The sequence below is a fragment of the Streptomyces sp. NPDC047081 genome (assembly GCF_040643775.1).
In the GTDB taxonomy this organism is placed as follows: Bacteria; Actinomycetota; Actinomycetes; order Streptomycetales; family Streptomycetaceae; genus Streptomyces.
In genome coordinates, this window is sequence record NZ_JBEYUY010000007.1 from 1 (window position 1) to 56,081 (window position 56,081).

The following is a 56,081-nucleotide window of genomic DNA, read 5'->3' on the forward strand; positions in this document are numbered from 1 at the left end:
CGCCGTCTTGCCGATGCCGCCCATGCCGGTGACGGCGAAGATGAGCAGCGGGAGTGCGGCCGTGTCGTTCTCGCTCGGTGCGAGGTGGGGTCGGCGTCCACACCTCCCCGCGGTACCCCGCCCCGACCGCCCGCGCCGCCAACTCCGCCTCGGCGTACAGGAATCGGGGCCGTGCCTCCCGCAGGGCGTGCTCCAACGACCCTCCGCGCAAGGCGGTGTTGAGCGGTACGACGACCGCGCCGAGCCAGGCGCACCCGAGGACCAGGTCCACCAGCTCGACCCGGTTTCCCAGCAGCGCCGCCACCCGGTCGCCCGGCCGGCAGCCCCGCGCCGCGAGCGCCCCGGCCATTCCGGCGGCGGCCGCCCGCGTCTCGGCGTACGTCCGTGTCGTACGGCCGATCCGCAGGAAGGGGCGGTCGCCGAACCGCCCGGCGGCGGCCTCGACGAGCTCCGGCACGGTACGGGGGTTCACCGCAGGGCCCCCGTGTCGTACAGGTGGGCGAGCCGCTCGGGGGAGTACCCCGCCACCTCGCGCAGCACCTCCTCGGTGTCGGCGCCGAGCAGGGGCGCGGGGGTGCGGATCGAACCGGGGGTGCGGGTGAGCCGGATGGGCAGGCCCTCGTGGAGGAAGGCGCCCGCGGCGGGGTGCTCCGCGCGCACGTAGAAGCCGCGGGCCCGCAACTGCGGGTCGTGCTCGACCAGTTGACGCCCGTCCCGCACGGCCCCGGCCGGCACGCCCCGCTCCTGCAGCAACTCCGCGGCCAGGTCGGCGGGAAGGGTGCGGGTCCAGGCGCCGATCGCCTCGTCGACCAGGCCGCTGTGCCGCTTCCGGTCGGCCGTCGCCGCCAGGTCCGGACGTCCGATCACCCCGCACAGGGCCGCCCACTCGTCGTCCGAACGGACGCTGAGGGCAAGCCAGTTGTCCGCGCCCAGGCACCGGTACACCCCCTGCGGGCTCCAGACCGGATGCGCGTTGCCGATCGGGGACCGTGCCCCGGTGAGCAGGCTGGTGCCCATGTGGGCCGCGATCGCCTCCAGTTGGGAGAGGTCGACGTGCTGTCCGTGGCCGGTCCGCTCCCGGTGTTCCAGCGCGGCGACGGTGGCCAGCGCCGCCTGGAGCCCGGCCACGATGTCGCCGTGGCCGTAGATCACCCCGACCACGTCCCCCGGCCCCCAGCCGGTCAGTCCGGTCAGCCCCGAACTCGCCGAGACGGTGTCGGCGTACGACACCCAGCCGGCCCGCGGTCCGGTGTGGCCCATGCCGGACATGCTCACGTAGACGAGCCGCGGGTTGATCTCGCGGAGGGTGTCGTAGCCGAGGCCGAGCCGGGTCATGACCGAGGCGCTGAAGTTCTCGACGAGGACGTCCGCGGACGCGATGAGGTCGCGCAGGACGGCGACACCGTCGTCGGTGCGGGTGTCGAGGGCGATACCGCGCTTGTTGCGGTTGACCTCGTTGAAGTAGCCGTTGGTGTTCGGGTCCGTGTGGGGGCCGCGGGAGAGGTGCATGAAGGGCGCGAACCGGGTGGGGTCCGGCCGCCCCGCCGACTCGACCTTGATGACGTCGGCGCCGTGGTCGGCCAGCACCTTCGTGCAGTACGGCCCCGCGAGCACCCAGGTCAGGTCGAGCACGCGGACGCCGTCGAGGGCGGGGCCGCCGAAGTCGCCCTCCCCGACGGGGACTTGGCGCTCCTCGGCGAGCAGGGCCTGGTCCTGGCCGGGGGCGGGGGTGCCGAGCGACCTGATCCGGTGGCCTTCGGGGAACGCGAACGGGAATCCCAGGTCGGTCCGGCCGTCGACCTCGGTGAAGAAGCCCCGCGCGACGAGCTGGGGGTTGTCGGGCAGCTCGGCCGGCACGTCCACGGCGGCCCACGGCAGTTTCCGGTCCTGGGCGCGCTCCGCGAACTCGGCCTTCGGCCAGGTGCTCACGAAGTCCTGGACGACCTTGAAGACGTGCTCCTGGTGTTTCTTGCGCTCGACCGGGTCCTGCCAGCGCGGCTCGGTCAGGTCCGCCTGCGCCCCCTGCTCGCACAGCCAGTCGAGCAGCGCGTCCCACATCCGGGGGCTGCCGCCGAGCCCGCCGCCCAGATGGCCGTCGGCCGCCCGGAACAGCCCGTGCGGGACCAGCGGGTGCACACGTCCGGGGCGGGGCGGCACCCGGTCCTCGTGCAGATAGGCGAGGGTGCCGGCCTCCAGGGCGGCGGCGACGCACGCCTGCGCGGAGACGTCGACGAGCTGTCCTGGGCCGCGCCGGCGCGCCCGAAGGCCCAGCAGGGCGGCGATCGCCGCGTTGACGCCCGCGAGGTGCTCCGCCTGGTTCTCCGGCAGATGCAGGGGCGGGCCGTCGGGGTCGCCGACCTGCGCGAGCATCCCGCCGAGGGCGGCGACGACGAGGTCGGTGCCCTGCCAGTCGCTGCGCGGGCCGACCAGGCCGAAGGGGGTGACGCGGACGTGGACGAGGTGGTCGAGGCCGGTGGTGTCGACGCCGCCGGAGGTGCCGTCGGAGGTGTCGTCGGAGGTGCCGCCGGTCGTGCCGTCGGTCGTGCCGTCGGTCGTCCCGTCGAGGAGGATGTCCGCGCCCGCGAGCAGGCGGCGCACCTCCTCCGGTCCCGAGACGGTCACCGAGCGCTTCCCGGCGTGCCAGTGGGCGAAGCCGACCGGGTCCTCGCCGCGGCCGGGGTCGCCCCCGGGCGGTTCGGCCAGGACGACCTCGTAACCGATGCCGACCAGCAGCCGGCCGGCGAACCGGGTGAAGGGACTGGTCAGTTCGACGACCCGGGGGGTCGCTGCTGTGCTCACCTGTGCTCCTGTCCTCGGGTCAGCCGTGCCGCTGGTTCAGGAAACCGTCGACCACCCGGTGGAAGTCGTACGGCCGCTCCTCCTGGAGGTGGTGGGAGGCCTCGTGCATCACATGCAGGTTCCCCTTGGGGATCATGCGGGCGAGCATCAGCGGGTAGTCGGGGGTGAGGAAGGCGTCCTGCATGCCCCACAGGAACAGCACGGGCGCCCGGATCGCGCCGAGTTCGGCGGTCAGGTCCTGCCAGTCGCCGCGCGGGTTGTCCGAGGCGCCGGCGAGCGCGGTCTCCTCGGGGTCGAGGCTCTGCTCGTAGCGCAGCCGTGCCGTGCCCTCGGGGACGGCCTCGGGGTCGTACCACTCCAGACGGGCCATCAGCGCGCGCATCTTGGTGAGGGACGGGCCGTCGCCGCCGTAGTAGACGTCCCGGGCGTTGCGGCCGCGGCGGCCGCCCTCCGGGAGCGGGGCGAGCGGGCCGTAGAAGACCGGCATGCTGCCGGTGACGACCAACGACCGTACGCGCTCGGGGTACTTGGCGGCCAGGTTCAGCGCGATGGTGCCGCCCCAGGAGTTGCAGACGAAGTCGGCCCGGTCGATCCCCAGGGTGTCCATCAGGGCCACGGTCTTCGCCGCGTGGTAGTCCCACATGGGGCCCTCGATGACGGGTTTCGCCGACTTCCCGTACTGGAGGATGTCGACCAGGAGGCAGCGGCGGTCCGCGGCGAACAGCGGGGCGACCTGCCCGAAGTCGGACCAGCCGGTGCAGCCGGGGCCGCCGCCGTGCAGGAAGATCGTGGGACTGCCCGAACCCAGCTCGATGTAGTGGTACTTGACGCCGTCCGCCTCCGCGTATGCGCCCGGCGGGGGAGCCTTGATGTCCATCAGATCCATGGGCGGATCGTGCCGGGCGGGGCGGGCGGGACCAAGCGGGACGGTCCGCTGAGCGGTCCGGGTCCGTGGCTCCGCGGGCGGCGCCCGGCCTAGCGTCGGGGCATGTCGGATCTTGTGGAGGAACGGACCGTACTGGATCTCGCGCAGACCCGGGCGCGGGCGCTGCTGGGCCGTTGGGAGACGCGCTCGATGGGCGTCGTACGGGCCGAGGCGGCGGCCGAGTTCGCGCGGGCCGCCGGGGACACGGCGCCAGTTCTGGTCGATCCCGCGGACCCCGCGTTCTTCGTCCACCCCATGTACGTCGTCAGCCTGCTGCGGCCCGAACCCGGCGCGGACGCGGGCGAGTTGAGACCGGACGGCATGTACCGCGACGAGGTGCCGGGCACCGACGGGCTCGACGTGCGGCTCATGGCGGGCGGGCAGGCGGTGCGGTGGATCGGGGAGGTCCGGGTCGGCGACCGTGTCGAAGTACGCCGTGCGGTCACGGCGGTCGAGCGGAAGCGGCCCGATCTCCTGCTGATCACCGTCGAGAAGGTCTACGGCACCGAGCGCGGGCCCCTGATCGAGGTCACGGAGAGGTTCATCGTCCGATGACGGAACTCGTGCCCGACGAAGTCATGCTGCTGCGCTTCGGCGCGGTCACCCGCAACACGCACCGCATCCACTTCGACACCGACTTCGCCCGCTCCGAGGGCCTGGCCGGGCCGGTCGTCATGGCCCAGCTGCACGGCTGTCTGCTGTACCGGGCGGCCGCGGCCCACGCCGGGCCGGCGGGACGGGTGCGGGAGATCTCCTGGCAGAACCGGGCGCCCGCGCACCCCGGCGACCGGCTCACGGTGACGAGCACGGTACGGGACGTGGACCCCGGCAGCGGGGAGATCACCCTGGATCTCGTCGAGCACCGCACGGACGGTGTCGTGTGCTGCCGGGGGCACGCCGTGGTCGTACCGGACCGTGCCCGGGACTGAACCCCGTCAGGAGAGGTCCAGCACCACCAGACCCACCGCCGCCCCCGTACGCAACCGCCGTGCCGCGTCCGCGAGTTGCTCGGGCCGGTGCCGTTCGACCGCCAACTCCAGCTCCCCGGCCGTCAGTTCCGCCAGCATCCGCTCGACGTCGGCGGCGACCTCGCGGCCCCGCGTCATCAGGTTCACCGGCAGCAGCGAGACGTCGGCGAGCAGGAAGTCGGCGAGGTCGACGGTGAGTTCACGTCCCGCGGTGTAGCCGACCAGGGCGACCCGGCCGCGCGGACGGACCAGGCCGAGCGCGGACTTCAGGACGGGCCCGCCCACGGTGTCGACGACCACGTCGACCGGTCCGCCGATCGCCTCGGCCGTCAACTCGCCCGCCAGGACCGCCTTCGCGGCGGCCGGGACCCGGTCGAGCTTCGCGGGCCGTCCGACCACGCCGATCACCTCGGCCCCGGCGTGCGCCGCGACCTGCACGGCCAGCGAACCGACCGCCCCCGCCGCGCCGGTGACCAGGACCCGTTCGCGGGGCCGCACGGCCGCCACCGAGTGCACCGCCGCCCAGGCGGTACCGGCCGGGGTGGCGAAACCGCAGGCGAGCGCGGGATCCATGCCCTCGGGCACCGGGACCGCGGTGGCGTCCGGCACCAGGGCGTGGCTCCGCCAGCAGCCGTCCCGGCGCAGTCCGAGCCCCTTGCCGCTGATCCTGACCAGGCTCCCCACCGGGTGGGTGTCGGAGGCGAGGACGCGACCGGCCCCGTTGGTGCCGGGCACGGCGGGCAGGTCGGGGAGGATCCCGAACCTGCCGTCCACGATGTTCAGATCGAGGTGGCCGACCTGCGCGGCCAGCATCCGCACCAGGGTGTGGCCCGGGCGCGCGTCCGGCACGGGCCGCTCCAGGAGCCGGGGCAGTTCCCCGAACCGTTCGAGGACCAGGGCGTTCGACTCACTGCTCACAGTTTCACTCCGTATCCACGCGGGCTCGGAAGACCGCGCTCACGCGGGGCTCGGGGAGCCGGGTGGGGGGCTCCGGAGGCCGCGATCCGCGGCACGCGCGTGTCCCGCGCACCGTAGATCGCCCCCGGAAGGCCCCGCACGACCCGCGGTCCGCTGAGCGGGACGCCCGCCGAGGGCGGCGCCGGTCTGCTCAGCGGAACGGTTTCGTGGGCGCCCGCCGCCCGTGACCGGAAGCTCGGGGACACGCACCGACGGCAGCAGGAGGTCACGCACGATGACGACGGGTGAAGGCCCGAAGACCAGAGCCCGGTCCGCGCCCGGACGGCAGGACTGGTCCTCATGGCCCCATTACGACGGCGCCGCCGAAGGCTTCCGCGGCTACTGGTACCCGGTCACCTGGTCCAGCCACCTGACCGGCAGGCCGAAGCCCTTCACGGTCTGCGGCGAGAAGATCACGCTCATCCGGGACGGCGGCACGGCGTACGCCCTGCACAACCGCTGCCCCCACCGGGGGGTGCCGCTCTCCGAGGGCGACCAGCAGTTCCCCGGCACGGTCAGCTGCCCCTACCACGGCTGGACCTTCGACCTGCCCACCGGCAAGCTCTCCGCGGTCATCACCGACGGCCCCGGCTGCCGGCTGACCGGCAAGGTGAGCGTCCGGACGTACGCGGTCGAGGAGCGCCTCGGCATGGTGTGGGTGTACATCCCCGTCGCCGACGAGGAGCCCCACCCCATCGACTCCCAGCTCCCCGAGGAACTGGTCGACAACCCCTTCGTGATGGGCGGCCGGATCGAACCGCGCGGCGGCAACTGGCGGTTCGCCTGCGAGAACGGCTTCGACGAGGGCCACGCCAAGTACCTGCACCGCACGGCCCTGTGGCGGCTCTTCAAGCCCATGCCGACCTGGAACATCACCCGGATCGTGCCCAAGGGCCGCTGGATCTTCCGGGTGCAGGACGAGGTGCACTGGGAGGCCGACTTCCCCGGCGTGGGCCACTGGTCCAACAAGCGATGGTGGAAGAAGCGGCCGCCCAAGGAGACCTTCAACATCGGCAACACCGGTAAGGCCGACTCGGTCGACCCGACGATCGAGGCCCAGGACTTCCCCGGCTTCGCCTCCCTGTCCATGCCGGGCGTGCTGCGGATCGTCTACCCCAACTTCATCCACTACGAGTTCTACGTCCCCGTCGACGCCGACCACCACAACTACGTCGGCGTGATGGTCAACTTCACCGAGGGCTGGTCGACCCTGCGCTTCTACGCCAAGTACCTGGGCGCGATCCGCTGGCTGTTCCACGGCCAGTTCTCGGGCCAGGACGCCTGGATGGTCGACGTCACCGACGCGCCTCCGGAGAAGCTCTACCGCCCCGACGTCTCGCTGACCTCCTGGCGGAACCTCAGCGAGGAGGAGTACGGCAAGAAGCTCGCCGCGACGGGTGCTTCGGGCGTTTCGGGCGGCAACTCCCCTGCACAGAAGGAGGCGTGAGCATGCGCCGTACCCTGTTCACCCTGCTGGCCGGAGCCGCTCTGGCGATCGGGCTGCCGCTGGCCAAGCGGCATTTCGAGCGCACCACCATGACGCAGGTCCACAGGATCAACCAGTGAACGCCCTGGCCGGCCTGGACGAACGACGCGCCGCCTGGGTCACGGAGGCCTGGCGGCACGTCACCCCCGACCGGCTGACCGAACTGATCACCGGCCTCGTCGACATCCCGAGCCCGACGGGCGACGAGGGCCCGCTGGCCCGGCACATCGCCGCCACGCTCGCAACGACCGTGCCCCGTACGGCGGTTCAGCCCCTCGACGACCGCCAGGCCAACGCCTGGGCCCGCCTCGACGGCGACGGCACCGGCCCCGACCTCATGCTCTACGCCCCCATCGACACGCTGACCGTGGGCGAGGAGAGCGAGGATCTCCCGTGGATCGGCCCGGAGTTGCGGGACGACATGCGGCCGCGGGCCACCGTCCACGACGACCTGGTCGTCGGCCTCGGCGCCTCCAACCCCAAGGGCCACGCGGCCTGCGTGATGATGGCCGCCGAGGCGATCGCCCGCGCCGGTGTCCCGCTCACCGGCGACCTGGTCGCGGCGTTCGGCGCGGGCGGCATGCCCACCAACGCCCGCCCGGGCGCCACGAGGTTCAACACTGGTCAGGGCGTGGGCTGTTCGTTCCTCCTGGAACAGGGCGTGTGGACGGACTACGCGGTCATCGCCAAGCCCGGCTGGACGGTCTCCTGGGACGAGGTCGGCCTGCTCTGGTTCGAGGTCACCGTCCACGGCACCCACACCTACGTCGGCTCCCGCCACCGGCTGCCGTACGACAACGCCGTCGCCCGCGCCGGGGAGGCCGCCCGGTACCTGGAGGAGTGGTTCGCCGGGTACGCCGAGCGGCACACCGGCGGCACGGTCGCCCCGCAGGGCGTCGTCGCCTCCGTGCGCGGCGGCTGGCCCCGGACGGCCGCGATCACCCCGGCCTCCTGCACCCTGACGGTGGATCTGCGGATCGCCCCCGGCACCTCGCCGATGCGCGTGAAGAGGGAGTTCCTCGCGGCCCTGGAGAAGCTCCCCGGCCGGGTCACCGCCGAAATGGTCCTCGCGATCCCCGGCACCCGCACCGACCCGGACAGCTGGATCGGCCGGGCCGCGACCGCCGCCTGGGAGGCCTTCGAGGGCCGGGAGCACGAGGTGATCCGCGGCAACAGCGGGGCCACCGACGCCAACATCCTGCGCGGCCGCGGCATCCCCACGGTCCGCGTCGGCATGCCGAAGGTCCCGCAGGCAGAGGCCCCCTTCGAGATCGACTTCGCGCGCGGGATGAACACCGTCTCCGTGCGGGCCATGGAGAAGCTGACCCGCCACCTGATCCGTACGGCCGTCGACACCGTCACCCGTACCCGCACAGAGACCACCGGAGAACCGGCATGACCGAGATCGTCCTGGGTGTCGGCGCGTCGCACAGCACGCTGATGAACACCCACTGGGACCAGACCCTCCACCAGGACCGCGCCGAACGCTTCCGCGACGCCCTGACCGAGGCCCGCGACCGGCTCGCCGCCGCCCGACCCGACACGGTGGTCCTGGTCGGCTCCAACCACTTCCGCGGCTTCTGGCTGGACCTCATCCCGAGCTTCACCATCGGCGTCGGCGAGTGCGTGGCCAGCGGCGAGTCCGGCACCCCGAAGGGCCCGCAGCCGGTCGACGTGCCGCTCGCCCGGCACCTCGCCGAATCCCTCGTCGAGCACCACGACTTCGACATCGCCTTCTCCGCCCGGCTCCAGATCGACCACGGCCAGTCGCACGCCATCCAGTACCTGCTGGACGGCCTCGACGTGGAGATCGTCCCGCTGGTCGTCAATGTCTTCGCCCACCCGCTGCCCACCCTGGAGCGCTGTGAGCGGCTCGGCCGGGCGATCCGGGAGACGCTGCTCGCCCTCCCCGAGGACCGGCGGGTCGCCGTGATCGGCTCCGGGGGCCTCTCGCACCGGCTGCCCTGGCCGGACTGGCGCGACCCGCGCGGCGACGACGAGGAGTTCATGGTCGGCGCCTGGCTGAACGGCCGGGAGAACTGGCAGGACTACGACGCCCGCCGGCGCGAGATCATCCGGGCCGCCGAGGCCGCGATCACCCCGGAGTTCGACGAGGAGTTCCTCACCCTCCTGGAACGCGGCGAGACCCACCGCCTCACCGGCCTCACCACCGAGGAACTGGAGAAGCGGGCCGGCAACGGCGCCCAGGAGATCCGCACCTGGCTGCTGACGGCGGCCGCCCTCGGCCACGCCCCCGGACACCGGCTGGCCTACGAGGAGATGCCCGAGTGGCTCACCGGCATGGCCGTCGCAGTCCTCGACCCCGCAGACCCCGCAGGCCCTGCGTCCCCCGCGTCCCCCGAAAGGCAGTCATGAGCATCTGGACCGAGCTGTCCGGCACCGACCACCGCCACGCCTACGTCGACGCCGGCGGCGTCCGCACCCGGGCCCTCCAGGCCGGTCCCGAGGACGGCGAGCACGTGGTGTTCCTGCACGGCACCACCGGCCACCTGGAGGCCTTCGTCAAGAACGTCCCGGCGCACGCGGCCGCCGGGTACCGCGTCCACGCCATCGACATGCTCGGCCACGGCTACACCGACAAGCCCGACCGCCCCGGCGAGATCCCCGCCTACGTCGAGCACCTGCTCGCCTACCTGGACGCCGTCGGCGCCGAGCGGGCCCACCTGGTCGGCGAGTCGCTCGGCGGCTGGGTGGCGTCCTGGGCGGCGAGCGAGCACCCGGACCGCGTCGCCTCCCTGCAACTCCTCTGCATGGGCGGCACGAAGATCAACCCGCAGGTGATGGAGCGGCTGAAGACCTCGACCAGGGCCGCCGCCCTGGAGGACGACATCTCCCTCACCCGCGAGCGGCTGCGGCTGCTGTGGGCGGAGTGGGACGAGGACCTCGGCGAGGAGCTGACCCGGGTCCGTTACGAGATCTACCACCAGCCGGAGTTCCAGCGGAACCTGCACAACCTGCTGGCCCTCCAGGAGGTCGACCGGCGCGAGCGCAACCTGCTGCGGCCCGACCGCATGGCCCGGATCAAGGCGCCCACGCTGGTGGTGTGGGCCAACAAGAACCCGTTCGGGGACGTTCCGGAGGGCGAGGCCATCGCCGCCGCGATCCCCGGCGCCCGGCTGGAGGTCTTCAGCGGGTGCGGGCACTGGCCGCAGCACGAGAAGGCCGAGGTGTACAACCCGCTGAGCCTGGAGTTTCTCGGCGCGGCCGGCTGACGGAGAGGCGTTTCTCACCCGCGTCCACCGGACCGATTCGCCCCAGCCTCTGGCCCGATCGCGGGGCACGTGATTCCGTTTTCCGCATGACCACGGACTGACCGGGAGGTTCCGCCCATGACCACCACCACGGTCGGCCGCGCCGACACCACTCCGGACGAATCCGCGCCGGCCCTCGCCCGGGGTTCCCTCATCCCGCGGGCCGAGACCTCCGGTCCCGACCCCATGAACTCGGTCCTCGGCAAGGTCAGGCCGATCCTGGAGGCGTTCACCGTCGAGGACGACGCCCTGTCCCTGGCGGAGCTGGTGCGCCGGACCGGGGTGGCCAAGGCGACCGTGCACCGGCTCGCGCAGGAACTGGTCGTCTGGGGACTGCTGGAACGGTCGGGCTGCGACTACCGGCTGGGCCTGAGACTCTTCGAGATCGGCCAGCGGGTGCACCGGCAGCGGATCCTGCGCGAGGTCGTCCAGCCGTACATGGAGGACCTCCTGCTGGCCACGCAGGAGACCATCCACTTCGCCATCCACGACAGCCTCGACGTGGTGTACCTGGAGAAGATCCTTCCGCACCGGGGCCTGAACGAGGAGTCCCGGGTCGCCGGCCGGCTGCCGCTGTACTGCACCGCCACCGGCAAGGCGATCCTGGCCCACTCGCCGGGCTCGCTCTTCGCCGAGGTGGTCAGGAACGGGATGAAACCGCTCACCCGGCACACGGTCACCTCGCCGGGCCGGCTGCGGGCCCAGCTGGAGCGGATCCGTGCCGAGGGCGTGGCGACCGAGGCGGAGGAGATCCGCCTCGGCTACACGAGCATGGCCGTGCCCGTCTTCAGCCGGCAGTCCACGCTGGTGGGCGCGCTGTCCATCACCGCGCCCACCTACCGGATGGACGTCTCCGGCCACGCCGTGGCCCTGCGGGCCGCCACCCTCGGCATCACCAGGTCCCTGCGGTGAGCGACGTGCTCGACGAGGTCCTCGCCCGGGCCGGCGCGCTGGTCGGCGCCTGGGAGAGGGAGGACTGCGGAGTGCTCGCCGTGAAGGACTTCTGCCGGTACGCGGCCGCCCTCAACGACCTCGACTACGTCCGGCGGGCCCGGGCGCGGGAGGCCGCGGGGGAGGAGGTCGTAGCGCCCGCGCTCTTCCTCGCCGGGACGATGAGCTGGCAGGACGGCCCCGCCGAGGACGACCTGCGCCCGGACGGCCTGGCCGCCCGGGAGTCCCCCTGCACCCGGGGCCTGCCCGTGCGCCAGGTGCACGGCGGCCAGTCCGTGCGGCTCGCGCGCGCCCCGGTCGCCGGCACCCGGGTGACCGCCTCACGGGCCCTGATGTCGGCCGACCGGCGCCGAGGGCGCGGCGGCGACTTCGTCCTGCTGGGCGTCACCACCCGCTTCACCGCGCCGGACGGCGCCGAACTGATGGCGATGGACGAGACGATCGTCGTACTGGAGGCCCCGTGACCGCCGCCCCCTCGGCGGGGCAGGTCTGCCCGCCGCGCTCGTACCTGCACACCCCCGTGCAGCTGTTCCGGTTCAGCGCCGTGTCCTGGAACGCCCATCGCATCCACTACGACGCCGGGTTCGCCGCCTCCGAGGGGTTCCCCGGTGTCGTAGTGCAGTCCACCCTGCACGGCGAGACGCTCACCCGGCACGCGCTCGACTGGGCCGGTCCCGGGGCCGTCCTGGAGTCCGTGAGCTGGCGCAACCGCGCCACCGCGGTGGCCGGCGAGCCGCTCACCTGGACCGCCACGGTCGCCTCCGCGGAGCCCGGCGACACGGGCACCCGGGTGACGCTCGACGTCCGCGTCCTCAAGGAGGACGGCGTCCCCTGCGTCACCGGGGAGGTCGTCCTGTTCACCGGAACGATTCCGTAGGGCCGGACGCCGGCCCGCTCCTACGCTCCGGGCCATGAGCGTTCTCCCCGACGTGCCGACGAGCACGGACGAGTCCGGCACGATCGAGACGGACATCCTGATCATCGGTGCCGGCCCCGCAGGTCTGTACGGCGCCTACTACGCGGGCTTCCGCGGACTGAGCGTCACCGTCATGGACGTGCTGCCCCAGGCGGGCGGCCAGATCAGCGCCATGTACCCCGAGAAGCCGATCTTCGACATCGCCGGGTTCCCGGCGGTCCGCGGCCGCGACCTGGTGGCGAACCTGGTCGCGCAGGCGGAGCCGTACGGCCCGCGCCACCTCCTCGGCCACCGCGCCGCCGAACTCACGTACGACTCCGATCGCCGCCCGGTCGTGCGCAGCGACCAGGGAGCCCTGGTCCGCGCCGGGGCGGTGGTCGTCACCGGCGGGGTCGGCACCTTCACCCCCCGGCCGCTCCCGGCCGGCGAGGAGTTCCTGGGGCGCGGCCAGGTCTACTTCGTCCCCGACCCCGCCGAGCACACCGGCCACGACGTGGTGGTCGTCGGCGGCGGCGACAGCGCCTTCGACTGGGCCGCGGTCCTCGCCCCCCTCGCCCGGTCCGTCCGGCTCGTGCACCGCACCGCGCGCTTCCGCGCCCACCGCGCGAGCGTGGAGAAGGTCCGCGGGCTCGGCGTCGAAGTCATCACCGACACCGAGGTCAGCGCCCTGCACGGCACCACCCACGTCGAGCGGGTCGAAGTGCGCCACCGCACCACCGGGGCCACCCGCGAACTCCCCGCCCGGACCGTGGTCGCGGCCCTCGGCTTCGTCGCCGACCTCGGCCCCCTCCAGCACTGGGGGCTCGAACTCACCGCCCGCCGCATCACCGTCGACACCCGCATGGCCACCAACCTGCCCCGGGTCTTCGCCGCCGGTGACATCACCGACTACCCCGGCAAGGTGCGCCTGATCGCCGTCGGCTTCGGCGAGGTCGCCACCGCCGTGAACAACGCGGCCACCGTCATCGACCCCGAGGCCGCGCTGTTCCCCGGGCACTCGACCGAGAAGGAGAACTGACATGGCCTACGTCATCGGAGCGGGCTGCGTCGACATCATGGACCGCTCCTGCGTCGAGGAGTGCCCCGTCGACTGCATCTACGAGGGCGAGCGCAAGCTCTACATCAACCCCGCCGAGTGCATCGACTGCGGCGCCTGCGAGACGGCCTGCCCCGAGCAGGCGATCACCGTCGACCGGCTCGCCGCCCCCGAGTTCCGGGCCGACGGCAAGCGCTTCTTCGAGGAGCCCCTGCCCGGCCGTACGGAACCCCTGGGCGCACCCGGAGGAGCGGCCGGCCTCGGTCCGGTGGGCGTCGACACCCCGCTGGTGAGCGCCCGATGAGCACTCCCGAGGTGATCAAGGCAGCCGAAGTGCTGCACGAGGCCGCACGGACCAACTCCCCGTGCCCGCCCGTGCGTTCCCTTCTCGCCACAGGCGACATCCGCTCGGCGTACGAGGTGCAGCGGACGAACATCGAGCGCGGCGTGGCCGCCGGGCGGCGGATCGTCGGCCGCAAGACCGGCCTGACCTCGCCCGCCGTTCAGGCCCAACTCGGCGTCGACCAGCCGGACTTCGGCACCCTGTTCGCGGACATGACCATCCCTGACGGGGGCCGGGTGCAGGCCGGGCGGCTGCTGCAGCCCAAGGTGGAGGCCGAGGTCGCCCTCGTCCTCGGTGCCGGACTCCCGCACCGCGACTGCACCGTGGTGGACGTGCTGCGCGCGACCGACTTCGCGTTGCCCGCACTGGAGATCGTGGACAGCCGTATCGCCGACTGGGACATCACCATCGTCGACACCGTCGCCGACAACGCCTCCAGCGGCCTGTTCGTCCTCGGCACCGCCCCCGTACCGCTGTCGGGCCTGGACCTGCGCGGCGTACGGATGACCATGACTCGGGGCGGTGATCCGGTCTCCGAGGGAACCGGCGCCGACTGCCTCGGCGGTCCGCTCAACGCCGCCACCTGGCTCGCGTCGACGCTCGCCGCGATGGGCGATCCGCTGCGCGCCGGAGACGTCGTGCTGACCGGCGCGCTGGGACCGATGGCGGCGGCCGCCCCCGGCGACAGGTTCGAGGCGCGCATCAGCCGACTCGGCGGCGTCTCGGTGGAGTTCGCGAGCGAGACCGAGGACGAGTGCGCGAAGGCGACGGAAGGAGACAGGCCGTGAAGGACACGCCCCGCACCAAGGTCGCCGTCATCGGCTCGGGCAACATCGGCACCGATCTCATGATCAAGGTGCTGCGGCTGTCGCCGACCCTGGAGATGGCCGCGATGGCCGGGATCGATCCGGACTCCGACGGACTGGCCCGCGCCCGTCGCCTGAAGGTCGCCACCACCCACGAGGGCGTGGACGGGCTGGTCGCCCTCGACGAGTTCGCCGACGTGGACGTCGTCTTCGACGCCACGTCGGCGGGCGCCCACCGCCGCCACGACGAGGTGCTGCGCGCGCTGGGCCGCACCGTGGTCGACCTCACCCCGGCGGCCATCGGCCCCTACGTCGTCCCACCGGTCAACCTGACCGCCCATCTCGACGCCCCGAACCTGAACATGGTGACCTGTGGCGGCCAGGCCACCATCCCGGTCGTCGCCGCCGTATCGGCCGTGACCCCCGTGCACTACGCGGAGATCGTCGCGTCCATCGCCTCCCGCTCGGCCGGCCCCGGCACCCGGGCCAACATCGACGAGTTCACCGAGACCACCGCGTCGGCGATCCAGCAGGTCGGCGGTGCCCGGCAGGGCAAGGCGATCATCGTCCTGAACCCCGCGGAACCGCCGCTGATCATGCGGGACACCGTGCACTGCCTGGTCTCGGAGTGCGACGAGGACGCCGTCACCGCGTCCATCGAGGCCATGGTGGGCCGCGTCCAGGCGTATGTGCCCGGCTACCGCCTCAAGCAGCGGGTGCAGTTCGACCGGATCGCCCCCGACGACCCCGTGCGGACCCTGGCACCCGTCGGCTCCGCACCCGTGAAGGTGTCCGCCTTCCTCGAAGTGGAGGGCGCCGCCCACTATCTGCCCGCCTACGCCGGCAACCTCGACATCATGACCTCGGCCGCGCTGCGCACCGCGGAACGCATAGCCTCGAAGGTGGCAGCCCGATGACCGGCCCGAAGTCCCGCCTGTACGTCCAGGACGTCACCCTGCGGGACGGCATGCACGCCGTCCGGCACCGCTACACCCGCGAGCAGGCCCGCACCATCGCCGCCGCACTGGACGCGGCCGGTGTGCGCGCGATCGAGATCGCGCACGGCGACGGCCTGTCCGGCTCCAGCATCACCTACGGCGTCGGCGCCCACACCGACTGGGAGTGGATCGAGGCGGTCTGCGACGCCGTACACCAGGCCATCCCCACCACCCTGCTGCTGCCCGGCATCGGCACGCTGCACGACCTCAAGCAGGCCCACGCCCTGGGCATCCGCTCCGTACGCGTCGCCACCCACTGCACCGAGGCCGACATCTCCGCCCAGCACATCGCCGCCGCACGGGAGTTGGGCATGGACGTGGCGGGCTTCCTGATGATGTCCCACCTGGCGGAACCGGCCGAACTCGCCCGCCAGGCCGCCCTGATGGAGTCCTACGGCGCGCACTGTGTCTACGTCACCGACTCCGGCGGCCGCCTGACCATGGACGGCGTCCGCGACCGCGTCCGCGCCTACCGCGACACCCTCGACCCGGCCACCGAACTCGGCATCCACGCCCACCACAACCTCGGGCTCGGCATCGCCAACAGCGTGGTCGCCGTCGAGAACGGCGTCACCCGCGTCGACGCCTCGCTGGCCGGGCAGGGTGCGGGGGCGGGCAACTGCCCCCTCGAAGGGTTCGTCGCCGTCGCCGACCTGATGGGCTGGAAGCACGGCTGCGACCTGTTCCCTCTCATGGACGCCGCCGACGACCTGGTCCGGCCGCTCCAGGACCGGCCGGTGCGGGTCGACCGCGAGACCCTGACGCTCGGCTACGCGGGCGTCTACTCCAGCTTCCTGCGCCACGCCGAGACCGCCGCCGCCCGCTACGGCCTGGACACCCGCACCATCCTCGTCGAGGTCGGCCGACGCGGCATGGTCGGCGGCCAGGAGGACATGATCACGGACATCGCTCTGGACCTGGCGGGGGAGCGACGGGGGTGAGCACGCGACGGAGTTCCGAAGGCAGGCCGCCGATGACGGCCCCGCTGCGCAAAGGCTATGTACCCAGCTCCTTCGGCCAGTTGCACTACGTCGAATGCGGCACGGGTGAGCCGGTGCTGATGCTCCACCAGACGCCCCGCTCCTGGACCGAGTACCTCGACGTACTGCCCCTGGTCGGTGCGGAACACCGGGCGATCGCCATGGACACCCTGGGTTTCGGCGCCTCGGCGAAACCCGAGGAGCCGCACACCATCGAGCGATTCGCCGACGCCGCACAGGAGTTGGCCGACGCGCTCGGCCTGGACCGCTTCCACCTCGTGGGCCACCACACCGGCGGGGTGATCGCGGTCGAACTCGCCGCCCGAATGCCGGACCGGGTCGCGAGCCTCCTGCTGTCCGCCACCTCCTTCGTCGACGACGAGAAACGGCGAACGGCCGCGCGGCGCAAGCCCGTCGACCAGGTGGACCCCCGGCCCGACGGCTCCCACCTCGTCGACCTGTGGAACAGGCGACGCGCTTTCTACGAGGAGGGCCAGGAGGCCGCGCTGACCCGGTACGTGATCGACGCGCTGACCGTCCTGAACCGCGCGGAGGAGGGCCACCGGGCCGTCCGGGCCTACGAGATGCTCCGAAGGCTGCCGCACATCACCACGCGCACCCTCGCCGTCTGCGCCCCCGGCGACCACTACTCCCTGCCGTCCCTGGAGAAGTTCGCCGCGGCGCTGGGCTGTGAGACCCGGGTGCTGCCGGGCGGGCACGTGCCCGCCCCGGAGCAGCTTCCCGGGGAGTTCGCGAGGGTGGTTCTGGAATGGGTGGCGGGAGGGTGAGCCGGTCCCGGAACACCTTCACGGACACCACGCGCGCCCTCGGGTGCGGCTACGGCTTCCTGCGGCGGTCCGTTCTCCGGAACCCGCGCCTTGGCCTGCGCACTTGCCGGGCGCAGGCTCGCGCTGTGGACATGACGACGGAGGTGCATGGTGAGGAATGGGCTGCGCGCGGTGGTGGTCGGCACCGGCATGATCGGGGCCGTACACGCCACGGCGATCCGCGCCGCCGGAGGTGAACTCGCCGGCATGGTCGCGTCGACGGCCCGGCGCAGCGCGCAGGCCGCCGAGGAGTGGGGAGTGCCGGGCAGGCATCCCGACTTCGCCGCGGTGCTGGCCGACGAGAGCGTCCAGGTGGTGCACGTGTGCACGCCGAACGCGCTCCACGTCCCGCAGACGGAGGCCGCGCTGCGGGCGGGCAAGCACGTGATCTGCGAGAAGCCGCTGGCGACCTCGGCCGCGGACGCCGAACGGCTGACCGCGCTGGCCGAACGGGCCGGTCTGCTCCTGGCCGTGCCCTTCGTCTACCGCTACCACCCGCTCGTACGGGAGATCCGGGACCGTCGGCTGCGCGGTGACTTCGGCGCCTGGCAGTTGCTCCACGGCAGCTATCTGCAGGACTGGATGCTGTCGCAGGACGTCTCCTCGTGGCGGGTGGATCCGGACGAGGGCGGGCCCTCGCGGGCGTTCGCGGACATCGGCTCGCACTGGTGCGACCTGGTCGAGTGGGTGGCCGGCGTCCGGTTCGCGGAGGTGTCGGCACGCCTGGGCACCACCGTTGCCTCCCGGCCGGCCGGGACCGGCAGCAGCTTCTCGACCGCCGTCCACGGCCCGCGCGTCCCGGTGCGCACCGAGGACGTCGCCACGACCCTCTTGCGCACGACCGACGGCGTACTGGGAACGCTGACGGTGTCCCAGGTCTCGGCGGGACGCAAGAACCGCCTGTGGTTCGAACTGGACGGCGCGCGGGCCAGCGCCGTCTTCGACCAGGAACAGCCGGAGACGGCATGGCTCGGCGGGCAGGACGGCGCGCGGATCGTCGTACGCGACCCGCAGCGGGGCTCAGCCGAGCAGCGCCGCCTGTCGCGGCTGCCCGCAGGCCATGCGCAGGGCTACGCCGACTGCTTCACGTCGTTCGTCGCCGACGCCTACACGACGATACGGAGCGGACACGCGCCCGAGGGCCTGCCGACCGGCGCGGACGGACTCCGCTCGGCGCGCATCGTCGAGGCGGTGCTGCGCTCGGCCGACTCGCTGGCATGGACCGACGTAACCGACACCCCGCGCGACCAGGAGGTCACCCCGTGAAACTCGGCATGCTCACCGCTTGTCTGCCCCGGCTGTCCCTCGCCGAGATCGCGCGATGGGCCTCCCAGGCCGGCTACGAAGCGCTGGAAGTCGCGGCCTGGCCGGTCGTCGGCGGCCGTGACTTCGAGGCGTCGCACCTGCCGGTGGCCGCCTTCGACGCGCGCGCCGCCGACGAGACGCGGGCGCTGCTGGAGCGCCACCGCCTGGAGATCTCCGCCCTCGCCTACTACGAGAACAACCTGCACCCCGACCCCGAGCGTCGGGCCGGCATCCACGCCCACCTCAGGGCGGTCGTCGACGCCGCGGCCGCGCTCGCGGTGCCGTACGTCGGCACGTTCGTGGGCCGGGACTGGACCCGGCCGGTCGCCGCGAACCTGGAGGAGGCCGACAAGGTCTTCCCCGAGCTGGTCGACTACGCGGGCGAACGCGGCGTGAAGATCATCATCGAGAACTGCGTGATGGAGGGCTGGCACCCCGACGGCTACCCCGGCAACCTCGCCTACTCGCCGGAGCTGTGGGAATGGATGTCCGACCTGGGCCTGTACCTCAACTGGGACCCCTCGCACCTGACCTGGATCGGCGTCGACCCGGTGGCGACCATCGCCCCGTACGCCCACCGCATCGTGCACGCCCAGGCCAAGGACATCGAGATCCTGCCCGGCCGGGTCGACCGCTACGGCTTCTTCGGCAAGGCGGTACGGCGCGAGGACCCGTGGGACACCGGCTGGTGGCGCTACCGGGTCCCTGGGCGCGGCCAGGTCGACTGGAACGCGGTGGTGGACGCGCTGTACGAGCACGGCTTCACCGGCACACTCTCCGTCGAGCACGAGGACCCTCTGTGGGGCGGGACCGAGGAGAAGGTGAAAACGGGGCTGGAGATCGCCCACCGGACACTGCGGCCACTGATCGTGACCTGACGCACCACGAAGCTCCGCGGTCCCGAGGAAGCACGCCCCGGCGTTCCGACGGACGGCGCGGAAGCGGGACATCGGGACATCCGGGGTCGTGAGTCCGTCAGTACGACGAAGGAAGGAGCGGCCAAGGGTCAGGGCAAGGTCTCCGCGCCGGACGTGAGCAGTGCGCGGGCGGGGTGGTTGTCTGGGCCCTTCCCCGGCTGACTGCTCACTCCCTGCGGCCCCAACCCACACCCGCACCCGAACGGCTCCTCGATCTCAGGACCGGTGTCGATCAGGGCGAACAGGTGCCGTTCCGCCGGCACCGCCACCTCGAAAGAGTCAGCCCGGCCCACTCCACGCTTCCCACACGCTGTGTGTTCAAGCAGTAGGACAACCACTGGGGCAGTTCTTACGAGTTCCGGAACCGTGAGCTCCAGGTGGCGAATTCGCAGACGTCGGGCGGCGGTTACTTGAGGTCGAGGGTGTCGCCGGTCGACACCTTCAGCGAGGTGGTCGTGGTGCCGGGGAAGTACCAGCGCCATCTGCCTGCCGAGGTGACGGTCACCTTGGTGGTCAGTTTTCCGGCGTCGCCCGTCGTCACGGTCTTGACCGTGCTGTAGTGAGCGGCGCCTTTCTTCTTGAACTGGAGTTTGACCTGCTGCCCGGTGAACCCGTGGTACTTCCGGTCTTCCCAGTTGGCCCGCGACAGCTTGCCGCTGACGGTGACCTGGGCGCCCTTGACGGCCTTCTCCGGTGCGATCACCGTGGTGAGTTGCGCGGCTCGCTTGACCTTGTACTCGGCGATGTGGTCGGAGATCCAGTAGTCGCCGTCGTTCGCCTTGACTGTGGCGTTGACCTGCCAGATGCCGGCGACCTTGTTGGTATCGATGTCGTCGCTGTCGGCGATCCAGGTGGGGTCGATGGTCATCATGGCTCGGCACACCGATGTGGTGGCGCTCTTCTTCGTGCAGGTCGAGTCGCCGTCCCAGGTGGCGAAGGTGTAGGCGTTCGTCTTGTTGAAGGTGCTGAGGTCGGTGAGCCCCTTCACCCCCGAGTCGTCCTTGATGGTGATGTCGATGGGGTAGCGGATCGTCTTCGCCGTGCCCACGATGACGTTGCCGCCGCCGTTGACGACGGTCTTCACCACCCGGATGTCGCCCCGCCCCTCCGCGTGAGCCGCGGTCGCCAGCGTGAGCACCAGGGCGGTCGCCCCACCTGCCGTGGCCCAGGCCGTTCTGCCCCTCATGATCCTCCCCTTGTCGTGTGCGTGCCAGGAGAGGCTACGTGGTCAGGATCCTTTACGCGGTGTGCACTGGCGGTTCCCTCCAGGACGGCCACCTGAAGGTCTTCGCAAGCGCAGGTCAGAAAACCGTCCCTCAGAGCGGGGCGCCCTCGCCCCGCTTGCCGTGGTCGCACTCAGATTCGTGACGGCGGCCACAGGGAGACAAGGGGCCTGCCGTCAGGCGGAAGGGCTTCGGAGGGTTGATTCCGGTCAGGCGTGCGCGTATAAATAAGCAACTTTCTTTCTTACAAGCGCCTGTCGAGAAGCTGCCGACTGCCGACGCCGAGGTGAGGCCACCGTGACCCGCCGTTATCCAGCAGGCCCCCAGGGGTTGCTGCGTTCGCTCAACGGGCGGGCCGTGCTGGAGGCGATCGACGAGGCGGGGCCCGTCACGACCACCGACCTGGCCGGGCGGATCCCGCTGTCGAGGCCCACCGTGGCCGCCGCCGTCGGGCTGTTGCTGGAGCGCGGGGTGATCACCGAGGTGGGCCCGGCGACCGGCCGCAAGGGCCCGGCGCCGGCCCAGTACCGGGTCAACGCCGACTGCGCCTTCGCGATCGGCGTGGACGTCGGTCACCGCAGGATCCGTGCCGCGGTCGCCGACGTCACCGGCCGGGTCCGGGCGCGGGTCGAGTCGGAGCAGCACGGGGAACAGGGGGCCGCGGCCTTCGTCGGGCAGATCCTCGACATGTGCGTCGGGCTGGCCGGGCGGGTCGGGCGGCCGCTGGAGGAGATCACCCAGGTCGTCGCCGGGCTGCCGGCCGCCGTCGGCCCGGACGGGCGTCAACTGTCGTACACCACGGGCCTTCCCGACGCGGGGGAGGGGCTCGGCGAGGCGCTCGGCCGGGCGATCCCCGTGCCGCTGGTCCTGGAGAACGACGTCAATCTCGCCGCCCTCGCCGAGCGCACCCACGGCCGCGGCGCCGAGACCGACGACTTCGTGCTGGTCAGCCTCGGTGTCGGGCTCGGTCTCGGGCTCGTGGTGGACGGGCGGGTCCGCCGGGGCGCCACGGGCGTCGCCGGTGAGGCCGGCTACCTCCCCAGCGACCGGATGATCGCGCCGGCCGGACAGCGCCGGGACCCCGTGCAGGAACACCTCGGCGCCCGCTACATCAGCGCTGAGGCGGCGCGGCTCGGACTGCCCGGCGACGGCAGCCCGCGTGCCGTCTTCGACCTCGCCCGCGCCGGCGACCCCGGCGCGCTGGCGATCGTGGACGACACCGCGCGCAGCGTCGCCTACGTGGTGGCCTGCGTCGTACCCCTCATCGACCCGGCGCTCATCGTGCTGGGCGGCGCCATCGGCGCCAACGGCGATCTGCTGCTTGAACCGGTCGCCCGCCATCTGGCCGATTTCAGTACGTTCCGGCCGCCGATCGTCGCCTCCGGGCTCGGCAAGGACGCCGTGCTCACCGGGGCGACCACCATGTCGGCGGAGCTGGCCCGCGAGGCCGCCTTCGCCGCCGCCACCACTCCCGTGTCACAGGCGGAGCCGTCCGCTCTGTCCTGAGAAACACCGCGGCGACGCCGTCTTGCCGGACAGCGCCGCCGCTCCTGGTCGCCGCGCATTGCCGTGCCCGTCGACCGACGACCGATCCGTCACCCAGGGAATCCCGTCTCCGAGGAAGGACGATCAGTGTTCAAACCTATCACCGGGGCCGTCTCCGCCACGGCCGCCGGAGTGCTGCTGCTGGCCGGCTGTACATCCACCGGGCCCTCGTCGTCAGAACCCGACACCGCCATATCCGCGGGCGCCTCGCACGCGCCCACCACGGTCACCGTCTGGACGTTCAACCACCTGCCGAACGAGGTGGCCGCGTTCAAGGCCACCCTGAACCGGCTGCACACCAAGTACCCCTGGCTGACCGTGAAGTTCGTCCCCAACAAGGACGACGCCGCCTACGCCAAGGCGGTCGCCGCGGGCGATCCCCCCGACGTCTTCATCAGCTCGGCACCCGACAACGTGGCGAAGTTCTGCTACAACGGCACGGTCGCCGACGTCGGCCCGTACCTGAAGTCGGCCAAGATCGACACGGCGAAGACCTTCCCGGCCGCGACCCTCGCCTACACCCGCTACCAGGGCAAGCAGTGCGCGCTGCCGCTGCTCACCGACGCCTTCGCGCTCTACTACAACAAGCAGATGTTCAAGGCGGCCGGCATCACCAAGGCGCCCACCACCCTCGCCGAACTGACCGCCGACGCGAAGAAGTTGACCGTCAAGAACGCCGACGGCTCGATCAAGACGTACGGCTTCGTGCCCCGCTCCGACTACGACGTCAACCGGTACCTGTTCACCGGCGCGCACAGCGGCACCGAGTTCTACGGCAAGGACGGCAAGACCACCTTCGCCTCCGACGCCAAGTGGCAGCAGCTGCTGAAGTGGGACCAGGAACTGATCGACTACTACGGCGAGGCCAACGTCCAGAAGTTCGTGGGGCGTTACCAGCCGCACGCCGACGACGCCGGCAACCCGCTGCTGACCGGCGCCGCGGCCATGGAGTACGACGGCGAGTGGCACGTCGGTGAAATCGCCTCGGAGAAGAAGGACTTCGACTACGGCGTCGTTCCGATGCCCGTCCTCGACGGGTCCTCGGGCACCTACGGCGCGGGCAGCACCCTCGGCACGGTCGCCTATCTGTCGGCGGGCTCGCAGCACAAGCAGGAGGCGTTCTTCGCGCTCCAGCAGCTCACCACCGACACCACCTTCCTCAACACCCTCGCGGACACGGTCTACAACATCCCGACCACGTTCGCCGCGCTCAAGGCCTGGGACAAGCGGAGCGACCCGCACTGGAAGCCGTTCGTCGACGTCTTCGAGAACAAGGACTCCACCTACAAGACGCTCACCCCGGCGGGCATCGAGGACATGGACACCTGGCGGGCGTTCCTCCTCGACTTCGAGCAGGGCAAGGTGAAGAGCGCCGCGAGCGGGCTGGCAGGCGTCGGGAAGAAGATCGACGACCTCAACTCCCAGAGCGGGCAGTAGAGATGACGACCGTACTCGCCCCCGTCGGCGAGGCCCCGGGCACGGCGCGCACGCGGCCGGCCCGGGGCGGGCGACGCCGCCCGAGCAAGGCCCGCTGGTGGGTCGTCCTCGCCTTCCTGTCCCCGTTCGTCATCGGGTTCTGCGTCTTCGTGCTCTACCCGGTGATCGCCACGCTCTACTACTCCCTCACCGACTTCCAGGCCGGCTCCTACCGCCCGACGCAGTTCGTCGGACTGCGCAACTACCGCGCCCTGTTCACCCAGTCCGACACCTTCTGGGTCGCCGTGCGCAACACCCTGTGGATGGTCGTCGTCATGGTGCCGCTGCGCACCGCCTGGGCCATGTTCACCGCCTGGGTGATCATCCGCGTCAAGCGCGGCCGGGCCGTCTACCGCACGTTGTTCTTCCTGCCGTCGATGGTGCCGGTGGTGGCCGCGGCCCTGTCGTTCATCGTGCTGCTCAACCCGGTCGGCCCGCTCAACCGGATGCTGGGCTGGGTGGGGATCAACGGCCCCGGCTGGTTCTCCGACCCCGCCTGGTCCAAGCCCAGCCTCGTCCTGATGGCCCTGTGGGCGAGCGGCAACGTCATGGTCATCTTCTCCGCCGCCATGCTCGACGTACCGCGTGAGCTGTACGAGGCCGCCGAACTCGACGGCGCGGGCACCTGGCAGAAGTTCCGCAGCGTCACCCTCCCGGCGATCTCCCCGGTGATCTTCTTCGCCCTGCTCACCGGCATGATCTACACGTTCCAGTACTTCACCGAGGCGTTCGTCGCCTCCAGTTCGGCGAGCGCCACATCCTCCAGCAACGACCTGGTCGGCTACCCCGCGGGCTCGCTGCTGTTCTACTCCACCGAGCTGTACCGGCAGGGCTTCGCGTACTTCAAGACCGGTTACGCCTCGGCCATGGCCTGGTTGCTGTTCCTGGTCATCTTCGCGGCGACCGTGGTCTTCATCCGCGCCTCGCGCCGCTTCGTGCACTACTCGGGCGGTGGCCGATGAGCACCCTCCAGCTGACGAAGCCGCGTGCCGGTCGCCGCGTGCTGTACGTGGTCGCCGAGCACGCGCCCGCCATCGCCGTCGCGCTCTGCTTCCTGCTCCCGCTGACGATCGGCGTACTCACGGCGTTCATGACCCAACACCAGGCCGGCACCGGCTCGTTGTGGCCCTCGCCCTGGGAGTTCGGCAACTTCGGCGAGGTCTTCAAGGCCATGCCCTTCGGCCGCGACCTGCTCAACACCATGCTGTACGCCGGACTTTCCACCGTCGGTGTCGTCGTCTCCTCGGTGCCGGTGGCCTACGCGCTGGCCCGGCTGAAGTGGCGCGGCCGGGAGGCGGTCTTCCTGGTCGTGCTCGCCGCGATGATGATCCCCGCCCAGGTCACCAGCCTGCCGCTGTACGTCATGTACGCGCACGCCGGCTGGGTGGGCACCCTCAAGCCGCTCATCGTGCCGTCCTTCTTCGGCGACGCGTTCAGCATCTTCCTGCTGCGCCAGTTCTTCCTCACCATCCCGGACGAGTTCACCGAGGCGGCCCGGGTGGACGGCGCGGGCGAACTGCGCATCCTTTGGCGGGTGTTGATCCCGATGGCCCGCCCGGCGATCGCCGCCGTCGGCCTGTTCGCCTTCCTCTACGCCTGGAACGACTTCTACAACCCGCTGCTCTACACGGGCAACAGCGACACCGGCCAGACCCTCGCGGTGGCCCTCAGCCAGCTCGCCAAGAACGGGCACCAGAACGCCTACCAGCTCCAGATGGCCGCCTCGCTGATGTTCCTGCTGCCGGTCCTGGTGCTGTTCTTCCTGGCGCAGAAGGTCTTCGTCGAGGGCATCGCGCTGACCGGCGTCAAGGGCTGACCCCCACACACTTCATGGGAGCACGAGTGAAGATCACCGTTGTCGGCGGTGGCAGTACCTACACGCCCGAACTGATCGAGGGCTTCGCCCGGCGCGCCGATGTGCTGCCGGTCGACGAACTCGTCCTGCACGACATCGACGCCGAACGCCTCACCGTCATCGGCGGCCTGGCCCGCCGTATCCTCGCCCGCCAGGGCTTCCCCGGCCGCCTGACCACGACGACCGACCTCGGCGAGGCGGTCGACGGAGCCGCCGCGGTCCTCGTCCAGCTGCGGGTGGGCGGCCAGGCGGCCCGGCTGGTCGACGAGACCCTGCCGAACCGCTTCGGCCTGCTCGGCCAGGAGACCACCGGCCCCGGCGGCTTCGCCAAGGCCCTGCGCACGGTGCCGGTGGTGCTCGACATAGCGGAAGAGGTACGGCGACGGGCCCGACCGGGCGCCTGGATCGTCGACTTCACCAACCCGGTCGGCATCGTCACCCGAGCCCTCCTGGACGCCGGACACCGCGCGGTCGGCCTCTGCAACGTGGCGATCAAGTTCCAGCGGCAGTTGGCCGCCCGCCTCGGCACCGACCCCGAGCGGGTACGGCTCGGCCACGCCGGCCTCAACCACCTGACCTGGATCCGATCGGTCACCGTCGACGGCACGGACCGCCTGCCGGAACTGCTGAGCGGCGACTCGCTCGACGCGATGGCCGCCCAAGTCCGCGTCCCCGCCGGGGCGTTGCGCGACCTCGGGGCGATCCCCTCGTACTACCTCCACTACTTCTACTGCACCGACGAGGAGATCAGGACCCAGCAGGCGGGCGGCAGCCACCGGGCCGAGCAAGTCCTCGCCATCGAGCGGGAGTTGCTCACGCTCTACGCCGACCCCGCCCTGGACCGCAAACCCGGCCTGCTGGAGCAGCGGGGCGGGGCCCACTACAGCGAGGCCGCGGCGGCCCTCGTCACGAGCCTGCTCACCGGCGACGGCGCCCACCACTACGTCAACGTCCGCAACGACGGAGTGCTGCCCGGGCTGCCGGACGAGGCCGTGGTCGAAGTCGGGGCCGACGTCGACACCGCGGGCCCCCACCCGACTCCCGTCCCGCCCCTGCCGCCCGAGATGCTCGGCCTGGTCCAGGCGGTCACGGCGTACGAGACCCTCGCCGTCGAGGCGGCCCTGACCGGGGACCGGACGGTGGCCAGACGCGCCCTCGTGGCCAACCCGCTGGTGCGCGAGTGGGAGCTGGCGGACACCCTGCTCGACGCCCTGCTGGAGGCCAACCGCCGCCATCTGCCCCGGTTCTTCGCGAGCGAGGCAGCCGATGCCTGACCTCGTCGTGGGCGTCGACGGCGGGAACTCCAAGACCGACCTGATCCTCGCGGACACCGACGGACGGCTGCTGTCCTGGGTGCGCGGCGCGGGCACGCGCCCGCACACCGAGGGCATGGAGGCCACCACCGAACGCCTCGCCCGCCTCGCCCGGCATGCACTGGCGGAGGCCGGCCTGCCCGGCACGACCCGGGTCCCGGTCGGCGCGTACTTCCTCGCCAACGTCGACCGCAGAGCCCAAGAGCGGCTGGCGCTACGGCAGTTGACCCAGCTCGGCGTGACCGGGCGGACCGTCGTGCGCAACGACACCTTCGCCGTGCTGCGGGCCGGCGCACCGGACGGCTGGGGTGTGGCGGTGGTGTCCGGGGCCGGCATCAACGCGGCGGCCGTCCACCCCGGCGGGCGCTCGGCCCGGTTCCTCTCCCTGGGCGACATCACCGGCGACTGGGGCGGCGGGCTCGCCGTGGCCCGGGCGGGGCTCGGCGCCGCGGTCCGGGCCGGCGACGGCAGGGGACCGGCGACCAGGCTGCGGCACGAACTGCCGGCCCACTTCGGCCTGGACAGCGTGGAGTCGGTCGCGCTGGCCGTCAGCGGCGGCGACATCCCGGTCACCGCGCTGCACGGTCTGGCCCCGCTGGTGTTCGCGAGCGCCGCGGACGGCGACGCCGTGGCAAGGGGCATCGTCGAGCGCCTGGGTGACGAGATCGTCGCCATGGTGACAGCCCTGCTGCGCCGGCTCCGACTCCTGCGCACGCCTACGCCGGTGGTCCTGGGCGGCGGCACACTCCAGAACGACCACGTCCTCCTCCCCGACCACATCCGCACCCGCCTCTCCACCGAGGCCCCGCTGGCCCGCCCCCGGGTCCTCGACGTCCCCCCGGTCGCGGGCGCCCTCACCGAGGCCCTGGAGACGGCGGGCGCCCCGGCCACGGCACGCCGACGTCTGCGCGAGACGGTGGCGGGCCGCAAGCCACCGGAACCTCTGACGGACGACGCCTGAGCCGGCCCCGGCCCTTTTCAGGCTGCTCGGCCCCGCCCAGTGCGCCCAATCCGCCCCGCCCGTCGCCGAGTTGCCGACGCCGACCCCTCGACTATCCCCGACCGGCACGTCACACCCACCGCACCGCACCCCACGTACCTGCGACTTTCACACGGACGCCACCCGACCCTTCCCTGACGTTTGCTGCTCTTGGAACACTCGCACCGCGCACATTCCGTCACGTTCCGGCCATCCGCACCTCAGGATGAGAGGCAGCAACCCATGCCCGAAGTCAACCGGCGCAGATTCCTCCAACTCGCGGGCGCGACCACCGCCTTCACCGCGCTGAGCAACAGCATCCAGCGCGCCGCCGCGCTCCCGGCGAACCACCGCACGGGTTCCATCGAGGACGTCGAGCACATCGTCGTCCTGATGCAGGAGAACCGATCCTTCGACCACTACTTCGGCACGCTCCGGGGTGTTCGCGGCTTCGGCGACCCGCGCCCCGTGGTGACCCGGCAGGACGGAAAGCCGGTCTGGTACCAGTCGGACGGCACCAAGGACATCCTCCCCTTCCACCCCGACGCGGACGACCTGGGCATGGCCTTCATCCAGGACCTCCCGCACGGCTGGAACGACGGACACGCCGCCTTCGACAACGGCAAGTACGACAAGTGGGTCCCCAACAAGGGCTCCACGACGATGGCCTACCTGACCCGCGAGGACATCCCGTTCCACTACGCGCTCGCCGACTCCTTCACCATCTGCGACGCGTACCACTGCTCGTTCATCGGCTCCACCGACCCGAACCGCTACTACATGTGGACCGGTTACACGGGCAATGACGGCCAGGGCGGCGGGCCCGTACTCGGCAACGACGAGGTCGGCTACGGCTGGACGACGTACCCCGAGCGCCTGGAGAAGGCCGGCGTCTCCTGGAAGATCTACCAGGACGTCGGCGACGGCCTGGACGCCGCCGGCAGCTGGGGCTGGATCAACGACGCCTACCGCGGCAACTACGGCGACAACTCGCTGCTCTACTTCACGCAGTACCAGAACGCCAAGCCCGGCGACCCGCTCTACGACAAGGCCCGCACCGGCACCGACGCCCGCAAGGGCGAGGGCTTCTTCGACCAGCTCAAGGCCGACGTCAAGGGCGGCAAGCTGCCGCAGATCTCCTGGGTCGTCGCCCCCGAGGCCTTCACCGAGCACCCCAACTGGCCCGCCAACTACGGTGCTTGGTACGTCGCCCAGGTCCTGGACGCGCTCACCTCGGACCCGGAGGTGTGGGCGAAGACGGCCCTGTTCATCACGTACGACGAGAACGACGGCTTCTTCGACCACCTTCTGCCGCCGTTCCCGGCCGGCTCCGCCGCGCAGGGCAAGTCGACCGTCGACCCGAGCCTCGACCTGTTCAAGGGCGACAGCAGCCACCCGGCCGGCCCCTACGGCCTCGGCCAGCGCGTGCCGATGCTCGTCGTCTCGCCCTGGAGCAAGGGCGGTTACGTCTGCTCCGAGACGCTCGACCACACCTCGATCATCCGGTTCATGGAGGCCCGCTTCGGCGTCCACGAGCCCAACATCTCGCCCTGGCGGCGCACCGTCTGCGGTGACCTGACCGCGGCCTTCGACTTCTCCCGCAAGGACACCCGGCCGGTCGCCCTGCCCGACACCGACGGCTACCAGCCGCCGGACAAGGACCGCCACCCCGACTACAAGCCGACCCCGCCCGCCAACCCGGTGCTGCCCAGGCAGGAGCGCGGCCTGCGCCCGGCCCGCCCGCTCAAGTACGCCCCGTACGTGGACGGTTCGGTCGACGCGGCGGCCGGGAAGTTCACGCTCACCTTCGCCTCGGGGGCGAAGGCGGGCGCCGCCTTCCTGGTGACCTCGGCCAACCGCACGGACGGGCCGTGGAGTTACACCACCGAGGCCGGCAAGTCCGTCGCGGACACCTGGAACTCGGCGTACTCGAACGGCTCGTACGACCTGAGCGTGCACGGCCCCAACGGCTTCCTGCGCGTCTTCAAGGGCCCGAACAGGACCGCCGGACCCGAGGTCACCGCCCGCCACCACGGCGACGACGTCGAGCTCACCTTCACCAACAAGGGCTCCGGCACGGTCCGGCTGAAGCTGAAGGGCGGCTACGGCTGCAAGCCGCAGACCATCACGGTGCGGGCCGGCGCGACGGTCAAGCACACGGTCGACCTCGCGGCGAGCAAGCGCTGGTACGACCTGACGGTCACGTCCGAGGCCGACGCCTCGTTCCTGCGGCGATTCGCCGGACATGTCGAGAACGGCCGTCCGGGCGTCAGCGACCCGGCGATCATCGCAGGGTAAAGGCTGATGAATACGGTGTTGCCGGGACTGGTGGGGACAGTGGGGAAGCGGGGTAGTGTGCCCCGGTGACCACGCAATCGAACACTCCTGCAGGTTGGTACCCCGATCCGCACGGAGCGCCGCAGACCCTTCGCTACTGGGACGGCGCCCAGTGGACCGAGCACACCAACGCGCAGCAGCAGGCCGGCGTCCAGCAGCAGGTGCCGCAGCAGCCCGCCGGGCCCGATCCCCGGGTGCAGCGTCAGGTGCAGCAGCAGGCCGGAGTCGCGCCCAGCGGCTCCGGCGGCGGCAGCCTGTTCACCGAGCCGGTCCTGGTGGTCAACCAGAAGGCCAAGCTGATCGAGCTGACCAACGAGTACAAGGTCATGGATCAGAACGGCAACCAGATCGGCTCGGTCACCGAGGTCGGGCAGAGCGCGCTGAAGAAGGTGCTGCGCTTCGTCTCCAGCCTCGACCAGTTCATGACCCACCGGCTGGAGATCCGGGACGCCTACGGGCAGCCGCAGTTGCTGCTGACCCGGCCCGCGAAGTTCCTCAAGTCCCGGGTGGTCGTGTCGCGTCCGGACGGGTCGCCGGTCGGTGAGATCGTCCAGCAGAACATGATCGGGAAGATCAACTTCGCGATGAACGTCAACGGCCAGCAGGTCGGGGCGATCAAGGCGGAGAACTGGCGGGCGTGGAACTTCGCGATCGTCGACCACGCGGAGAACGAGGTCGCGCGGATCACGAAGACGTGGGAGGGCCTCGCCAAGACGATGTTCACCACCGCGGACAACTACGTCCTCCAGATCCACTACCAGCTGCCCGAGCCGCTGCTGAGCCTCGTCGTCGCCACGGCGCTCACCGTGGACACGGCACTGAAGCAGGACTCTCGCGGCCTGGGGTAATACCAGGGTCGGATCGCGGCCGGTCACGCTTGTGCGTGGCCGGCCGTTCGCGTTTCCGTACGACCGGGTCCTAGCGGTGCGCGAGGCCGTCGATCATCAGGCCGAGGGTGAAGTCGAAGCGGTCGTGGCCCTCGCCCGCCGTGATCTCGGCCGCGTGGCGGGTGGTGTGGGGGAAGGTCCCGGCGGGCAGCGCCGCGAACCGGCGCAGCAACTCGTCGCGGTCGACGACCCAGACGGCGTCGTCCTGCGCCGAGCGCCTGCGGGCGATGGACGTCTCCAGGCAGTAGGCCGCGACGTACAGCAGGAGGGCGTCGATGGCCCATGCCGCCGCCTGTGGCGCGACGCCGCCCGCGAGCAGGATGGCCAGCATTCCCTCGGTGACGCGCACCGTCTCCAGATCGGTCGGCGCCATGGCGAGCGCGGCCTGTGAGATCCCGGGGTACTTCAGGTACTGGTCCCGGATCTGGGCGCACACCCCACGGATCTGCTCCCGCCAGGCCGCGGGGTCGGGCTCGGGCAGGTCGAGCTCGGAGCACAGCCGCCCGATGAGCAGCTCGTCGAGGTCGGCCTTGTTCACCACGTGCGCGTAGAGCGAGGCGGGCCCCGTGTCGAGCGCGCCCGCCAGTCGCCGCATGGTCAGCGCCTCGTAGCCCTCCGTGGCGACGACGTCCAGGGCGGTGTCGACGACCTGCTCCACGGTGATCGGTGCCGTACGCCGCCGCGGTCTGGGGGCGGCGCCGGCCTCGGGGTTCGGCGGCAGGTGACGCGCCGCACGTCGCTCTCTCGGGTTCACCGGGTCATCATAACTTGACACGAACGCCGTTCGTTCATAGAACAGTGTTCGTGAAGACGAATGTGAAGACGAATGCGAATCAGTACACGGACGTGACCGTCGTCGGAGCCGGACCGGTGGGCCTCGTGCTCGCCGCGGAGCTGGCGCTGGCCGGAGCGTCGGTGCAGGTGCTCGAACGACTGGCGGAGCCGGACCGGTCGATGAAGGCCGGGTCGATCAACGTGCCGACCGCCGAAGCCCTCGACCGGCGCGGTCTGCTGCCGGCCGCCGAACAGGTGCAGCGGGAGATCCTCGAAAAGGTGGGGTCGTTCGGCGGCGGGAAGGCCGCACGGTTCACGGGGCACTTCGCGGGGATGGTCCTCGAACCCGACCTGGTGGACTGGTCCGACGCCGACCTCGCCGCGCACACCGCCGCCGACGGGGCACGCATGGTGCCGCAGCGCGAGCTGGAGGCGCTGCTGGCCGGCCATCTCGCGCGGCTCGGCGTGCCGGTGCGACGGGGTGTGGAGGTGACCGGGCTGGAGGACACCGGCGAGGGCGTCCTCGTGGGCACCAACGCCGGTACCGTGCGCACCGGTTGGCTGGTCGGGTGCGACGGCGGACGCAGCACCGTGCGCCGCCTCGCGGGCATCGGCTTCCCGGGCACCGACCCGGAACTGACCGGACATCTGGCGGTCGCCGACATCGCCGACCCGGAGAAGCTCGCCGACGGCTGGACCTGGTCGAGCCGGGGGGCGTACCGCTACGGGCCGCAGCCCGGGCGCGTGGTCACCGTGGAGTTCGACGTGCCTCCCGCCGACCGGACCGCGCCGGTGACGATCGAGGAGGTGCAGAGCAGCCTGCGCCGGGTCTCGGGCACCGACGTCACGCTCACCGCGCTGCGCGCCCCCGCGACCCGCTGGTCCGACAACGCCCGCCAGGCCGCGACCTACCGGTCGGGCCGCGTCCTGCTGGCCGGCGACTCCGCGCACGTGCACTCGCCGTTCGGCGGCCAGGGGCTCAACCTCGGCTTCGGCGACGCGATGAACCTCGGCTGGAAGCTCGGCGCCGTCATCGCCGGCTGGGCGTCCGAGGAACTCCTCGACACCTACGACGCCGAACGCCGGCCCCTCGGCGTCTGGGTGCTGGACTGGACGCGGGCCCAGATCGGGGTGCTGCGCGGGGACGCCAAGTCGGCCGCGCTGCGTGAGATCGTCGCCGACCTGCTGAGCACCCGGGAGGGCGCCACGTACGCCGTCAAGAAGATCTCCGGCGTCACCCAGCGCATCGACCTGCCCGGCGACCACCCGCTGATCGGGCGGTACGTCCCCGACCTGCCCCTGAACGACGGCTCCCGGCTGGCCGACCACGGCCACCACGGTGGGTTCCTGCTGCTGGACCGCACGGCCGATGGCGTCTTCGCCGACCTCGCCGCGTCCTGGAGCGACCGGGTGACCACGGTGACCGACGAACACGCGACCCCGGCCGGCGTGCTGGTCCGCCCCGACGGAGTCGTCGCCTGGGCCTCCGACACCACCGACGCCACCGGCCTCGAAGCGGCCCTGCACCGCTGGGCCGGCACGCCGTCGCCTGCGGTCGAGGTCACGCCCTGATCAGAGCGGTGTCAGATGCCCCGGGTCGGAAGGCTGCCGGGGCACCAACGCCGGTTCGGGCGTCGCCGTTTCCGGCTTGAGGGCCAGCACCGCCGCAACCGGGTGCTCCTCATCGACCTCGACCACGGACACGGGCGTCACCCGCGTCAGCAGTACGACACCCCACGACGCGACCGTCCCGCCCGCGAGGGCCAGCAGCACTCCCGCCGCACCCCCGCGCAGGCCCTGACCGAGCAGGGTCAGTCCGATCGCCGCGGCGGCGATCGGGTTGGACAAGGTCACCACCGCGAGCGGAGCGCCGAGGCCACCCTTGTACGCGGTCTGCGACAGCAGCAGCCCGCCGACCGCGAAGGCGGCCACCAGCACCGCGACCAGGACGACCTGGAGGCTGAGCGCCGGGCCCGAGCGGTCGGTCGCGGCCACCGTCACCGTCTGGGTGAGCGCCGAGGCCACACCCGACGCGAAGCCGGAGGCGGTCGCGTGGCGCAGGCCCGGCTTGGTTCCCGGGCGGGACAGCAGGCCGATCAGCGCGGCGGTCGTACCCGCCACCACGAGGGCCTCGGTCAGGCTCAGCACCTGGTCCGGCGCCGATCCGGACGCGGTGACCAGCAGCGCGGCCAGACCGGCCAGCGTGAGCGCGGTGCCGCGCCATTCGGCCGCGGTGACCTTCCGGCCCGCCACCCGCGCTCCCATCGGCACCGCGGCGACGAGCGTGAGAGCGCCAAGAGGTTGTACGACGGTCAGCGTGCCGTACTTGAGGGCCACGACGTGCAGCAGGGCCGCGCCGGCGTTGAGCCCGACCGACGCCCACCAGGCGCCCGCGCCCAGCAGCCGCAGCATGCCGGTGTCGGCGCTGCGGGCGGCGAGCCGCTCCTGGGCCACAGCGGCGGCCGCGTAGGCGACGGCGGAGACCAGCGACAGGGCGATGGCGATCAGGGTGGCGGTCATCGGCCCGCTCCCACCAGGACGTTGGTGTCCTCGGCGACCGGCGCGAGCTGTTCCCCGGCGCGCCCTGCCGTGCTGACCGTGCGGTGCGGACGGTGGATGAGGGCGAGCGCGGCGCCCAGCATGGCGGTGGCCACGATCGCGTCCAGCCAGTAGTGGTTCGCCGTACCGACGATCACCAGCAGGGTGACCAGCGGGTGCAGCAGCCACAGCCAGCGCCACCGGGAGCGCGTGGCCGCGATCAGGCCGATCGCCACCATCAGGGCCCAGCCGAAGTGCAGCGAGGGCATCGCCGCGAACTGGTTCGAGAGGTGGTCCGAGGAGGGCGGGCCGTACACCGAGGGCCCGTACACGTGCGCGGTGTCGACGAGTCCCGTGGCGGCCAGCATCCGCGGCGGCGCGAGCGGGAACACGAAGGGCAGCACCAGGGCCGCCGAGGTGACAACCGCCAGGACCCGGCGGGCCCAGACGTAGTGCGCGGGGCGCCGCAGGTACAGCCAGACCAGGAAGGCCAGGGTGGCGGGGAAGTGGACGGTCGCGTAGTAGGTGTTCGCGATGTGCACCAGGGTGTCGCTGTGCAGCAGGGCCGACTGCACCGCGCCCTCGCCGGGCAGATGGAGCGTCCGTTCCAGGTCCCACACGCGATGCGCGTTGTGCAGGGCCTCGCCGGTGTGGCCGGTCGCCAGCTGGCGGCCGAACTTGTAGACGAGGAAGAGCCCTGCGACGAGCAGGAGCTCACGGACGACCGGAGGCCGGGCTATCGCGCCGGTCTCTCCTTCTGCAGGCTCGGTGCGGGCATTCATCCCCCGGCCCCTTCGCTGACGTGGTGCTGGTTGGTACGTGGTGAGACTCGGGCCGGAGCCCGAACTCATCGGTACGCCTCCGTCCCGAAACGAATGCGTTCCGATACGAGAGTGTACCGATACGCAGGCGTTCCGGTACACTGGCGTATCGGTTGAGGTACGACACACCGGCTTCGGGGAATAAAGCCGGGATAAGGCCGACACTCGCAGCGAAGGAGCAGAGCACATGACGTCGCAGGCCGCGGACGGACCGGAGACGGTCGCCGCCTCGCGCCGCTCCAAGATCACGCCGGAGCGTGAGCAGGAGTTCTTCGACGCCGTGCTGGAACAGATCCGCGAGTGCGGATACGAGTCCGTGACGATGGAGGGGGTCGCCGCCAGCACACGGTGCAGCAAGTCGACCCTCTACCGGCAGTGGAAGACGAAGCCGCAGTTCGTGGCGGCGGCGCTGCGCTCCGCGCGCCAGGTCCGCTTCGGCGGCATCGACACCGGCTCACTGGCCGAGGATCTGCGCCAGGCGGCGCGGATCGCCGCGCAGTGGGGGAGGAAGGACACCGCCCTCCACCAGGCCCTCGGCCACGCGATCATGCAGGACCCGGAGCTCCAGAAGGCCCTGCGCGAGGCGCTGATCGACCCCGAGATCTGCGCCCTGCAGGACATCCTGCGGCGCGGAGTGGAGCGCGGCGAGATCGCCGCCGACCACCCGGCGCTGCCGTACGTCCCCGCGCAGATGTTCGGCGTGATGCGCGCCCGGCCCGTCCTGGAGGGCGAGTACGCCGACCCCGACTACCTGGTCCGCTTCGTGGAGGCCGCGGTGCTGCCCGCACTCGGACTCACCTGAGAACCAGGCCGCCGTCCACGGGATGACTGGACGGTGACCTGCCGCGCCGCACCGTGGGGACGGGGGCGGCGCGCACCCCCCGGCCGGGTGGGGCTCCCCTTGAGCGGAGGGGCGCTCCACCCGGCCGACCGTTTCGGGGGACCGCTGGCGCGGGGTCAGACCTTCTGGCCGTTGCCGCTGCCCGTCGAGACCTTGATGCCCTTGGTGATGTCGTCGATCACCGACTCCTTCTGGCCGACGTCGACGCCGAAGCGGACCACGACGATCTCCGAGGAGTTCGCGGGCGACGGGAAGGCGAGCGACTCGACATAGCCGTCGGCGCCCTTGCTGGTGACCGCCTTCCAGCGGACCAGATAGCCCTTCTGCCCGGCCACGGTGACCGCCTTGGAGGCGAGCACCTGGTGCGAGGTGATCGAGCCGTAGGTCTTGCCGCCGTAGGACTCCTCGGCGTTCGCCTCGATGTCGGCCTTGGCGACCGCCTCGGCCGTGCTGCCCGCGGTCTGGAGGACCGAGGCCGGCGCCGAGTACGCGCCGCCCTTCGTGCAGGTCTGCGAGGTCTCGCCGGGGCACTTGTAGGAGTCGTTCGAGGTGACCTGCGCGCCCACCGTGATCTGCTGGCCGTACCAGTCCTCCGGGATGGGCAGGCTGATCCCGCTGATCGGGTCGGTCACCGAACCGCTCTCGATCTTCGGCGCCTCGGACTGGCCGGGCGCGGGCGACTCGGTGCCGCCGGAACCCCCGGAGCCGCCCTGGCCGCCGGGCGCGCCCGAGGGCCCGCCGTTGCCGCCGAACGGGCCGCCCTGGCCGCCGTTCTGCCCGCCGGCCCCGCCCTGACCGCCCGGCCCCTGCTGGGAGTTGGCGGTGCCACCGGAACCGCCGTCGCCGGTCAGCGCCCACACGCCCACGCCGATGCTGGCCAGCACCGCCACGGCCGCGGCCACGGCTATGCCCGTGCGCAGCCCGCGCCGCGGGGCGGCCGGCGGCTCCGAGGGGAACGCCGGATAGGTGGGATACGCCGCGAGCGCAGGATCCGCGCCCTCCGTCGGCGCCTGCGCCGGGGGACCCCATACGGCGGCCGAGCCCGCGGGGCGGGTCCGGTCCGTCCATGCCTTGCCGTCCCACCAGCGCTCGGTGGCGGGACCCTCACTTGTCTGCCCCGGGTCGGGATACCACCCGGGAGGAGTCACCTGCGTCATGCCACCACCGTATGAGGCGTCGGTGAAAGCGGGATGAGAGGATCCGGCTTTCAGGCCATGACCAGCCGGGCCGGCGGCCGCGAGCCCGGCGCCGGCAGCCGCAGTCCGCCCCGCCCGGGAGCGATCGAACCGAGCACGCTCGCCCGCCGGGCGCCCGTGCTCGCGTGCTCGGCGCTAGCCGGCCCGTGCCAGGTCAGGAACCCCAGTACGGCGAAGGCGTACGCCTCCTTCGCGTCCGTGGCCAGGCCCGGCTGCTGCCGGGGATCGCGGTGCGCGCGTCGGACGAGCAAGCGCCTGAGCACCGGACTCCGGATCCCGCCGCCGGACGCGATCACCTCCGTGGCCCCCGGCGCGAGCACCGCGTCCGCGACCGTCCGGGCCGTGAGCACGGTGAGGGCGGCGACGACGTCCTCGGCCCCCAGCGTCCCGAACCCGGCCAGCGCGTCCTGGAGATACCCGAGATGGAACACTTCCTTGCCGGTCGTCTTGGGCGCGGGCGGCGCGTAGTACGGCTCCGCCGGCAGCCGCTCCAGCAGCGGCTCGTGGACGCCGCCCCGACCGGCCGGCGCCCCGTCGACGTCGTACGCGAGCCGCCCGCCGCTGAACCCCCTCGCGGCCGAGTCGATCAGCGCGCAGGCCGGCCCCGTGCCGAACGCGGTGCCGTCCGGCGCGGTCAGGTTGGCGATGCCGCCGAGGTCCAGGGCGACGGGCGTGCCGGGGCGGCCGCGCAGCCACAGCAGGTCGACCGGGCTGACCAGGGGCGCGCCCTGCCCCCCGCGGCGATGTCGCGTGGCCGGAAGTCGGCGACCACGGGCAGTCCGGTCGCCTCGGCGATCCACGCGGGCTGCCCCAGCTGGAGCGTGCCGTGCAACTTCCCGCCCCTCCGCCCAGTGGAAGACGGTCTGCCCGTGCGAGGCCACCAACTCGGCCTCCCCGCCGCACAGTTCACGGTTCGCCCGGACGGCCGCCGCCGCGAAGGCCTGCCCGATCCGCGTGTCGAGCCGGCACACCTCCCCGAGGGAGGTGGCCGCGGGCGGCAGCGCCTCCCGCAGCCCCTCGTCGTACCCCTCGCCCACCATCCCCAGCGGCTCCAGTACGAGACTGTCGCCGACCAGGCGCAAGTCGGCCGCCGCCGCGTCGATCGCGTCGTACGACGTGCCCGAGAACACGGCATTCGACAGGGCGTAGGCGAGTCCGAGGCCCGTGTGGCGGACGTTCGTCGGGAAGAGTTCCGCGAGCATCGCCGGTCCCGGCCCCGCCATCAGCCCCACCACCGCACCCGCGCCGAACACCGCCACACCCTTCACGGTGCCCGAAGTGCCGTCGTCCTGAAGGAGATTGAGCAGCGGCACCGCGAGCAGCGTCACGAGACGGCGGCAGGACGACCAGGACGGTGTACCCGGCCGCCGCCCAGCCCATGATCCGCGCGGCACCCAGCGCGATCGCACCCGCGACCTCGCGCGCGGGCGGCCGTACGACCTCCGAATCACCGAACTCCCCGCCCGGCGACAGCCCCTGAAGCACCCTCAGAAACGTCAGCAGCCAAGGAGTCAGGGCCCGCGGCCGTCGCGTACGTCGGCAGCGCGCCGATCAGCACCGGCCGCCGCCCGAACCGGTCACCCAGCCGCCCCGAACTCGTACCACTCGACGAGATTGCCCACCGAACCCGCGGCCAGCGCCCCTAGCGCAGACGGCTGCCGCGTGTCCCGCCGTTGTCCGAAAAACAGCGTCATTTCAGCGCCTTTTGACTGTCCGTCGGGTCCGCACAGGCAGGTCACAGACGGTACGCGTCGCCTGCGTGAATCCGCTGTCACCCATCACGGCAACAGCTGCCCCGACCCGCCTCCACTTCGGCAATCGGACGGCTACGCTCAAGGTCTGTACGTCGTTCGGGCGACTTGGGGAGGTAACGGGATGACGGAGGTACGGCCCGCGGAGGCCGCCTCGGCCTCCCTGTGGGAGCGCGACGAGGAAGTCGCCGCCGTCGAGCGGGCCATCGACACCCTGCGCGCCGACCACTCGTCCTCGGGCAGCCTGCTGCTGATCCAGGGCGAGGCGGGACTGGGCAAGACGGCTCTGCTGAACGAGACCCGCCGCCTGGCCGAGGCGCGCGGCTGCCAGGTCTGGTCGGCCCGCGGCGGCGAGACCCTCAGGTCCGTCCCCTTCAACGTGGTGCGGCAGCTGCTGCAGCCCGCGCTGATCAGGCTGATGCCGGAGGAGGCCCGCGAGTACCTCGGCGACTGGTACGACGTCGCCGGCCCCGCCCTCGGTATCACCGAGCCGGGCGGGCCCCAGGCCGACCCGCAGGGTGTGTGCGACGGCCTGGTCGCCGCCGTAACCAGGCTGGCCCGGCGCGACTGGCCGCTGGTGCTGCTGATCGACGACGCGCACTGGGCCGACCAGGAGACCCTGCGCTGGCTCGCCGCCTTCGCCGAGCGGCTCGACGACCTCTCCGTCCTGGTCGTCGTGGCCCGCCGCCCCGGCGAGGTCAGCGGCGAGAGCGCCCGCCACCTCGACGCGATCGCCGCCGCCTCGGGCCGCCCCGACGCCACCCTGAGCGCCCTCACCCCGGAAGCCACCGCCGGCCTCACCCGCGCCACCCTGGGCGCCCACGCCGACGGACCGTTCTGCCGCGAGGTCTGGGCCGTCACCGGCGGCAACCCGTACGAGACCGTCGAACTCCTCGCCAAGGTCGGCGACAGCGAGCTGGAGCCGACCGAGGGCGCGGCGGCCGAGCTGCGCGCCCTCAACCGCTCGGCCCGCGGCGGCGGACTCGTCGCCCGCCTGGAGGAACTGGGCGTCGACGCCACCCGGTTCGCCTGGGCCGCCGCCATCCTCGGCAGCGACATCTCCGTCGACCTGGTCGCCCGCCTGGCCACCATGGGCCACGAGGACGCCGCCCGCTGCGCCATCCTGCTCCAGGGCGCCCGCATCCTCACCGAGCCCGACCCGGTCGGCGGCCAACCGGGCACGGGCGAGATGGAGTTCGTCCACCCGCTGATCCAGTCCGCCGTCTACAACTCCATCCCGGACGCCCTGTGCACCGCCATGCACGGCATCGCCGCCCAGGTCATCACCGACTCCGGGCGCGGTGCCGCCATGGCCTCCCGGCACCTGCTCCGGGTCCATCCGGACGACGACGAGGAACTCGTCGAGCAGCTGCGCGAGGCCGCCCGCGAACACCTCGCCGTCGGCGCCCCCGACGCGGCCCGCCGCTGCCTGGAGCGCGCCCTGCTGGAACCGCCCCGCCCCGAGACCCACGCGCGCGTGCTCTACGAACTGGGCTGCGCCACCCTGCTCACCGCGCCCGCCACCACCATCGACCACCTGCAGTCCGCACTCGGCATGCCCGGCCTCGACGGCGACACGCGCGTGGACGCGGTCTTCCGCCTCTCCCAGGCACTCCTCCACAACGACCAGCTGCAGGAGGCCGTCCGCACGGTCGAGGCGGAGGCGGCGCGGCTCGAGGACGGTCCGGCGAAACTGCGGCTCCAGGCCGTCCAGTTCATGTGGGAGGGCATCTTCTCCGGCGAGGCCGTCTCGCCGGACCGCTCCGAACGGCTGGCCGCACTCGCCAGTACCTGCACCGGCCGCGACAACTCCGAGCGGGCCCTGCTCATCCTGCGCGGCTTCGACGCCCTGATCCACGGCGAGAACGCCGAGGAGGTCGTCGAGTACTGCGACCGCGCCCTCGTCAACGGCCGTCTCGCTCCGGGCCTCGGCTGGACCGACACCGAGTGGGGCGTCGAGCTCCTGATCATGCTGACCAGCTCCTACGCCCACGCCGACCGCCTCGACCGCGCCGAGAGCCTGTGCACCGAGGCCCTGCGCGCCTATGAGACGGCCGGCTGGAGCGGCGGCCATCTCGTCCTGGCCCACGCCTACGTCGGGCTCACGCACCGCCGGCGCGGCCGGCTGCGGGAGGCGGAGGCGTCCCTGCGCGAGTCGCTGCGGCTCGCCGAACGCGTCGGCCGCGGACTGCCGTTGTACTGGACGGTGACCTGCAACCTCGTCGACACCCTGCTCGCCCGCGGCCATGTCGCCGAGGCCTGGGAGATCGCCGAGGAGTACGACTTCGCCCCGCCCTACCCGTCCACCGTCGTCATGCCCGACGCGCGTTCCGTCCGCGGCCGCCTGCTGCTCGCGGTCGGCCGTACGAAGGACGGGATCAACGAACTGGAAGAAGCCGAGAAGGCCGCGGCCGCGTGCGGCCACCGCAATCCCGTGGTCGTCGCCTGGGCACTGGACCTCGCGCGGGCCCTCGCCCGCGAGGACCCGGCACGGGCCGCGCAACTCGCCTCGGACGCCCGCCGCCAGGCCGAGCGGTTCGGCACCGACACGGCCATCGGCCAGGCACTGCGCTGCGCGGCCGCCCTGGAGACCGGCCAGCGCGCGGTCCGCCTGGCCGCCCAGGCCGTCGCCTATCTGGAGTCCTCTCCCTGCCAGTACGAGCATGCGGCGGCCCGGGTGGAGTACGGCATCGCCGCACGGTCGGTGGCCGAGATCAACCGCGGTCTGGGGCTTGCCCGGCAGTGCGGTGCGGACGGCCTGGTGGCCCAGGCCAGGGAGGTGCTGGAGACGGGCCGGGGGCTGCGCTAGGGACCACGCCCAGGGCCTGATCCGCCGGACAGGCCCTAGAGCGACAGCAGTTGATCGGTCACCGCCGACAGGCGCTTGTGCACATCGCGGTCGTACGTCGACTCGTGCGCCCGCGCCGGGGCCGTGCCGTCGAAGTAGCCGCCCGTGCCCAACTCCCGCGTGGCCAGGGCCAGTACGCCCGGGGCGCCGTCCGCCACCGTGTTCCAGGGAGTGACGCCGCCCTCGCGGACCATCGCCGTGTCCATGAAGGTCGCGGGGTGCAGGACGTTCACGGCGACGCCGGTGTCCGCCAGCTCCTCGGCCAGGGCGAAGGTGTGGGCGGCCAGCGCGAACTTGGCCCGGCAGTAGGCCGCGAAGCCGTCGTAGCCCCGCCGGAACTCGATGTCGTCGAAGTCGACGGGCTCCTGACCCACCGAACCGACGTTGACGATCCGGGCGGGCGCGTTGTGGCGCAGCGTCGGCAGCAGGGCGCGCGTGAGGACCACCGGGGCCAGGTAGTTCACCGCGAGGCGCAGTTCATGGCCGTCGGCACTCAGCTCCCGGCCCGCGCCGGGCGCGCCTGCGCCGACGCCCGCGTTGTTGATCAGGACGTCCAGATCGGGATGCGCGCCCGCGACATGCGCGCCCAGCTCGCGGACCTGCGCCAGCGAGGCCAGGTCCGCGACGAAGGCCTCCGCGTCGCCCTCGGCGCGCAGCTCCGCCACCAGCTGCTCCGTCCGGCCCGGATCGCGGCCGTGGGCGAGCACGACGTGCCCGGAGCGGACCAGCGCGAAGGCGACGTAACGGCCGAGACCGGACGTGGCGCCGGTGATCAGAATGGTGGACATGCCTCCACCGTAGGCACGCGGTGCGGGCATGTGCGAGGTGCTGCTGAGGCTACGACCACGAGTGTCACCCTTCGTTCTCCGCCGCTTCCTCCGCCAGCACCCGCTGGGCCGCCGCGAACGCCGAGTTCGCCGCCGGAACCCCGCAGTACACGGCCGTCTGCAGCAGCACCGCGCCGATCTCCTCGGGCGTGAGCCCGTTACGCCGGGCGGCGCGCACATGCATGGCCAGCTCGTCGTAGTGCCCGTGCGCGACCAGCGCCGTCAGCGTGATCATGCTGCGCTCGCGGCGCGAGAGCGTCGGGTCGGTCCAGATCTCGCCCCACGCGTAGCGCGAGATGAAGTCCTGGAACCGGGCGGTGAAGGGGGTCTGCCGGGCCTGCGCCCGGTCCACGTGCGCGTCCCCGAGCACCTGCCGCCGTACCTCCATACCGCGCTTGGCACCCCCGCCGAGGTGGGCACGCAGCGCCGTGAGCACGGCCTCCGGGCACTGCGCGGGCGCCAGATGCGAGGCCCCCGGGATCTCGACCAGCGCGGAACCGGGCACGGCGTCCGCGATCTCCCGCAGATGGGCGGGCGGGGTCGCCGGGTCCTCGCGGCCGGCGACGAGCAGCGTGCGTGCGCGGATCTCGCCCAGCCGGTCGCTCAGATCGAAGGCGGCCAGCGCGTCACAGCACAGCGCGTACGCCTCCGGATCGGCCTCGGCGTGGTCGCGGACGAGCTCCGGATCGGTGAAGTCCCCCGCGAACCAACGGGCGTTGGCACTCTCCAGCAGCCACTCCATCCCCTCCCGCCGTACCCGCTCGGCCCGCTCCTCCCACGGCCCCGCGCCGTTGAAGTGGGCCGAGGCGCAGATCACGGCCAGCGACTCGACGCGCTCGGGATGGTGCACGGCCAGATGCAGACCGACGGCCCCGCCCAGCGAGACCCCCGCATACGCGAACCGGTCGATCCCGAGCGAGTCGGCGAGCGCCAGCACCAGGTCGGCCAGGTCACCGACGGTGACGCCGGGCCCGATCAGCCCGGCCGCCGACCCGCCGTGCCCCGGCAGGTCCCAGCGGATCACCCGATGGGTGATGGACAGCTCGGGCGCCACCTTGTCCCACAGGGCGTACGACGTCCCGAGCGAGGGCCCGAGCAGCAGCGGGGGAGCCGAAGTCGGCCCTTCGGCACGGTGGTTGAGCAGCTTCTCGGTCAACGTCGCTCCAGAGCACGGTCGGTGAGGCTTGCGGCCGCACCGGTGTAACGGGCGGGGTCGGTGAGCTTGCCGAGGTCCACGTCCTTCAACTCGGGCTCCTCGGCGAGGAGTTCGGCGAGAGTGCGGCCATCGGTGTACGTCCGCTTGGCGACCTCCGTGAGCAGGGCCTTGGCGCGGGCCCGGCCCAGCATCGCGGCCAGCTCGGCCGACAGCCGCTCGGAGACGATCAACCCGTGGGTGAGACCCAGGTGTTCACGCATCGCGTCCGCGTCCACCCGCAGCCCTTCGGTGAGTTCGGCCGCGTCGCGGGCGGCTCCGCCGACCAGCCGCAGCAGATCCCTCAGCGGCTCCCACTCGGCGTGCCAGGCCCCGGCGGGCCGCTCGTCCTCGGCCGCCATCGACCCGTACAGGGTGGCCGCCAGCTGGGGCGCCCGGCGCGTGGCGGCCGCGATCAGCGTGGACCGCACGGGATTCGCCTTGTGCGGCATGGCGGACGAACCACCCCCGCTGCCCTCCGCGACCTCCGCGATCTCGGTACGGCCGAGCACCAGCACGTCCGCCGCGACCTTGCCCAGCGCCCCGGCCGCGAAGGCCAGACAGCCGGCGAGGTCGGCGATCGGGGTGCGCAGCGTGTGCCAGGGGAGGAGTGGTTCCGTGAGGCCGAGCTCGCGGGAGTAGGCCGCCACGAGGGCCTGCGGGTCCTGGGCGCCGTACGCCGTGAAGGCCGCCAAAGTACCGGCGGCGCCGCCGAGTTGGGCGGGCAGCGAATCCCGTACGGCCTTGATCCGGTCGCGTGCGTCGAGGACGAGCGAGCGCCACCCCGCCGCCTTCAGCCCGAAGGTCGTCGGTACGGCGTGCTGGGTGAGGGTGCGGCCGGGCATTGCGGTCTCACGGTGCCCGGCGGCGAGCCGGGCCAGTGCCCGCTCGGTGCGGGCGAGGTCGGGGAGCACCGCGTCGAGGGCGCGGACGGCGACCAGCATCGTGGCCGTGTCCATGATGTCCTGGCTGGTCGCGCCCCGGTGGACGTACGGGCCGTACTCCTCGCCGACCGCCTTCGTGAGGTCGGCGACCAGAGGGATGACCGGGTTGCCGCCGCCGCGGGCGCGCTCGGCCAGGGAGCGCACGTCGTAGCGGTCGGCGACCGCCGCCCCGGTGACGGCGGTGGCCGCCTCTACCGGGGCGAGGTCCAGGGAGGCCTGGGCCCGGGTCAGGGCCGCCTCGGCGTCGAGGAGGGCTTGCAGATAAGCCGTGTCGGAGGTCGCCGACGCGGCGGGGGAGCCTGCCCACCCGGGGGCGAGCAGGCCGGTGCCGTCGGGATCGACAGAAGTCACTGGAACTCCAGGAAGACCGTCTCGCCTTCGCCCTGAAGGCGGATGTCGAAACGGTATGTGCCACGGCCCTCGTCCGCCGCGACCAGCGTGCCGCGCCGCGCCTCGTCCAGCCGCGCGAGCAGCGGGTCGGTCGCGTGCGCCGCCTCGTCGCCCGGCAGGTAGATCCGGGTGTACAGGTGCACCAGCAGCCCGCGCGCGAACACACACGCGCTGATGTACGGCGCGCTGCGACCCCGCGCCCCCGGACGCAGCGTCCGCGCGTACCAGTGCCCGTCGGCGTCGGTCTGGATGCGTCCCCAGCCGGTGAACTCCACGCCGTTGCGGCCCAGATAGTCGCCGGAGGCCGGGTCTCGGCGTATCGAACCGTCGGTGGTGGACACGTTGCCGTCGGGGTCGGCGCCCCACAGCTCCACGAACGCGTCGGGCAGCGGCTTGCCCTCGCCGTCCAGGATGTAGCCGTGGACCGTGATCGTGTCCGGGTGGCCGAGCGGGGCGATGTCCTCGCCGCCGCGGAAGGGAAGCGCGTAGCCGTAGAAGGGACCCACCGTGTGCGAGGGGGTGGGCAGCACGCTCTCCGGCCTGCTTGTGTCGATCTTCGTCATGGCAGGTCAGCGCCCTTCTTCGATCCAGGTGGCGTTCGGGCCGTCCAGCACGATGTCCCAGTGGTAGCCCATGGAGAACTCCGGCACGGACAGGTCGTGGTCGTAGGTCGCGACCAGCCGCTGGCGCGCCGCGTCGTCCGTCACCGACTGGATGATCGGGTCGTACGGGAACAGCGGATCGCTCGGGAAGTACATCTGCGTCACCAGCCGCTGAGTGAACGCCGTGCCGAACATCGAGAAGTGGATGTGCGCCGGGCGCCAGGCGTTGACGTGGTTGCGCCAGGGGTAGGGGCCCGGCTGGATGGTGGTGAAGCGGTACGCGCCGTCCGCGTCGGTGATCGTGCGGCCGACGCCGGTGAAGTTCGGGTCCAGCGGGGCGTCGTGCTGCTCGCGCTGGTGGGCGTAGCGGCCCGCCGAGTTGGCCTGCCAGACCTCGATGAGCTGACCGCGGACCGGACGCCCGGAGCGGTCGAGCAGCCGCCCGGAGACGGTGATCCGCTCACCGATCGGCTCGCCGTTGTGCTGCCGGGTCAGATCGTTGTCGATCATGGTGATGTCCCGCTCGCCGAAGGCGGGGGAGTGCAATTCCACCAGCTCCGGGTCCTTGCTGACGTCGATGGCGATGGGCGGCTGCTTGGGGTGGCGCAGTACGGAGGAGCGGTACGGCGCGTAGTCGCGGCGCGGGTGGTGTTCGACGGGGGCGCCGTCGGCGACCCGCTTCTCGTAGGCGGCGTGCTCGGCCGCGATCTCCTGGTCGATGTCGTGCTGGGTGAGAGTCATGGGGATTTTCCTCGGGGAGTCTTAGCGTTCGAGGACGAGGGCGAGGCCCTGGCCGACGCCGATGCAGAGGGTGGCGACGCCAACGCCCGTGCCCTTGCGGGCGAGTTGGTGGGCGACGGTGCCGGCGAGGCGGGCACCGGAGGCGCCGAGCGGGTGGCCGAGGGCGATCGCGCCGCCCTGAGGGTTGAGGATCTGCGGGTCGAACTCGGGCCATTCGGCGACGCAGCCGAGCACCTGGGCGGCGAAGGCCTCGTTCAGCTCAAGGACCGACAGGTCGTCAAATACCTTGCCCGCCTTGGTGAGAGCGCGGTTGACGGCCTCGACCGGCGCGAGTCCGAAGTACTGCGGGTCGACGGCGTGCACGCCGGTCGCGGAGACACGGGCCAGCGGCTCGCGGCCGACCGCCTTCAGGCCCTCCTCGTCGACCAGGAGCAGGGCGGCGGCACCGTCGTTGAGCGGCGAGGCGTTCCCGGCGGTGACGGTGCCGTTCTCCTTGCGGAAGGACGGCTTGAGCTTGGCCATGGCGGCCAGGGAGGCGTCCGCGCGAACCGACTCGTCGGCGGCGAGGACGACCGGGTCGCCCTTGCGCTGCGGGATCGACACGGGGGCCAACTCGGCGTCGAACAGGCCCTGTTGCTGGGCTGAAGCCGCCTTCTGGTGCGAGGCGAGCGCGAACTCGTCCTGCTGCTCACGGCTGATCTTGTGCTTCTCGGCGATCAGCTCGGCGGACTCGCCCAGCGGGATGGTCCACTGCGGGTCCATCCTCGGGTTGACCATGCGCCAGCCGAGGGTGGTCGAGTACAGCTCGGTGTGGGCGGCGGGGAAGGGCTTGTCGTTCTTGGGCAGGACGTAGGGGGCGCGGGTCATCGACTCGACACCGCCGGCCACGGCGATGTGGGCGTCGCCGGCCGCGATGGCGCGGGATGCCTGGATGACGGCTTCGAGGCCGGAGGCGCACAGGCGGTTGACGGTGACGCCGGGCACGGAGGTCGGCAGGCCGGCGAGCAGCGCGGCCATGCGGCCGACGTTGCGGTTCTCCTCGCCCGCGCCGTTCGCGTTGCCGAAGTAGACGTCCTCGATCCGGGCCGGGTCCAGGTCGGGGGTGCGGGCGATCAGCTCGCGGATGGCGTGGGCGGCCAGGTCGTCGGGACGCACGCCCGCCAGACCGCCGTTGTAGCGGCCGATCGGGGTGCGGACCGCGTCGACGATGTAAACCGTGTTCACAGCAGGTCCTCCGCAACGGTCAGCTTCGCGTCGGTCTTGGCGACCACGTCTTCGACGTTCACATCGGGCGCGACCTCGGTCAACACGAGCCCGTCCGGTGTCACGTCGATCACCCCGAGATCGGTGATGACTCGGTTCACACACGCTTTGCCTGTGAGCGGCAGCGCGCAGTCCTCCAGGATCTTCGCCGAGCCGTCCTTCGCGGTGTGCGTCATGACCACGATCACCGTCCGGGCTCCGTGTACGAGGTCCATCGCCCCGCCGATCCCGGTGATCAGCTTCCCGGGGATCGCCCAGTTCGCCAGGTCGCCCTTCGCGGAGACCTGCATCGCGCCCAGCACCGCGACGTCGATGTGCCCGCCGCGGATCATCGAGAAGGACAGCGCCGAGTCGAAGAAGGAAGCGCCCGGCAGGACCGTCACGGTCTCCTTGCCGGCGTTGATCAGATCCGGATCGACCGCGTCCTCGGTCGGATACGGCCCGGTGCCCAGGATGCCGTTCTCCGACTCCAGGATCACCTCCACACCCTCCGGCAGATAGTTCGGGATCAGCGTCGGCAGGCCGATGCCGAGGTTGACGTACTGCCCGTCCTGAAGTTCGCGCGCGGCCCGGGCGGCCATCTGCTCACGTGTCCAGGCCATCAGCTGCTCACCGTCCGCTGCTCGATCTTCTTGTCCGCCGCCTGCTCCGGACTCAGCGCCACCACCCGCTGCACGAAGATCCCCGGCAGATGCACCGCGTCCGGGTCGATCTCGCCGGGCTCGACGAGTTCCTCGACCTCGGCGACCGTCACCCGCCCGGCCATCGAGGCAAGGGGGTTGAAGTTCCGGGTGGACTTGTTGAAGACCAGGTTCCCGTGCCGGTCGCCCTTCGCCGCCCGCACCAGCGCGAAGTCGGTGCGGATGCCCCGCTCCATCACGTACTCCACCCCGTCGAACTCCCGCACCTCCTTCGGCGGCGAGGCCAGCGCGACGCCGCCCTCACCGTCGTAACGCCACGGCAGCCCGCCCTCGGCGACCTGCGTGCCCACACCCGCGGGCGTGAAGAAGGCGGGGATCCCCGCGCCGCCGGCCCGCAGTCGCTCCGCCAGCGTGCCCTGCGGGATCAGCTCGACCTCCAGCTCGCCGGCCAGGTACTGCCGCGCGAACTCCTTGTTCGCCCCGATGTAGGAGCCGGTGACCCGCGCGATCCGCCCGGCGGCCAGCAGGACCGCGAGGCCGGACTCCATCGCCCCGCAGTTGTTGGAGACCACGCCCAGAGAGCCGACGCCACGCTCGTACAGGGCCTGGATCAGCACGTTCGGCACCCCGCTCAGCCCGAAACCGCCGACGGCGAGTGTGGCGCCGTCCGGCACATCGGCCACCGCCTCGGCGGCTGTGGCGACCACCTTGTCCATCCGTGAAGCTCCATCCCGTCCGAGCGCCGGCCAAGCGTCAAGCCCGGCCATGCATTAATCAGGGCACTGACTATTTCGGTGAAGTTTCCTTCACGCTGCCACCGGAAGGGAGCGGCGTCAAGACCCAGGAGAAGCGTGAGGTCAGGGGAGGCGTCCCGGTGTAGAGACAGCCGGATGTACGGCGGGTATCGTTCAGTGCACCAACGAATTCGACCTCGGGGAGCGCACATGGCCGCGGTGGACCTCACCTCCCACCCCGGGCACCTGGCCCGGCGGCTGCAGCAGGCCCACTACCTGCTGTGGAACACCATGGTCTCGGAGGAGATCACCTCGCCGCAGTTCGCGGTCCTCAACGCGCTCGTCGCCGAGCCCGGCCTGGACCAGCGCACGGTGGGGGAGCGGGTGGGGCTCGACCGGTCCACGATCGCCGAGGTGATCAGCCGGCTCGGCAAGCGAGGGCTGCTGGACAAGGTGCGCGACCCGCAGGACGGCCGCCGCTTCCTGCTGCGGCTGACGGACGAGGGTCTGCGCACCCACCGCAAGCTGACCGTGCGCACGGCCCGGATGAACCAGGTCTTCCTGGCTCCCCTCTCCGCCGACGAGCAGGCGCTCTTCTTCGAGCTCATCCGGCGGGTCGCGGACGCGGCCGAGGGGCTCCGCAACCCGGCGGAACCCCTCGTCGCACAGCGCTGAACGGGGACGCGGTCAGGAGGCCGCCTTGGCGAAGACCACCCACACCTGGCCCTCCGCGAAGTTCACCGGCGTACCGTCCGCGGTCGTGAAGTCGGTGCCGTCGGTGGCCTTCGCGCGCTTCCAGTCCACGTCGTAGGCCTTCCCGTCCCGCAGCACCGTCGCCTTCCCGGAGCCCACGGTCTCGGTGTACGGCGTGTTGTTGCCGAGGAAGTCGTGGAAGCGGGACTTGCGGATCTTCACGTACTGCACGACGACCGTCGCCGGTGCCACCCGCTTCCCGTCGGTGGTCACGGTGGGCGTGCCGTCCATCGAGACCAGCCAGCGGTCGCGGTCCTCGGACCAGGTGAAGTCGAAGCGGGCGGACGGGTAGCGGACGGTGACCGACGTGTCCGGCGTGCCGCCGGCGGGTGCGGCGCCGTACCGGAAACCGTTGGTCAACGCCTCCGAGCCGGGTGCCGACGGCATCAGGCGGTCGGGGTGCAGGTAGAGGTTGTGGGGTGAGGGCTTGTCGGTGCCGCGGGAGTAGGCGCCGTCGACCTTGCCCGGGGGCTCGGCGGTGAGCGGGGCTTTGTCGATCAGCGGCAGCAGTTTGTGCTGGGCGCCGGAGAAGGCGAGCGTCGGGTCGTCGTACTGGCGCAGCAGTTCGAGGTCGGACTCGCGGGCGCTGCGGACCGGTCCGACGGACTTGGGCAGCTTGCTCGCGTAGACCGCCATCAGTCTGCTGAGGCCGCCCTCGACCTGCTCGGCGTAGATGACGTCGGCGGAGCGCAGCCCGGTCTGGGGGCGGGCCGCGGGCACGTTGTCGATCTTCACGGCGAGCACGGGGGCGCCGGCGGCGGCGCTCTGGTCCGGGGAGGCGGAGGGGGAGGCCGGCGGCTGCAGATGCCCGCGACCGTCGTCCACCGGGCGGTGCCCTCCCGTGCAGCCCGCCGCGAGCGCGGCCGTCACCGTGGCGGCCAGCAGCGCCACCGTCGTCGAGGCATGTCTTCCACGTGCCGTTCGTCCCTTGCTCACCGTGGCCACCATCCGCATCCCGTGTCATCGATTGTGCGCTTATAAGTTCATTCGTGGCCATACCCGCTCGGTTCTGATTGTGCGCGTTGAATACGCCGATCGGACGTGAACGAGGGTGAACGCCGGGTACCCGGGCGCCGTCGCACCACCCGAGACACCGACGCGACGGAGGGAGCGTCACGCCATGAAGGCTGTGACCTGGCAGGGCAAGCGAGACGTACGGGTGGAGGACGCGCCCGATCCGAGGATCCAGAAGCCGACCGACGCGGTCATCCGCATCACCTCGACCGGACTGTGCGGCTCCGACCTGCATCTGTACGAGGTGCTGACCCCGTTCATGACCCCGGGCGACATCCTCGGACACGAGCCGATGGGCATCGTCGAGGAGGTCGGCGCCGGGGTGCCGGACCTCGCGGTGGGCGACCGGGTCGTCGTGCCGTTCCAGATCGCCTGCGGCGACTGCTGGATGTGCCTGACCGGGCTGCCCACCCAGTGCGAGACCACCCAGGTCACGGGCGAGGGCATGGGCGCCGCCCTGTTCGGCTACACCCGGCTGTACGGCGCCGTCCCGGGCGCCCAGGCCGAGTACCTGCGCGTCCCGCAGGCCCAGTTCGGCCCGATCAAGGTGCCGGACGGCCCGCCCGACGACCGCTTCGTCTACCTCTCCGACGTGCTGCCCACCGCCTGGCAGGCGGTCTCCTACGCCGGCGTCCCCGAGGGCGGCAGCGTCGCCGTGCTCGGTCTCGGGCCGATCGGGGACATGGCCTGCCGGGTCGCCCAAGTCCGCGGCGCGGGACGGGTGTTCGGCGTCGACCTGGTGACCGAGCGGCTGCGCCGGGCGCGGGCCCGCGGTGTGGAGACGTACGACCTCAGGGACTTCGACGACGAGAAGGAGCTGGTCTCCGCGATCCGCGACGAGACCGACGGACGCGGCCCCGACGCGGTGATCGACGCGGTCGGCACCGAGGCCCACGGCAGCGCCGCCGCCCGGCTCGCCCAGCAGGCCTCGGCCCTGCTGCCGCGCAGGCTCAGCGGCCCCTTCGCCGAACGGTTCAGCGTCGACCGGCTCGCCGCCCTCCACACCGCGATCGACCTGGTGCGCCGCGGCGGCACGCTCTCCCTCGTCGGCGTGTACGGCGGCACGGCCGACCCGCTGCCTCTGCTCACCCTGTTCGACAAGCAGATCCAGATCCGCATGGGCCAGGCCAACGTGCGCCGCTGGAGCGACGAGATCCTGCCGTACCTGACCGACGAGGACCCGCTCGGTGTGGACGACTTCGCCACCCACCGGGTGCCGCTGGCCGAGGCACCGCGCGCGTACGAGATGTTCCAGAAGAAGCGGGACGGCGCGGTGAAGGTGCTGATGACGCCCTGAGCCGAGAGCTTCCCCAGGAGCGCCTTCTTCAGGGGCTGCCCAGGATCTCGCTCAGGTCATAGCGCACCGGCTCCTCCAGCTGCGCGTACGTGCAGCTCTCCGGCGTGCGGTCCGGGCGCCAGCGGCGGAAGCGGGCCGTGTGCCGGAAGCGCGCGCCGTTCTCCATGTGGTCGTAGGCGACCTCGATCACCCGCTCCGGGCGCAGCGGCACCCAGGACAGGTCCTTCTTGCCCGACCAGCGGCTCGGCGCGCCGGGCAGCCGGGCCGTTTCGTGCGCCGCCTCGTCGGACCAGGCCGCCCAGGGATGCCCCTCGGCGCTGTCCATCCGCAGCGGCTCCAGCTCCTCGACCAACTCGGCGCGCTTCTTCATGGCGAACGCGGCCGACACGCCCACATGCTGGAGCCGGCCCTGGTCGTCGTACAGGCCGAGCAGCAGGGAGCCGACGATCGGTCCGCTCTTGTGGAAGCGGTAACCCGCGACCACCACGTCCGCCGTGCGCTCGTGCTTGATCTTGAACATCGCGCGCTCGTCCTGGAGATAGCGCAGGGTGAGCGGCTTGGCGATCACACCGTCCAGACCCGCACCCTCGTACTGCTCGAACCAGCCCTGCGCGACCTCGACGTCGGTCGTCGCCGGCGCGAGGTGCACCGGCGCGGTCACGCCGTCCAGGGCCCGGGTCAGCAGGGCGCGCCGGTCGGTCAGCTCCACGTCCAGGAGCGACTCGTCGTGCAGCGCGAGCAGGTCGAAGGCCACGAAGGACGCCGGGGTCCGCTCGGCGAGCGTCCGGACCCGGGAGTCCGCCGGGTGGATGCGCTCGGTGAGCGCGTCGAAGTCGAGCCGCCCGTCGCGCGCGATGACGATCTCGCCGTCCAGCACGCACCGCTCGGGCACCCGCTCCTTCAGTGCGGCCACCAGCTCGGGGAAGTACCTGGTCAGCGGCTTTCCGGTACGGCTGCCGAGCTCGACCTCGACCCCGTCACGGAACACGATCGCCCGGAACCCGTCCCACTTCGCCTCGTACTGCATGCCCGGCGGGATCTTCGCCACCGACTTGGCGAGCATCGGCTTCACGGGCGGCATCACCGGGAGATCCATGCTCCGATTCTGCTCGCACATGTCGGCCTTCGCCCGGTGTGCGAGCTTTGCGAGGTGCGCCTACCGTGGCCGCATGGGCGAAGCGGTGGAACTGGAAGCGGGCGGGCGTACCGTCCGGCTCTCCAGCCCGGACAAGATCTTCTTCCCGGAGCGCGGATTCACCAAGCTGGACCTCGCTCAGTACTACATCGCCGTCGGCCCTGGCATCCTGCGCGCCCTGCGTAACCGGCCCACCACGCTGGAGCGCTACCCCGACGGCGTGACCGGGGAGAACTTCTTCCAGAAGCGGGCGCCCAAGAACATGCCCGACTGGATCCCGCGGGCCCACATCACCTTCCCCAGCGGCCGCAGCGCCGACGAGATGTGCCCCACCGAGGAGGCCGCGGTCCTGTGGGCCGCCCAGTACGGCACTCTCACCTTCCACCCCTGGCCGGTACGCCGTGACGACGTCGACAGCCCCGACGAACTCCGCATCGACCTCGACCCGCAGCCCGGCACCGACTTCGACGACGCGGTGCGCGCGGCCTTCGAACTGAGGGGCGTGCTGGAGGAGTTCGGCGGCCTGCGCGGCTTCCCCAAGACCTCGGGCGGGCGCGGCCTGCACGTCTTCGTGCCCATCGAACCGCGCTGGACCTTCACCCAGGTCCGGCGCGCCGCCATCGCCGTTGGCCGCGAGCTTGAGCGCCGGATGCCGGAGCGGGTGACGATCAAGTGGTGGAAGGAAGAGCGGGGCGAGAAGATCTTCGTCGACTACAACCAGACGGCCCGCGACCGCACCATCGCCTCCGCCTATTCGGTACGGCCCCGCCCGCACGCCCCCGTCTCCGCGCCGCTGCGCTGGGACGAGGTCGGGGAGGTGCATCCGCAGGACTTCGACCTCGCGACCATGCCCGCGCGCTTCGCCGAACTGGGCGATGTGCACGCGGACATGGACGATCACCGCTACTCACTGGACGCCCTGCTGGAGCTCGCCCGCCGCGACGAGCACGACCACGGGCTGGGCGATCTGCCGTACCCGCCGGAGTACCCCAAGATGCCGGGGGAGCCCAAGCGGGTACAGCCGAGCCGCGCGAAGAAGGAACAGCCGGGACCTACAGGTCCTTGAACCGGAGGTCGCAGTCATTGGCGGGACCCCATGTCGTGGAGGGCGCCGAAGCGTCGGGGCCGACCCGGCCCGCGTACAGGACGTCGGTCTTCTTGTCGACGAAGATCCGGGCGGGGTTCCGTACGCCACGATTCCGGGGTACGAGCCGCACGATCACAGGGCCGCCGCCCACGAGCACTGACGGATCGCGAAGTCGTCGTCCGCTTCGGTGGCGCTCTCACACGGCGAGAGCGCTCTCACGTCCTGTGCGCCCGGCGTTATCCTGATCGGCACCCCGTCGATGAGGAGCCCCGAAGTGACCGACACAGCGCCGCGTCCCACTCTGGAGGCCGTGGCCGCCCGGGCCGGGGTGTCCCGGGCCACCGCCTCGCGGGTGGTCAACGGCGGGGACGGGGTGCGCGAGCCGCTCGTGGCGCGGGTGCGGCGGGCCGTGGAGGAACTGGGGTACGTACCGAACCAGGCCGCCCGCAGCCTGGTGACCCGGCGGCACGACGCCGTCGCCGTGGTCATCGCCGAACCGGAGACGCGGGTGTTCGCCGACCCCTTCTTCGCGCTTCAACTCCGCGGTATCAGCAAGGAGTTGACCGCGCACGACAATCAACTGGTGCTGCTGCTCACGGAGGGACGCGACGACCATGCGCGCGTCGGGCGGTATCTAGCCGGTGGTCATGTCGATGGCGCGCTCGTTTTCTCGCTGCACCTCGACGATCCGCTGCCCGAGCTGATCCAGCGGGCCGGTGTGCCCACCGTGTTCGGAGGGCGGCCCGGCTGGAGCGAAGGCGGTGGTGGCGCGGCGGCCGTGTATGTCGACAGCGACAACCGGGGTGGGGCGCGGGAAGCGGTCCGGCATCTGGTCGGGCTCGGGCGTACTCGCGTCGCGCACATCAGCGGGCCGCTGGACCAGACGTCCGCGGCGGACCGGCTGGAGGGGTACCGGGATGTGATGGGGGGCGCGGATCCGGGGCTGGTCGTGGAGAGTGACTTCACTCCGGCCGGGGGTGAGCGGGCCATGCGGGAGCTGCTCGATCGGTGTCCCGACCTGGATGGTGTGTTCGCCGCCAACGACCTCACCGCCTCGGGGGCCCTGCGTGTGCTGCGTGAGCGGGGGCGGCGGGTGCCGGAGGACGTCGCGGTGATCGGGTTCGACGACATGTTGCCGGTGGCCGAGCAGACGGATCCGCCGCTGACCACTGTCCGGCAGGACATTGAGGAGATGGGGCGGCTGATGGCTCGGCTGTTGCTGCGTGTCGGCGTGGAGCAGGGGGCTGAAGGCGCGCCGGCCAGCGTGGTTTTGCCCACCACGCTGGTGCGGCGCGCCTCCGCGTAGTCGTCTGCGGCGCCGTTGCGGCTGGTCGCGCCCACGCGGCGGAGCCGCAAATTGATACGGCCCCGCGCCCCTATCGGGGCGCGTTCCCCTTTATGCCTGTTGTGTTGCGCTCTTGATCACCGCGAAGCGGGCGCCATACGGGTCCGTCAGTTTGGCGAAGCGGCCCACGCCCTCGATGTCCGTGGCGGGGACTCGGACCGTGCCGCCCGACTCCTGGGCCTTGGCCACCGTGGCGTCCGTGTCCGTGACCTCGAAGTACGGGAGCCAGTACGCGCTGTCCTCTGA

At 71.9% G+C, this 56,081-nt stretch carries 53 protein-coding genes and 2 pseudogenes (1 of these 55 running past the window's edge); 32 read left to right on the forward strand and 23 right to left on the reverse strand.

Annotation, left to right across the window (positions count from 1 at the left end; genetic code table 11):
• From ABZ848_RS15045 to ABZ848_RS15055, 3 genes are all read right to left on the reverse strand, one after another.
• Positions 1 to 472, reverse strand: a 472-nt coding sequence (locus ABZ848_RS15045; protein WP_360830968.1) for an AMP-binding protein, incomplete at its 3' end; no start/stop codon positions are given.
• Complete coding sequence (locus ABZ848_RS15050; protein ID WP_360830971.1) at positions 469 to 2,799, reverse strand: CoA transferase; 2,331 nt, start codon at positions 2,797 to 2,799, stop codon at positions 469 to 471. The genes ABZ848_RS15045 and ABZ848_RS15050, both read right to left, overlap by 4 nt.
• Positions 2,800 to 2,818: 19 nt before the next feature.
• A complete protein-coding gene (locus ABZ848_RS15055; RefSeq protein WP_360830973.1) occupies positions 2,819 to 3,685 on the reverse strand; it encodes an alpha/beta hydrolase in 867 nt (288 codons plus the stop codon).
• A gap of 102 nt (positions 3,686 to 3,787) precedes the next feature.
• Between ABZ848_RS15055 and ABZ848_RS15060 the strand changes: the two genes are divergently transcribed.
• Both ABZ848_RS15060 and ABZ848_RS15065 read left to right on the forward strand, forming a co-directional pair.
• Positions 3,788 to 4,279: a MaoC family dehydratase N-terminal domain-containing protein gene (locus tag ABZ848_RS15060; RefSeq protein WP_360830976.1), complete on the forward strand. Its 492-nt coding sequence runs from the start codon at positions 3,788 to 3,790 to the stop codon at positions 4,277 to 4,279.
• Positions 4,276 to 4,653, forward strand: coding sequence for an acyl dehydratase (locus tag ABZ848_RS15065; RefSeq protein WP_360830979.1), 378 nt, complete (start codon positions 4,276 to 4,278; stop codon positions 4,651 to 4,653). The genes ABZ848_RS15060 and ABZ848_RS15065 overlap by 4 nt, the downstream gene beginning before the upstream one ends.
• Positions 4,654 to 4,659: 6 nt before the next feature.
• Here the strand turns inward: ABZ848_RS15065 and ABZ848_RS15070 are convergent, their stop codons facing one another.
• Positions 4,660 to 5,610, reverse strand: coding sequence for a zinc-binding alcohol dehydrogenase family protein (locus ABZ848_RS15070; RefSeq protein WP_360830982.1), 951 nt, complete (start codon positions 5,608 to 5,610; stop codon positions 4,660 to 4,662).
• Between the two features lie 274 nt (positions 5,611 to 5,884).
• On the opposite strand from ABZ848_RS15070, the gene ABZ848_RS15075 reads away from it, so the two are divergent.
• The 15 genes from ABZ848_RS15075 to ABZ848_RS15145 all read left to right on the forward strand — a co-directional run bounded on the left by ABZ848_RS15075 (position 5,885) and on the right by ABZ848_RS15145 (position 19,447).
• Positions 5,885 to 7,096, forward strand: a complete 1,212-nt coding sequence (locus ABZ848_RS15075; RefSeq protein WP_360830985.1) for a Rieske 2Fe-2S domain-containing protein — start codon at positions 5,885 to 5,887, stop codon at positions 7,094 to 7,096.
• A gap of 115 nt (positions 7,097 to 7,211) precedes the next feature.
• Positions 7,212 to 8,534, forward strand: a complete 1,323-nt coding sequence (locus tag ABZ848_RS15080) for a deacylase (RefSeq protein ID WP_360830988.1) — start codon at positions 7,212 to 7,214, stop codon at positions 8,532 to 8,534.
• A complete protein-coding gene (locus ABZ848_RS15085) occupies positions 8,531 to 9,511 on the forward strand; it encodes a catechol 1,2-dioxygenase (protein WP_360830992.1) in 981 nt (326 codons plus the stop codon). Before ABZ848_RS15080 ends, ABZ848_RS15085 begins: the two co-directional genes overlap by 4 nt.
• On the forward strand, positions 9,508 to 10,368 hold the full coding sequence (locus ABZ848_RS15090; protein ID WP_360830995.1) for an alpha/beta fold hydrolase: 861 nt from the start codon (positions 9,508 to 9,510) through the stop codon (positions 10,366 to 10,368). Before ABZ848_RS15085 ends, ABZ848_RS15090 begins: the two co-directional genes overlap by 4 nt.
• A 117-nt stretch (positions 10,369 to 10,485) precedes the next feature.
• A complete protein-coding gene (locus tag ABZ848_RS15095; protein WP_360830998.1) occupies positions 10,486 to 11,319 on the forward strand; it encodes an IclR family transcriptional regulator in 834 nt (277 codons plus the stop codon).
• A complete protein-coding gene (locus ABZ848_RS15100; protein WP_360831001.1) occupies positions 11,316 to 11,822 on the forward strand; it encodes a MaoC family dehydratase N-terminal domain-containing protein in 507 nt (168 codons plus the stop codon). The genes ABZ848_RS15095 and ABZ848_RS15100 overlap by 4 nt, the downstream gene beginning before the upstream one ends.
• Positions 11,819 to 12,235, forward strand: a complete 417-nt coding sequence (locus tag ABZ848_RS15105; RefSeq protein WP_360831004.1) for an acyl dehydratase — start codon at positions 11,819 to 11,821, stop codon at positions 12,233 to 12,235. Before ABZ848_RS15100 ends, ABZ848_RS15105 begins: the two co-directional genes overlap by 4 nt.
• Before the next feature lie 34 nt (positions 12,236 to 12,269).
• Positions 12,270 to 13,292 carry an NAD(P)/FAD-dependent oxidoreductase gene (locus ABZ848_RS15110; RefSeq protein ID WP_360831007.1) on the forward strand — a complete coding sequence of 341 codons (1,023 nt, stop codon included), beginning with the start codon at positions 12,270 to 12,272 and terminating at the stop codon, positions 13,290 to 13,292.
• A 1-nt stretch (position 13,293) separates the two neighbouring features.
• On the forward strand, positions 13,294 to 13,614 hold the full coding sequence (fdxA, locus tag ABZ848_RS15115; RefSeq protein WP_360831010.1) for a ferredoxin: 321 nt from the start codon (positions 13,294 to 13,296) through the stop codon (positions 13,612 to 13,614).
• Positions 13,611 to 14,441 carry a fumarylacetoacetate hydrolase family protein gene (locus tag ABZ848_RS15120; RefSeq protein WP_360831013.1) on the forward strand — a complete coding sequence of 277 codons (831 nt, stop codon included), beginning with the start codon at positions 13,611 to 13,613 and terminating at the stop codon, positions 14,439 to 14,441. Before fdxA ends, ABZ848_RS15120 begins: the two co-directional genes overlap by 4 nt.
• Positions 14,438 to 15,376 (forward strand): acetaldehyde dehydrogenase (acetylating), encoded by a 939-nt coding sequence (locus tag ABZ848_RS15125; protein WP_360831015.1) that lies wholly within the window; start codon positions 14,438 to 14,440, stop codon positions 15,374 to 15,376. The genes ABZ848_RS15120 and ABZ848_RS15125 overlap by 4 nt, the downstream gene beginning before the upstream one ends.
• On the forward strand, positions 15,373 to 16,398 hold the full coding sequence (gene dmpG, locus ABZ848_RS15130) for a 4-hydroxy-2-oxovalerate aldolase (protein ID WP_360831018.1): 1,026 nt from the start codon (positions 15,373 to 15,375) through the stop codon (positions 16,396 to 16,398). Before ABZ848_RS15125 ends, dmpG begins: the two co-directional genes overlap by 4 nt.
• 32 nt (positions 16,399 to 16,430) lie before the next feature.
• Positions 16,431 to 17,225, forward strand: a complete 795-nt coding sequence (locus ABZ848_RS15135) for an alpha/beta fold hydrolase (protein WP_360831021.1) — start codon at positions 16,431 to 16,433, stop codon at positions 17,223 to 17,225.
• 147 nt (positions 17,226 to 17,372) lie between these two features.
• Positions 17,373 to 18,530: a Gfo/Idh/MocA family oxidoreductase gene (locus tag ABZ848_RS15140; protein WP_360831024.1), complete on the forward strand. Its 1,158-nt coding sequence runs from the start codon at positions 17,373 to 17,375 to the stop codon at positions 18,528 to 18,530.
• Positions 18,527 to 19,447 (forward strand): sugar phosphate isomerase/epimerase, encoded by a 921-nt coding sequence (locus tag ABZ848_RS15145; RefSeq protein WP_360831027.1) that lies wholly within the window; start codon positions 18,527 to 18,529, stop codon positions 19,445 to 19,447. Before ABZ848_RS15140 ends, ABZ848_RS15145 begins: the two co-directional genes overlap by 4 nt.
• Positions 19,448 to 19,892: 445 nt before the next feature.
• Here the strand turns inward: ABZ848_RS15145 and ABZ848_RS15150 are convergent, their stop codons facing one another.
• Positions 19,893 to 20,672: a hypothetical protein gene (locus ABZ848_RS15150; RefSeq protein WP_360831030.1), complete on the reverse strand. Its 780-nt coding sequence runs from the start codon at positions 20,670 to 20,672 to the stop codon at positions 19,893 to 19,895.
• A gap of 334 nt (positions 20,673 to 21,006) precedes the next feature.
• Here ABZ848_RS15150 and ABZ848_RS15155 point away from each other — a divergent pair, with 334 nt between their 5' ends.
• From ABZ848_RS15155 to ABZ848_RS15190, 8 genes are all read left to right on the forward strand, one after another.
• A complete protein-coding gene (locus ABZ848_RS15155; protein WP_360831033.1) occupies positions 21,007 to 22,215 on the forward strand; it encodes an ROK family transcriptional regulator in 1,209 nt (402 codons plus the stop codon).
• Between the two features lie 126 nt (positions 22,216 to 22,341).
• On the forward strand, positions 22,342 to 23,691 hold the full coding sequence (locus ABZ848_RS15160) for an extracellular solute-binding protein (RefSeq protein ID WP_360831036.1): 1,350 nt from the start codon (positions 22,342 to 22,344) through the stop codon (positions 23,689 to 23,691).
• Positions 23,692 to 23,693: 2 nt separating this feature from the next.
• A complete protein-coding gene (locus ABZ848_RS15165; RefSeq protein WP_360831039.1) occupies positions 23,694 to 24,692 on the forward strand; it encodes a sugar ABC transporter permease in 999 nt (332 codons plus the stop codon).
• Complete coding sequence (locus ABZ848_RS15170) at positions 24,689 to 25,546, forward strand: carbohydrate ABC transporter permease (RefSeq protein ID WP_360831042.1); 858 nt, start codon at positions 24,689 to 24,691, stop codon at positions 25,544 to 25,546. Before ABZ848_RS15165 ends, ABZ848_RS15170 begins: the two co-directional genes overlap by 4 nt.
• Positions 25,547 to 25,572: 26 nt before the next feature.
• Positions 25,573 to 26,859 carry a 6-phospho-beta-glucosidase gene (locus tag ABZ848_RS15175; protein ID WP_360831045.1) on the forward strand — a complete coding sequence of 429 codons (1,287 nt, stop codon included), beginning with the start codon at positions 25,573 to 25,575 and terminating at the stop codon, positions 26,857 to 26,859.
• Entirely contained in the window at positions 26,852 to 27,859 is a 1,008-nt protein-coding gene (locus tag ABZ848_RS15180) for a BadF/BadG/BcrA/BcrD ATPase family protein (RefSeq protein WP_360831049.1), read from the forward strand. Before ABZ848_RS15175 ends, ABZ848_RS15180 begins: the two co-directional genes overlap by 8 nt.
• A 261-nt stretch (positions 27,860 to 28,120) precedes the next feature.
• Positions 28,121 to 30,175, forward strand: coding sequence for a phosphocholine-specific phospholipase C (locus tag ABZ848_RS15185; RefSeq protein ID WP_360831052.1), 2,055 nt, complete (start codon positions 28,121 to 28,123; stop codon positions 30,173 to 30,175).
• Positions 30,176 to 30,240: 65 nt separating this feature from the next.
• Positions 30,241 to 31,062: a phospholipid scramblase-related protein gene (locus ABZ848_RS15190; RefSeq protein WP_360831055.1), complete on the forward strand. Its 822-nt coding sequence runs from the start codon at positions 30,241 to 30,243 to the stop codon at positions 31,060 to 31,062.
• A gap of 70 nt (positions 31,063 to 31,132) precedes the next feature.
• On the opposite strand, the gene ABZ848_RS15195 is transcribed toward ABZ848_RS15190, so the two are convergent.
• Positions 31,133 to 31,855: a TetR/AcrR family transcriptional regulator C-terminal domain-containing protein gene (locus ABZ848_RS15195; RefSeq protein WP_360831057.1), complete on the reverse strand. Its 723-nt coding sequence runs from the start codon at positions 31,853 to 31,855 to the stop codon at positions 31,133 to 31,135.
• A gap of 44 nt (positions 31,856 to 31,899) precedes the next feature.
• Between ABZ848_RS15195 and ABZ848_RS15200 the strand changes: the two genes are divergently transcribed.
• Positions 31,900 to 33,447: an FAD-dependent monooxygenase gene (locus ABZ848_RS15200; RefSeq protein ID WP_360831060.1), complete on the forward strand. Its 1,548-nt coding sequence runs from the start codon at positions 31,900 to 31,902 to the stop codon at positions 33,445 to 33,447.
• Here ABZ848_RS15200 and ABZ848_RS15205 read toward each other — a convergent pair whose 3' ends face one another.
• Together ABZ848_RS15205 and ABZ848_RS15210 are read right to left on the reverse strand one after the other, a co-directional pair.
• On the reverse strand, positions 33,448 to 34,395 hold the full coding sequence (locus tag ABZ848_RS15205) for a hypothetical protein (RefSeq protein ID WP_360831063.1): 948 nt from the start codon (positions 34,393 to 34,395) through the stop codon (positions 33,448 to 33,450). It abuts the gene before it with no gap.
• Positions 34,392 to 35,195, reverse strand: a complete 804-nt coding sequence (locus tag ABZ848_RS15210; RefSeq protein WP_360831066.1) for a phosphatase PAP2 family protein — start codon at positions 35,193 to 35,195, stop codon at positions 34,392 to 34,394. The genes ABZ848_RS15205 and ABZ848_RS15210 overlap by 4 nt, the downstream gene beginning before the upstream one ends.
• Positions 35,196 to 35,421: 226 nt before the next feature.
• Between ABZ848_RS15210 and ABZ848_RS15215 the strand changes: the two genes are divergently transcribed.
• Complete coding sequence (locus ABZ848_RS15215) at positions 35,422 to 36,036, forward strand: TetR/AcrR family transcriptional regulator (protein WP_360831068.1); 615 nt, start codon at positions 35,422 to 35,424, stop codon at positions 36,034 to 36,036.
• A 155-nt stretch (positions 36,037 to 36,191) separates the two neighbouring features.
• Here the strand turns inward: ABZ848_RS15215 and ABZ848_RS15220 are convergent, their stop codons facing one another.
• From ABZ848_RS15220 to ABZ848_RS15230, 3 genes and pseudogenes are all read right to left on the reverse strand, one after another.
• Entirely contained in the window at positions 36,192 to 37,232 is a 1,041-nt protein-coding gene (locus ABZ848_RS15220; RefSeq protein ID WP_360831071.1) for a DUF2510 domain-containing protein, read from the reverse strand.
• Between the two features lie 50 nt (positions 37,233 to 37,282).
• Positions 37,283 to 38,413: pseudogene (locus tag ABZ848_RS15225) on the reverse strand (anhydro-N-acetylmuramic acid kinase).
• Positions 38,390 to 38,965: pseudogene (locus ABZ848_RS15230) on the reverse strand (metabolite-proton symporter); the annotation flags it as partial. The pseudogenes ABZ848_RS15230 and ABZ848_RS15225, both read right to left, overlap by 24 nt.
• Before the next feature lie 181 nt (positions 38,966 to 39,146).
• On the opposite strand from ABZ848_RS15230, the gene ABZ848_RS15235 reads away from it, so the two are divergent.
• Positions 39,147 to 41,831 carry an AAA family ATPase gene (locus tag ABZ848_RS15235; RefSeq protein ID WP_360831074.1) on the forward strand — a complete coding sequence of 895 codons (2,685 nt, stop codon included), beginning with the start codon at positions 39,147 to 39,149 and terminating at the stop codon, positions 41,829 to 41,831.
• Positions 41,832 to 41,866: 35 nt separating this feature from the next.
• On the opposite strand, the gene ABZ848_RS15240 is transcribed toward ABZ848_RS15235, so the two are convergent.
• The 8 genes from ABZ848_RS15240 to ABZ848_RS15275 all read right to left on the reverse strand — a co-directional run bounded on the left by ABZ848_RS15240 (position 41,867) and on the right by ABZ848_RS15275 (position 49,186).
• The gene (locus ABZ848_RS15240; protein ID WP_360831077.1) at positions 41,867 to 42,658 is read right to left on the reverse strand and encodes an SDR family NAD(P)-dependent oxidoreductase; all 792 of its coding nucleotides are present in this window, start codon (positions 42,656 to 42,658) and stop codon (positions 41,867 to 41,869) included.
• Between the two features lie 64 nt (positions 42,659 to 42,722).
• Positions 42,723 to 43,853: a 3-oxoadipate enol-lactonase gene (gene pcaD / locus ABZ848_RS15245; protein ID WP_360831080.1), complete on the reverse strand. Its 1,131-nt coding sequence runs from the start codon at positions 43,851 to 43,853 to the stop codon at positions 42,723 to 42,725.
• Positions 43,850 to 45,184, reverse strand: coding sequence for a 3-carboxy-cis,cis-muconate cycloisomerase (pcaB, locus tag ABZ848_RS15250; protein WP_360831083.1), 1,335 nt, complete (start codon positions 45,182 to 45,184; stop codon positions 43,850 to 43,852). Before pcaB ends, pcaD begins: the two co-directional genes overlap by 4 nt.
• The gene (pcaG, locus tag ABZ848_RS15255) at positions 45,181 to 45,786 is read right to left on the reverse strand and encodes a protocatechuate 3,4-dioxygenase subunit alpha (RefSeq protein ID WP_360831086.1); all 606 of its coding nucleotides are present in this window, start codon (positions 45,784 to 45,786) and stop codon (positions 45,181 to 45,183) included. The genes pcaB and pcaG overlap by 4 nt, the downstream gene beginning before the upstream one ends.
• Before the next feature lie 6 nt (positions 45,787 to 45,792).
• Positions 45,793 to 46,566: a protocatechuate 3,4-dioxygenase subunit beta gene (gene pcaH, locus ABZ848_RS15260; protein ID WP_360831089.1), complete on the reverse strand. Its 774-nt coding sequence runs from the start codon at positions 46,564 to 46,566 to the stop codon at positions 45,793 to 45,795.
• Positions 46,567 to 46,587: 21 nt separating this feature from the next.
• Entirely contained in the window at positions 46,588 to 47,790 is a 1,203-nt protein-coding gene (locus ABZ848_RS15265) for an acetyl-CoA C-acyltransferase (protein ID WP_360831092.1), read from the reverse strand.
• Entirely contained in the window at positions 47,787 to 48,431 is a 645-nt protein-coding gene (locus tag ABZ848_RS15270; RefSeq protein WP_360831094.1) for a CoA transferase subunit B, read from the reverse strand. Before ABZ848_RS15270 ends, ABZ848_RS15265 begins: the two co-directional genes overlap by 4 nt.
• Positions 48,431 to 49,186, reverse strand: a complete 756-nt coding sequence (locus ABZ848_RS15275) for a CoA transferase subunit A (RefSeq protein ID WP_360831097.1) — start codon at positions 49,184 to 49,186, stop codon at positions 48,431 to 48,433. The genes ABZ848_RS15270 and ABZ848_RS15275 overlap by 1 nt, the downstream gene beginning before the upstream one ends.
• 228 nt (positions 49,187 to 49,414) lie before the next feature.
• Here ABZ848_RS15275 and ABZ848_RS15280 point away from each other — a divergent pair, with 228 nt between their 5' ends.
• Complete coding sequence (locus ABZ848_RS15280; protein ID WP_360831100.1) at positions 49,415 to 49,879, forward strand: MarR family transcriptional regulator; 465 nt, start codon at positions 49,415 to 49,417, stop codon at positions 49,877 to 49,879.
• Between the two features lie 12 nt (positions 49,880 to 49,891).
• Here ABZ848_RS15280 and ABZ848_RS15285 read toward each other — a convergent pair whose 3' ends face one another.
• Positions 49,892 to 50,905: a DUF3048 domain-containing protein gene (locus ABZ848_RS15285; protein ID WP_360831103.1), complete on the reverse strand. Its 1,014-nt coding sequence runs from the start codon at positions 50,903 to 50,905 to the stop codon at positions 49,892 to 49,894.
• A gap of 172 nt (positions 50,906 to 51,077) precedes the next feature.
• Here ABZ848_RS15285 and ABZ848_RS15290 point away from each other — a divergent pair, with 172 nt between their 5' ends.
• Complete coding sequence (locus tag ABZ848_RS15290; protein ID WP_360831106.1) at positions 51,078 to 52,268, forward strand: zinc-dependent alcohol dehydrogenase; 1,191 nt, start codon at positions 51,078 to 51,080, stop codon at positions 52,266 to 52,268.
• Positions 52,269 to 52,296: 28 nt separating this feature from the next.
• Here ABZ848_RS15290 and ABZ848_RS15295 read toward each other — a convergent pair whose 3' ends face one another.
• Positions 52,297 to 53,364 (reverse strand): ATP-dependent DNA ligase, encoded by a 1,068-nt coding sequence (locus ABZ848_RS15295; RefSeq protein ID WP_360831109.1) that lies wholly within the window; start codon positions 53,362 to 53,364, stop codon positions 52,297 to 52,299.
• 73 nt (positions 53,365 to 53,437) lie between these two features.
• Here ABZ848_RS15295 and ligD point away from each other — a divergent pair, with 73 nt between their 5' ends.
• Complete coding sequence (gene ligD / locus ABZ848_RS15300) at positions 53,438 to 54,469, forward strand: non-homologous end-joining DNA ligase (RefSeq protein ID WP_360831112.1); 1,032 nt, start codon at positions 53,438 to 53,440, stop codon at positions 54,467 to 54,469.
• On the opposite strand, the gene ABZ848_RS15305 is transcribed toward ligD, so the two are convergent.
• Complete coding sequence (locus tag ABZ848_RS15305) at positions 54,456 to 54,620, reverse strand: hypothetical protein (protein ID WP_360831115.1); 165 nt, start codon at positions 54,618 to 54,620, stop codon at positions 54,456 to 54,458. The two genes, ligD and ABZ848_RS15305, sit on opposite strands and share 14 nt — an antisense overlap.
• Positions 54,621 to 54,764: 144 nt before the next feature.
• Between ABZ848_RS15305 and ABZ848_RS15310 the strand changes: the two genes are divergently transcribed.
• Entirely contained in the window at positions 54,765 to 55,796 is a 1,032-nt protein-coding gene (locus ABZ848_RS15310) for a LacI family DNA-binding transcriptional regulator (protein ID WP_360831118.1), read from the forward strand.
• A gap of 90 nt (positions 55,797 to 55,886) precedes the next feature.
• Here the strand turns inward: ABZ848_RS15310 and ABZ848_RS15315 are convergent, their stop codons facing one another.
• Positions 55,887 to 56,081, reverse strand: the 3' end of a protein-coding gene (locus tag ABZ848_RS15315) for a VOC family protein (RefSeq protein WP_360831929.1). 591 nt of this gene lie beyond the right edge of the window; 195 of the gene's 786 nt are visible here — the last part of the coding sequence; its start codon lies off the right edge, out of view; its stop codon occupies positions 55,887 to 55,889.

What these genes read in the sequence shown, in the direction of transcription:
- ABZ848_RS15055 (WP_360830973.1), bottom strand. Translation starts at nt 3,685, where the DNA reads ATGGATCTGATGGACATCAAGGCTCCCCCGCCGGGCGCATACGCGGAG.
- ABZ848_RS15060 (WP_360830976.1), top strand. Translation starts at nt 3,788, where the DNA reads ATGTCGGATCTTGTGGAGGAACGGACCGTACTGGATCTCGCGCAGACC.
- ABZ848_RS15065 (WP_360830979.1), top strand. Translation starts at nt 4,276, where the DNA reads ATGACGGAACTCGTGCCCGACGAAGTCATGCTGCTGCGCTTCGGCGCG.
- ABZ848_RS15075 (WP_360830985.1), top strand. Translation starts at nt 5,885, where the DNA reads ATGACGACGGGTGAAGGCCCGAAGACCAGAGCCCGGTCCGCGCCCGGA.
- ABZ848_RS15085 (WP_360830992.1), top strand. Translation starts at nt 8,531, where the DNA reads ATGACCGAGATCGTCCTGGGTGTCGGCGCGTCGCACAGCACGCTGATG.
- ABZ848_RS15090 (WP_360830995.1), top strand. Translation starts at nt 9,508, where the DNA reads ATGAGCATCTGGACCGAGCTGTCCGGCACCGACCACCGCCACGCCTAC.
- ABZ848_RS15095 (WP_360830998.1), top strand. Translation starts at nt 10,486, where the DNA reads ATGACCACCACCACGGTCGGCCGCGCCGACACCACTCCGGACGAATCC.
- ABZ848_RS15110 (WP_360831007.1), top strand. Translation starts at nt 12,270, where the DNA reads ATGAGCGTTCTCCCCGACGTGCCGACGAGCACGGACGAGTCCGGCACG.
- fdxA (WP_360831010.1), top strand. Translation starts at nt 13,294, where the DNA reads ATGGCCTACGTCATCGGAGCGGGCTGCGTCGACATCATGGACCGCTCC.
- ABZ848_RS15120 (WP_360831013.1), top strand. Translation starts at nt 13,611, where the DNA reads ATGAGCACTCCCGAGGTGATCAAGGCAGCCGAAGTGCTGCACGAGGCC.
- dmpG (WP_360831018.1), top strand. Translation starts at nt 15,373, where the DNA reads ATGACCGGCCCGAAGTCCCGCCTGTACGTCCAGGACGTCACCCTGCGG.
- ABZ848_RS15135 (WP_360831021.1), top strand. Translation starts at nt 16,431, where the DNA reads ATGACGGCCCCGCTGCGCAAAGGCTATGTACCCAGCTCCTTCGGCCAG.
- ABZ848_RS15140 (WP_360831024.1), top strand. Translation starts at nt 17,373, where the DNA reads ATGGTGAGGAATGGGCTGCGCGCGGTGGTGGTCGGCACCGGCATGATC.
- ABZ848_RS15150 (WP_360831030.1), bottom strand. Translation starts at nt 20,672, where the DNA reads ATGAGGGGCAGAACGGCCTGGGCCACGGCAGGTGGGGCGACCGCCCTG.
- ABZ848_RS15165 (WP_360831039.1), top strand. Translation starts at nt 23,694, where the DNA reads ATGACGACCGTACTCGCCCCCGTCGGCGAGGCCCCGGGCACGGCGCGC.
- ABZ848_RS15170 (WP_360831042.1), top strand. Translation starts at nt 24,689, where the DNA reads ATGAGCACCCTCCAGCTGACGAAGCCGCGTGCCGGTCGCCGCGTGCTG.
- ABZ848_RS15180 (WP_360831049.1), top strand. Translation starts at nt 26,852, where the DNA reads ATGCCTGACCTCGTCGTGGGCGTCGACGGCGGGAACTCCAAGACCGAC.
- ABZ848_RS15185 (WP_360831052.1), top strand. Translation starts at nt 28,121, where the DNA reads ATGCCCGAAGTCAACCGGCGCAGATTCCTCCAACTCGCGGGCGCGACC.
- ABZ848_RS15205 (WP_360831063.1), bottom strand. Translation starts at nt 34,395, where the DNA reads ATGACCGCCACCCTGATCGCCATCGCCCTGTCGCTGGTCTCCGCCGTC.
- ABZ848_RS15210 (WP_360831066.1), bottom strand. Translation starts at nt 35,195, where the DNA reads ATGAATGCCCGCACCGAGCCTGCAGAAGGAGAGACCGGCGCGATAGCC.
- ABZ848_RS15215 (WP_360831068.1), top strand. Translation starts at nt 35,422, where the DNA reads ATGACGTCGCAGGCCGCGGACGGACCGGAGACGGTCGCCGCCTCGCGC.
- ABZ848_RS15220 (WP_360831071.1), bottom strand. Translation starts at nt 37,232, where the DNA reads ATGACGCAGGTGACTCCTCCCGGGTGGTATCCCGACCCGGGGCAGACA.
- ABZ848_RS15235 (WP_360831074.1), top strand. Translation starts at nt 39,147, where the DNA reads ATGACGGAGGTACGGCCCGCGGAGGCCGCCTCGGCCTCCCTGTGGGAG.
- ABZ848_RS15240 (WP_360831077.1), bottom strand. Translation starts at nt 42,658, where the DNA reads ATGTCCACCATTCTGATCACCGGCGCCACGTCCGGTCTCGGCCGTTAC.
- pcaG (WP_360831086.1), bottom strand. Translation starts at nt 45,786, where the DNA reads ATGACGAAGATCGACACAAGCAGGCCGGAGAGCGTGCTGCCCACCCCC.
- pcaH (WP_360831089.1), bottom strand. Translation starts at nt 46,566, where the DNA reads ATGACTCTCACCCAGCACGACATCGACCAGGAGATCGCGGCCGAGCAC.
- ABZ848_RS15270 (WP_360831094.1), bottom strand. Translation starts at nt 48,431, where the DNA reads ATGGCCTGGACACGTGAGCAGATGGCCGCCCGGGCCGCGCGCGAACTT.
- ABZ848_RS15275 (WP_360831097.1), bottom strand. Translation starts at nt 49,186, where the DNA reads ATGGACAAGGTGGTCGCCACAGCCGCCGAGGCGGTGGCCGATGTGCCG.
- ABZ848_RS15280 (WP_360831100.1), top strand. Translation starts at nt 49,415, where the DNA reads ATGGCCGCGGTGGACCTCACCTCCCACCCCGGGCACCTGGCCCGGCGG.
- ABZ848_RS15285 (WP_360831103.1), bottom strand. Translation starts at nt 50,905, where the DNA reads ATGGTGGCCACGGTGAGCAAGGGACGAACGGCACGTGGAAGACATGCC.
- ABZ848_RS15290 (WP_360831106.1), top strand. Translation starts at nt 51,078, where the DNA reads ATGAAGGCTGTGACCTGGCAGGGCAAGCGAGACGTACGGGTGGAGGAC.
- ABZ848_RS15295 (WP_360831109.1), bottom strand. Translation starts at nt 53,364, where the DNA reads ATGGATCTCCCGGTGATGCCGCCCGTGAAGCCGATGCTCGCCAAGTCG.
- ligD (WP_360831112.1), top strand. Translation starts at nt 53,438, where the DNA reads ATGGGCGAAGCGGTGGAACTGGAAGCGGGCGGGCGTACCGTCCGGCTC.